General features: G+C 64.7%; 51 protein-coding genes (2 of these 51 only partly in view). 28 read left to right on the plus strand and 23 right to left on the minus strand.

The genetic code is table 11. The features are described from left to right. The 3 genes from JN302_RS19270 to JN302_RS19280 form a co-directional block, all read right to left on the minus strand. Positions 1-172, minus strand: the 5' portion of a protein-coding gene (locus tag JN302_RS19270; RefSeq protein ID WP_244846525.1) for an MT-A70 family methyltransferase. Its footprint begins 515 nt before the window's first position; the window shows 172 of its 687 coding nt (coding positions 1-172); the start codon lies at positions 170-172; its stop codon lies off the left edge, out of view. Between the two features lie 426 nt (positions 173-598). After that, positions 599-4837, minus strand: coding sequence for a sacsin N-terminal ATP-binding-like domain-containing protein (locus JN302_RS19275; RefSeq protein ID WP_202334100.1), 4239 nt, complete (start codon positions 4835-4837; stop codon positions 599-601). Positions 4838-5041: 204 nt separating this feature from the next. Next, positions 5042-5941 (minus strand): HNH endonuclease, encoded by a 900-nt coding sequence (locus tag JN302_RS19280; RefSeq protein WP_202334101.1) that lies wholly within the window; start codon positions 5939-5941, stop codon positions 5042-5044. A 276-nt stretch (positions 5942-6217) separates the two neighbouring features. Between JN302_RS19280 and JN302_RS19285 the strand changes: the two genes are divergently transcribed. Both JN302_RS19285 and JN302_RS19290 read left to right on the plus strand, forming a co-directional pair. Then, positions 6218-7030 (plus strand): MBL fold metallo-hydrolase, encoded by an 813-nt coding sequence (locus JN302_RS19285; protein ID WP_342215979.1) that lies wholly within the window; start codon positions 6218-6220, stop codon positions 7028-7030. A 446-nt stretch (positions 7031-7476) separates the two neighbouring features. Continuing rightward, the gene (locus tag JN302_RS19290) at positions 7477-9345 is read left to right on the plus strand and encodes an AI-2E family transporter (protein ID WP_202334352.1); all 1869 of its coding nucleotides are present in this window, start codon (positions 7477-7479) and stop codon (positions 9343-9345) included. Between the two features lie 234 nt (positions 9346-9579). On the opposite strand, the gene JN302_RS19295 is transcribed toward JN302_RS19290, so the two are convergent. The 6 genes from JN302_RS19295 to JN302_RS19320 all read right to left on the minus strand — a co-directional run bounded on the left by JN302_RS19295 (position 9580) and on the right by JN302_RS19320 (position 17239). Further along, positions 9580-10509, minus strand: coding sequence for an ABC transporter permease (locus tag JN302_RS19295; protein ID WP_202334102.1), 930 nt, complete (start codon positions 10507-10509; stop codon positions 9580-9582). Between the two features lie 299 nt (positions 10510-10808). After that, positions 10809-12239 carry an IS1182 family transposase gene (locus JN302_RS19300; protein WP_202330014.1) on the minus strand — a complete coding sequence of 477 codons (1431 nt, stop codon included), beginning with the start codon at positions 12237-12239 and terminating at the stop codon, positions 10809-10811. A gap of 224 nt (positions 12240-12463) precedes the next feature. Then, on the minus strand, positions 12464-13960 hold the full coding sequence (locus tag JN302_RS19305; RefSeq protein WP_202334103.1) for a sugar ABC transporter ATP-binding protein: 1497 nt from the start codon (positions 13958-13960) through the stop codon (positions 12464-12466). Between the two features lie 185 nt (positions 13961-14145). Next, positions 14146-15057 carry a sugar ABC transporter substrate-binding protein gene (locus JN302_RS19310; protein WP_202334104.1) on the minus strand — a complete coding sequence of 304 codons (912 nt, stop codon included), beginning with the start codon at positions 15055-15057 and terminating at the stop codon, positions 14146-14148. A gap of 17 nt (positions 15058-15074) precedes the next feature. Further along, a complete protein-coding gene (locus tag JN302_RS19315; RefSeq protein WP_202334105.1) occupies positions 15075-16505 on the minus strand; it encodes a xylulokinase in 1431 nt (476 codons plus the stop codon). 362 nt (positions 16506-16867) lie between these two features. After that, positions 16868-17239, minus strand: a complete 372-nt coding sequence (locus JN302_RS19320; RefSeq protein WP_202334106.1) for an endonuclease domain-containing protein — start codon at positions 17237-17239, stop codon at positions 16868-16870. A gap of 541 nt (positions 17240-17780) precedes the next feature. Between JN302_RS19320 and JN302_RS19325 the strand changes: the two genes are divergently transcribed. From JN302_RS19325 to JN302_RS19380, 12 genes are all read left to right on the plus strand, one after another. Further along, positions 17781-18707, plus strand: a complete 927-nt coding sequence (locus tag JN302_RS19325) for a D-alanine--D-alanine ligase (protein WP_202334107.1) — start codon at positions 17781-17783, stop codon at positions 18705-18707. Next, positions 18695-19633 (plus strand): cell division protein FtsQ/DivIB, encoded by a 939-nt coding sequence (locus JN302_RS19330; RefSeq protein WP_202334108.1) that lies wholly within the window; start codon positions 18695-18697, stop codon positions 19631-19633. Before JN302_RS19325 ends, JN302_RS19330 begins: the two co-directional genes overlap by 13 nt. Then, positions 19630-20937, plus strand: a complete 1308-nt coding sequence (gene ftsA, locus JN302_RS19335; protein ID WP_202314268.1) for a cell division protein FtsA — start codon at positions 19630-19632, stop codon at positions 20935-20937. The genes JN302_RS19330 and ftsA overlap by 4 nt, the downstream gene beginning before the upstream one ends. A 51-nt stretch (positions 20938-20988) precedes the next feature. After that, positions 20989-22659, plus strand: a complete 1671-nt coding sequence (gene ftsZ, locus JN302_RS19340) for a cell division protein FtsZ (protein ID WP_202334109.1) — start codon at positions 20989-20991, stop codon at positions 22657-22659. Between the two features lie 280 nt (positions 22660-22939). Continuing rightward, positions 22940-23869 carry a UDP-3-O-acyl-N-acetylglucosamine deacetylase gene (lpxC, locus tag JN302_RS19345; RefSeq protein WP_202334110.1) on the plus strand — a complete coding sequence of 310 codons (930 nt, stop codon included), beginning with the start codon at positions 22940-22942 and terminating at the stop codon, positions 23867-23869. A gap of 200 nt (positions 23870-24069) precedes the next feature. Then, the gene (locus tag JN302_RS19350) at positions 24070-24927 is read left to right on the plus strand and encodes an outer membrane protein assembly factor BamD (protein ID WP_202314271.1); all 858 of its coding nucleotides are present in this window, start codon (positions 24070-24072) and stop codon (positions 24925-24927) included. 18 nt (positions 24928-24945) lie between these two features. After that, positions 24946-26622: a DNA repair protein RecN gene (gene recN / locus JN302_RS19355; protein ID WP_202334111.1), complete on the plus strand. Its 1677-nt coding sequence runs from the start codon at positions 24946-24948 to the stop codon at positions 26620-26622. Between the two features lie 85 nt (positions 26623-26707). Further along, positions 26708-28864, plus strand: coding sequence for an NAD-dependent DNA ligase LigA (gene ligA, locus JN302_RS19360; RefSeq protein ID WP_202334112.1), 2157 nt, complete (start codon positions 26708-26710; stop codon positions 28862-28864). Positions 28865-28952: 88 nt separating this feature from the next. After that, complete coding sequence (locus tag JN302_RS19365) at positions 28953-29696, plus strand: AzlC family ABC transporter permease (protein WP_202334113.1); 744 nt, start codon at positions 28953-28955, stop codon at positions 29694-29696. A gap of 110 nt (positions 29697-29806) precedes the next feature. Then, positions 29807-30556: an AzlC family ABC transporter permease gene (locus tag JN302_RS19370; protein WP_202334114.1), complete on the plus strand. Its 750-nt coding sequence runs from the start codon at positions 29807-29809 to the stop codon at positions 30554-30556. Further along, a complete protein-coding gene (locus tag JN302_RS19375) occupies positions 30553-30852 on the plus strand; it encodes an AzlD family protein (protein ID WP_202334115.1) in 300 nt (99 codons plus the stop codon). Before JN302_RS19370 ends, JN302_RS19375 begins: the two co-directional genes overlap by 4 nt. Before the next feature lie 362 nt (positions 30853-31214). Then, positions 31215-34175, plus strand: coding sequence for a hypothetical protein (locus tag JN302_RS19380; RefSeq protein ID WP_202314278.1), 2961 nt, complete (start codon positions 31215-31217; stop codon positions 34173-34175). On the opposite strand, the gene JN302_RS19385 is transcribed toward JN302_RS19380, so the two are convergent. Beyond that, positions 34156-34386, minus strand: a complete 231-nt coding sequence (locus tag JN302_RS19385) for a hypothetical protein (protein ID WP_202314280.1) — start codon at positions 34384-34386, stop codon at positions 34156-34158. The two genes, JN302_RS19380 and JN302_RS19385, sit on opposite strands and share 20 nt — an antisense overlap. Further along, positions 34383-36215: an aminopeptidase P family protein gene (locus JN302_RS19390; protein ID WP_202334116.1), complete on the minus strand. Its 1833-nt coding sequence runs from the start codon at positions 36213-36215 to the stop codon at positions 34383-34385. Before JN302_RS19390 ends, JN302_RS19385 begins: the two co-directional genes overlap by 4 nt. Positions 36216-36479: 264 nt before the next feature. On the opposite strand from JN302_RS19390, the gene JN302_RS19395 reads away from it, so the two are divergent. Continuing rightward, positions 36480-36656, plus strand: coding sequence for a hypothetical protein (locus tag JN302_RS19395; RefSeq protein ID WP_202314282.1), 177 nt, complete (start codon positions 36480-36482; stop codon positions 36654-36656). Between the two features lie 45 nt (positions 36657-36701). Here JN302_RS19395 and JN302_RS19400 read toward each other — a convergent pair whose 3' ends face one another. The 4 genes from JN302_RS19400 to JN302_RS19415 are packed head-to-tail and all read right to left on the minus strand — an operon-like array spanning position 36702 to position 39490. Next, positions 36702-37562: a 50S ribosomal protein L11 methyltransferase gene (locus JN302_RS19400; protein ID WP_202334117.1), complete on the minus strand. Its 861-nt coding sequence runs from the start codon at positions 37560-37562 to the stop codon at positions 36702-36704. Between the two features lie 17 nt (positions 37563-37579). Then, complete coding sequence (locus tag JN302_RS19405; protein ID WP_202314284.1) at positions 37580-38698, minus strand: FAD-dependent oxidoreductase; 1119 nt, start codon at positions 38696-38698, stop codon at positions 37580-37582. A 15-nt stretch (positions 38699-38713) separates the two neighbouring features. Beyond that, positions 38714-39295, minus strand: a complete 582-nt coding sequence (locus JN302_RS19410; RefSeq protein WP_202314285.1) for an SCO family protein — start codon at positions 39293-39295, stop codon at positions 38714-38716. Positions 39296-39328: 33 nt separating this feature from the next. Then, positions 39329-39490, minus strand: a complete 162-nt coding sequence (locus JN302_RS19415; RefSeq protein ID WP_202314286.1) for a hypothetical protein — start codon at positions 39488-39490, stop codon at positions 39329-39331. Between the two features lie 129 nt (positions 39491-39619). Between JN302_RS19415 and JN302_RS19420 the strand changes: the two genes are divergently transcribed. The 4 genes from JN302_RS19420 (at position 39620) to JN302_RS19435 (ending at position 42735) form a co-directional block, all read left to right on the plus strand. Further along, complete coding sequence (locus tag JN302_RS19420) at positions 39620-40105, plus strand: CreA family protein (protein WP_202334118.1); 486 nt, start codon at positions 39620-39622, stop codon at positions 40103-40105. A 403-nt stretch (positions 40106-40508) separates the two neighbouring features. Continuing rightward, positions 40509-41144, plus strand: a complete 636-nt coding sequence (locus JN302_RS19425; RefSeq protein WP_202314289.1) for a DapH/DapD/GlmU-related protein — start codon at positions 40509-40511, stop codon at positions 41142-41144. A 124-nt stretch (positions 41145-41268) separates the two neighbouring features. Beyond that, entirely contained in the window at positions 41269-41670 is a 402-nt protein-coding gene (locus JN302_RS19430) for a low affinity iron permease family protein (RefSeq protein ID WP_202314291.1), read from the plus strand. A 429-nt stretch (positions 41671-42099) separates the two neighbouring features. Next, the gene (locus tag JN302_RS19435) at positions 42100-42735 is read left to right on the plus strand and encodes an HdeD family acid-resistance protein (protein ID WP_202314293.1); all 636 of its coding nucleotides are present in this window, start codon (positions 42100-42102) and stop codon (positions 42733-42735) included. A 197-nt stretch (positions 42736-42932) separates the two neighbouring features. Here the strand turns inward: JN302_RS19435 and JN302_RS19440 are convergent, their stop codons facing one another. From JN302_RS19440 to JN302_RS19455, 5 genes are all read right to left on the minus strand, one after another. Then, positions 42933-43796 carry an SDR family NAD(P)-dependent oxidoreductase gene (locus JN302_RS19440; protein WP_202314295.1) on the minus strand — a complete coding sequence of 288 codons (864 nt, stop codon included), beginning with the start codon at positions 43794-43796 and terminating at the stop codon, positions 42933-42935. Between the two features lie 310 nt (positions 43797-44106). Further along, the gene (locus JN302_RS19445; protein WP_244846531.1) at positions 44107-44727 is read right to left on the minus strand and encodes a hypothetical protein; all 621 of its coding nucleotides are present in this window, start codon (positions 44725-44727) and stop codon (positions 44107-44109) included. A gap of 130 nt (positions 44728-44857) precedes the next feature. Beyond that, on the minus strand, positions 44858-44989 hold the full coding sequence (locus JN302_RS39195; RefSeq protein WP_244743419.1) for an ABC transporter: 132 nt from the start codon (positions 44987-44989) through the stop codon (positions 44858-44860). Positions 44990-45176: 187 nt separating this feature from the next. Further along, a complete protein-coding gene (locus JN302_RS19450) occupies positions 45177-45764 on the minus strand; it encodes a L,D-transpeptidase (protein ID WP_202334120.1) in 588 nt (195 codons plus the stop codon). A gap of 391 nt (positions 45765-46155) precedes the next feature. Further along, positions 46156-48873 carry an ATP-dependent helicase gene (locus JN302_RS19455; protein WP_202334121.1) on the minus strand — a complete coding sequence of 906 codons (2718 nt, stop codon included), beginning with the start codon at positions 48871-48873 and terminating at the stop codon, positions 46156-46158. A gap of 219 nt (positions 48874-49092) precedes the next feature. Between JN302_RS19455 and JN302_RS19460 the strand changes: the two genes are divergently transcribed. The 3 genes from JN302_RS19460 (at position 49093) to JN302_RS19470 (ending at position 51508) form a co-directional block, all read left to right on the plus strand. Continuing rightward, complete coding sequence (locus tag JN302_RS19460) at positions 49093-50241, plus strand: Acg family FMN-binding oxidoreductase (RefSeq protein ID WP_244846534.1); 1149 nt, start codon at positions 49093-49095, stop codon at positions 50239-50241. Further along, complete coding sequence (locus tag JN302_RS19465) at positions 50238-50705, plus strand: MarR family winged helix-turn-helix transcriptional regulator (RefSeq protein ID WP_202334123.1); 468 nt, start codon at positions 50238-50240, stop codon at positions 50703-50705. The genes JN302_RS19460 and JN302_RS19465 overlap by 4 nt, the downstream gene beginning before the upstream one ends. Before the next feature lie 251 nt (positions 50706-50956). Further along, complete coding sequence (locus tag JN302_RS19470; protein ID WP_202334124.1) at positions 50957-51508, plus strand: glyoxalase superfamily protein; 552 nt, start codon at positions 50957-50959, stop codon at positions 51506-51508. Positions 51509-51565: 57 nt separating this feature from the next. On the opposite strand, the gene JN302_RS19475 is transcribed toward JN302_RS19470, so the two are convergent. After that, positions 51566-52615 (minus strand): phosphotransferase, encoded by a 1050-nt coding sequence (locus JN302_RS19475; RefSeq protein ID WP_202314304.1) that lies wholly within the window; start codon positions 52613-52615, stop codon positions 51566-51568. Positions 52616-52835: 220 nt separating this feature from the next. Here JN302_RS19475 and JN302_RS19480 point away from each other — a divergent pair, with 220 nt between their 5' ends. Further along, complete coding sequence (locus tag JN302_RS19480; protein ID WP_202314305.1) at positions 52836-53195, plus strand: hypothetical protein; 360 nt, start codon at positions 52836-52838, stop codon at positions 53193-53195. Here JN302_RS19480 and JN302_RS19485 read toward each other — a convergent pair. Then, positions 53155-53640: a hypothetical protein gene (locus JN302_RS19485; RefSeq protein WP_202314306.1), complete on the minus strand. Its 486-nt coding sequence runs from the start codon at positions 53638-53640 to the stop codon at positions 53155-53157. The genes JN302_RS19480 and JN302_RS19485 overlap by 41 nt on opposite strands. Before the next feature lie 66 nt (positions 53641-53706). Between JN302_RS19485 and JN302_RS19490 the strand changes: the two genes are divergently transcribed. Next, complete coding sequence (locus JN302_RS19490) at positions 53707-54168, plus strand: MarR family winged helix-turn-helix transcriptional regulator (RefSeq protein ID WP_202314307.1); 462 nt, start codon at positions 53707-53709, stop codon at positions 54166-54168. Positions 54169-54195: 27 nt separating this feature from the next. Here the strand turns inward: JN302_RS19490 and JN302_RS19495 are convergent, their stop codons facing one another. Next, on the minus strand, positions 54196-54774 hold the full coding sequence (locus JN302_RS19495) for a helix-turn-helix domain-containing protein (protein ID WP_202334125.1): 579 nt from the start codon (positions 54772-54774) through the stop codon (positions 54196-54198). Positions 54775-55022: 248 nt separating this feature from the next. On the opposite strand from JN302_RS19495, the gene JN302_RS19500 reads away from it, so the two are divergent. The 4 genes in view from JN302_RS19500 to JN302_RS19515 are tightly spaced (at most 16 nt apart) and all read left to right on the plus strand, a layout consistent with a single transcriptional unit that may run on beyond the window. Next, positions 55023-55493, plus strand: coding sequence for an MOSC domain-containing protein (locus JN302_RS19500; protein ID WP_202334126.1), 471 nt, complete (start codon positions 55023-55025; stop codon positions 55491-55493). A 5-nt stretch (positions 55494-55498) separates the two neighbouring features. After that, on the plus strand, positions 55499-56452 hold the full coding sequence (locus JN302_RS19505) for a PDR/VanB family oxidoreductase (protein ID WP_202334127.1): 954 nt from the start codon (positions 55499-55501) through the stop codon (positions 56450-56452). A gap of 16 nt (positions 56453-56468) precedes the next feature. Beyond that, positions 56469-57191 carry an alpha/beta fold hydrolase gene (locus JN302_RS19510; RefSeq protein WP_202334128.1) on the plus strand — a complete coding sequence of 241 codons (723 nt, stop codon included), beginning with the start codon at positions 56469-56471 and terminating at the stop codon, positions 57189-57191. 1 nt (position 57192) lies between these two features. Then, a protein-coding gene (locus JN302_RS19515; protein ID WP_202334129.1) for an FAD-dependent oxidoreductase crosses the window boundary here: on the plus strand, positions 57193-57671 show its beginning. 964 nt of this gene lie beyond the right edge of the window; the window shows 479 of its 1443 coding nt (coding positions 1-479); the start codon lies at positions 57193-57195; its stop codon lies beyond the right edge, outside the window.

Raw genomic sequence — 57671 nt, forward strand, 5'->3', positions numbered from 1 at the left:
GGCGGCGGTGCTCTGGCGCGACCTTGCCCGTGCGGTTCATGAATTGCCATGGCGGATCAGCCATGATCGTCGCGAAGCGCTTCTTGCCTATGAATCTCTGGAAGTCGGCGACCGGGTCAAGCGGTTGTTCTGGTCGCGCGAGCATGAGGCGCCTTTCCATTTTGTTCTGCATGTTCACAATGCCCCGATTCTGACAATTTGGACAGACGCTATCGAGCAATAGCCGTGATCGATGTTGCCCATCGGCGGTTCAGCGGCCCTGGCCCATGGAGGCCTCTCCGTCAGCTTTCCGTCATCATTCGAGGACGCATTTCTGCCTGTCCAGCTCCGGTGCTTGTCCCAAAAACACTCGAGTGCCCACCCAAAAAAAACCGCTTTGGCTGTCCATTGATATTCCCCCGTCTAAGCAATAGAACAAAACAGGAACTATGCTGTCAAGTGTTCTAACAGGCGTATGGGTGAAGGGAGCCGTTGCCCGCCTCAGACGACCGGAAGTCTACCAAAGTCGCCACGCGGACACTGGCGGTCTCGATGGGCTCGACGACACGGCGAAGCACTTTCTCCAGCCAACGACGAATTTTGCGCCGTCCTTGACGGATTAGGCTGCCTGGTCCGCCTTCGGATCTTCGGGCGTCAGCTGGAAGCGCTCACGTCCCTCCACTGCATCGATGCGGAACTCGTAGCGCGCCAGAAGGGCGTGCCGGTGCCCAAAGGGATCGCACACCATCGTGAGCTCAGCGGAATCGCGGGTGCCGGGATAGAATGCGATCCGGTAGATGAAGAAGCGCGCACGGCGAAGTTCGGCAGCCCGCCACTCATTGCCGGTGAGCTCGATCGTACCCGACTTGCTTTCGATGAACCGCTGAACAAGGTTTGTCAGCCCAGGATCCACTTTGAAGGCATCCCGATCCGTCTCGGTAGCGAAGCTCAGCCAGTCGCAACCAAAGGCGCCCCGGCCCTGTAGATGGGCGACGGGAAGTGGAAACCGGCCCTCGGCGATCTCGAATAGCCGCGTCCATTCCTCAGCGTCCGCGGTGCGGTAGGGGTCGGGATGCGCCGAGGTCGATAACGGCCCAGTCGCCCTGGCCACCCGTATTTGGACTGGCCGGCCGCCCGCGGGCGGCGCGGAAGGAGTCGACGCGCTTGTTGGGCCAGTGCCGAGCGGCGTCGCGGTGACCGCGGTCGGGTTGCCCGGCTTTGACGAAGGCGCCGCGGGGCCGAGGGCGCCTTGGCCGCCGGCCGGCGCAGCGGGATCGGCAGGTGCCGGCGCTGGTGCGGGTCCCAATGTGGGGCCACGTGCCAGTGTCGCAGCATCAACTTTGACCGGCTCATAGGCCTCGTCGGGCGGACCGATGTCGGCGAGCAGCGCGACTATTTCCTCATCTGACAGATTGGGGAGCATGCGGCGCAGCAATATTCGCCGCAGCTCGTCGTTATGCGCTGAAAGGAGTCGCACAAAATCGGCGCCGCTCTGCAGGTCGAACAACTCTGCGATGCCGTCGGCGATCGCTTCGTGTGCCAGCGCCGAGATCTGCGCGGGCTGATGATAACTCTCGATGGCAACGATCAGAGTGTCTTTCTCAAGTACATGCGTCCAGGGCTCGATCCGGCCTACGACCCTGCAGTCGCGGATAGTGACCGCGATCTCCGCTGCAGAGGCGACCTTCAGTTTCATCCGGTCGAAGCGGCGGAGCCGCGTGGTAACGTTAGTATCGGCGAGGCGCAACGCCCGGATGAAGGGCCGCGCACTCACGAGATCCGCCCTCAGCATCGCTGCGGGCGCGCCGGTCTCCTCGGTCAGGCTGGAAATTTCCAGCTGATACTTCTCCTGGCTCAACGCCGCAACGCCGAAGCGTTCCGCAACATTGCCGGTGTTGCGCCGGGGCGGCAGATCGATCAGCGCTAGAAACTCGCGCGCCGCCAGCGGGAAACCGGTTTGGTCAGCGTAGAGCGCTTCGGCCGGTCGCACCCAGTCGCGAACATGGCCGCGGTGAATCTGGACCTTACCATTGGTCAGAAAATCGTGCCGCTCCGTCGGTGCCGCGTCTACGTCGAACCGGTCCAGTGCAAGGACCTGCTGATAGAGGGTTCGCACCGTGGCTTCGGTGGGCGCGCGCTCCGGCAGCCCCCTGAGCAGCGCAAAGATTTGCGCTTCGGACAGGTCGGAAAGCCCGAGCGGGACCCTGGCATGGTCGAGTCCCCGGCGCCAAGCATATTGGCTCAGGCCGAAGCGTTCTTCGCTGCCGACTACCGCCGGGCGCGGCACGTGAAACAACTCGGTTAGGCTGCCCGGCTGCACCATAGCGTCACACGGCGCCTCGTGGCGGTCACCTTTGCACGCCAGCCAAGGCTCCGCTGCGATGCGCTTGCGGACGAGATCGGGTAGCGCGCCGCGATAGCGGCGGAAATTCGCCTTGCCGTCCTTGCGCCCCCTCACGGTCACCGGAAAGCAGTGGGGCGCGGACAAGTCGAAGCGCGGATCGAACGCGAGCCAGGCCAGGATCGCGTCGCTCTCGGCAGTCGCGAGGATCTGTTGGAGGCCGACGATCATCGAGCAGTCGGCCTGAAAATTGTAGCCCCATATGATCTCGTGCTTCTCGAAGGTCTGGCGCGAACTGCCATCGTCGACCATTATTGAAGCGGGCAGCGCGCCAAGGATGACCGGGCGCAGGTCGTGCGGTACAGGCCCGGCGATGGCGCGCGGCCAGCGGTTGACCCCGATCCATTCGAAGAACGCTGCGAGGTTGGTGGCGCCGCCGTCGATGCCATTGTCTTCTGCGGACCCGATCAGTTGCTCCGGCGCTGAGCCGTACAGCGCGGCATTGATGCGTCCTACCTGCCCGAATGGCTCCGATAAATGAACTTCCCCCGTGTCGCGCCAGACGCCGTCCTGGCACATCACCTTGAATATTCCGGGCGGGCGTCGGTTCTCAGGAGAATACAGGGCGTGAATGGTGTGGAGGAGCGCGCGCTGTACAACGTCGGGATCACGGCGCCCACGGCCAAGCGCCTTGGCGGCCTGGTTGCGAAGCGCTGCAATCACGCTTTCGTTGCTGTATTCGGTGATCCCGAAGCCGCTAAGCTTGCGTAGCTTGTCTCGGGGATTCTGGCCATCCATCCTACGCAGCACGAGCTTCCAGAGGTCGGGCAGTATAAACCGCGCCCTGGCCCAGTCCGGTAGCTGGGGGAGCCGTTCGCCGCTTGCTGGCGGCGGGAACGGCATGTGATTGTCCTGAATTGGCTTCCCGTTCTGGTCGAGCAGCAGCCCGCGATGCTGATGCTTGGGGTCCAGATTGAGCGCGATGCCGACGATCGCCTTCGCACGCTCGTCAAGCGAGAGCTCGGCCTTGCGCAGGTTGCGTACAATAGCTTCGGAGGGGAGTTCGCTGACCTCGAGCCGCAGCAGGACCTCGTGGTCATCGGCGTTGCGGCATCTCGGAAGTTGGCCGAAGAGCCGGGTCGGGAGATAACTCGAATATCCGAGCGGGCCGAGCTTGGCATCGTTAGGTTTGATGCGGCCGCCGTGCATGGTCGGGATGATGGCAAGCGGGCGGACGGCGCGATAGACCGTCGCTTCGAAGTCTTTGAGTGCTTTGGGGAAAGGTTCCTGACGCGCCAGGAAGTCGAGCGCGTTACCGATCCGTCTGCCCTTGGAGAGCTTCGCGAGCGCCTCCGCATAGAATGCGGCGAGCGCCTTGAGCACGCCCTCATTGAGTTCGGAATTTTCCTTGAAGGCCTTGCGGTTAGAATCGAGCTCAAGCGTGGCATGGAAGAGCGCCGCAAAGGGCACCGGGATGCTCGTGGGAAAATAGCTGTGGAGAAAGCCCGGGCTATTTTCGGGGCCGTTGCGAAAGGCGATCGCCAATTCGTAGCGACGCGCCTTGCGGCGTCCGTGAAGTAGCAGTTCGCCGCGCTTCCGCACGCAGATCCAGCTTTGTTCGCTCGCCTCACCGCCGGTTTCGGCCCTTAGCGTATAGCTGTCCGCGCCTGCGGGCGTGCGCCGCCAGCATGTGGTGGGCCGGTCAGCGATGCAGAGCTCGATCTCCTCAAGGGCGTCAACGAACAGGAGGAAGGTCGGCTCGAACTCGGCGGCCTGCTCGATTGCGCGCTCCAGGCTGCGTTCATCGTCGAAAGGCGCCGCGACCACGGTATCGTATCCCAGCAACCGCAGCGCTCGCGCGCGCTCAAGCAGCAGCGTGTTCGTGACACCGCCGAGCGTTCCCATCGCATCCCCGAAGGCGGGGTACGCGAGGATTGGCACTGCGGGTTCTTCCTCGGAAGCATAGATCTCGGCGAGTTCGGCGCTCTCGTCGGCGAGCGAGGCGATGATCGACTCCGCGTGTTGAAATGAGAAGCCGATCTCCAGCGCGCCGCTGGAGATGATCGGTTCATGCGACCAGTTCAATAGCGCGCGAAAGCCCAGCCCCTTGGCACCGATCAGCTTGACCTTCCTGTTAGGCTTGTCGCTGGCATGCGGGGTCATCAGGGACTCGACTCCGCTCGGGCGGAAAGGCTGACCGCTGTTGGCTACAATCAGGCCCTCGCGGCTGATCTCGATTCGGATGCGGCCCTTGCCGCCAACCTCAGCGGCGGCATCCGCCGCATTCTGCACGAGTTCGAGCAGTTCGCGTCCGGCATAGTCGTCGGCAGTCTGCCGCTCGTTGCGCACCTGCGCGAGAAGCAGCTTGGGCTTGGTGCGGAAGACTTGCTGCGTCTTCTCGATTTCCCGCGTTAGGAAACGATGCCAGCCGCGCGAATCCAAATGATCCGAAGACGCCTCTGCGTCTCGATCTGCATGCCCGGTCAGAAATTGTTGGGGATCGTTTGCCCTCGCCATAGCCTATACGATCTGGCATCTTGTCTGGACACGCAAGGGCTGTTCCTGCCTTATTCGGTTGCGGTTAACACAGGCGGGAGACGAACGTCCGTCTTGGTTCAAAGGCGCCTCCTGACGTGCCAATTCGCGATTCAAATGGAAGTGCGGCGACGTTCAGAGCGCTCGCCGAGCGGAGTTCAGGAGCGCGACCGCGAAGTTCGCAACTTACTGCTTGAAGCAGTTTTCCCGATGCCACTGTAAGAAGTGCGGATGCGGCCGGTCCGTCTGGCGCTGAGGCGGGATCGCCCGTCCTGTCCGATTGATGATGTTCCAAATGCCATCCAGGTCGTTAGCCTGCCGGGATACCAAAATCTCGAGATCATCAGATAGGCTGATGAGGCCTCTGTCGAACATCCAATGGGCCGTGCCTGACAAGGCTAAGCCGTTGCTGATGATGTCCGGCCCGCCTGCTTGCACCGGGCGAATATGAGCAGCCGCGACCTCGGCGCGTCCACCGCCGTTTATCAGCTTCAATCCCGTGATTGCGCAACGCTCATCGTAAGCTTGCAGGATCAACTGTCGAAAGACACGATCACGAACGATACGCGACGTGAGGTAAGACACCCTGTCGCGCGTTTGTTCGATCTCGAATGGCGCTTGCGTTTCGATGAATCCGGGGCCTTGTGAGGGCAAATCGAGCCTCGGCAGAACGGAATTTGGTTGCTCCAGCCCGAGCGCAAGGATCCGGTCGAAGTCAGTCGGCGAGATGGGCCGAACCGCAGCCTGTGCGCGCCCTGATATTCCGCCATCGTCATTCAATACGCCTCGTTCGATAACTCCGTCGGCGCCGCTGAAAGGAACTGGATTTACGAAGTCGAGATAGCTGCCCGGCTCTATCAGCGCGACATACATGCCCGGGAGAGCAGGGTCTGGGATAATTTCCTGGACCTTCGCGATGGCGAAATAGCCGCGTGTTCCGGAAACCTTCCGAGGTTCGTAATAGACGATCCAGTCGCCGACACATCCCTGAGCGCGACGCAGGTACATGCTCGGTAACTGATATCGTTCAGCAGGGCTGTCATCGTAGATCGAATCTGTGCGGTGGATGAAAACCCCGAATCCCATTCGTATTTGATACACCGTGACGAAAGGGTCTGCGACCGAACAGTTTTTGGTTGACGCTGTACCAGTGTGAAATGGTAAGCGGCCCGAACATCAAGCGTCGATCGTTTCTCCGGGGATGGAACGGGTCTATCCTATCGCGCCCGATCACTTCTTCATAACCCACCCTTTGATCATATTGACGTCCGAGCGGTTTCATAGGATTTTCTGACGTCTCATCCCATGCTTCGAAATCCGTGCCTTCCGATCTGATCGAGGCGGAACGCCGATAGGTTATCGGTGCTTGATTTTGCAGTGACGATCGCTTCCGATCTCCCCAACATCAATCTTTGGCCTCTCATGAAACTCCAGCTCTTCCGCAATGCGACCCTGAAGCTCCATTACGCCGGCCGCACTATCCTGATCGATCCCTATCTCGCGCCGAAACACAGCCTGCCGTCCTTCACCGGCCGCTCGCCCAACCCGATGGTCGAGCTGCCGGTCGGCATCGACGAGATCCTCGATGGCGTCGAGCTGGTCGTCGTCTCGCATCTGCACCAGGATCATTTCGACGCGGTCGCCAAAGAGCGCGTGCCGAAACACCTGCCGCTCTTCTGCCAGCCGGGCGACGAGGGCAGGATCCGCGAGGCGGGGTTCACCGATGTCACGCCGCTCACCGACCGCGCCGAATGGAACGGCATCACGCTGACGCGCCGCGAGGGCAGCCACGGCCTGGGGTCTGTGGTCGAGCTCATGGGGCCGGTCATCGGCTTCAGCCTCGAGGCCGAGGGCGAGCCCTCCGTCTATTGGGCCGGCGACACCGTGCTTTATCCGCCCGTCGAAAAGACCACAAGCGAAACGAAACCCGATATCGTCGTCACCCATTCCTGCGGCGCCCGCTGGAACGGCGATCTCATCGTCATGGATGCCGATGAGACGATCGCGGTCTGCGAGAGTTTCGGCGGAACCGTCGTCGCCGCCCATATGGAGGCGCTCGACCATGCCACTGTCACGAGGGACGATCTGCGCCGCGCCGCCGAGGCGAGGGGCGTTCCCGCCTCGAAGCTGCTGATCCCGGCCGATGGCGAGACGCTGGAGCTGCGGCGGCCATAGGCGGCGCCGTCGCCGCGCCCCCGGTCGCAAAGGGTCATTGCGCCCATAGGTTGTATTTCCGGGTTACGGCGGGAACAGGCTTCGTCCTGCAAAAATCCAGTTCTTTACAGGACGACGGGTTCTCGTGCCCCGCGGCGATCTCCCGGCGGTTGATCGCGTCATGGTTGTAGTTTCCGCTTCGCAGGAGTGGCTTGCATGTTCCGCTCTGTGAGCCCGGGCGGAGGCAGTTCCCGCCAACGCAGGCGGCAGGCGGCGCGCGGCGGCGAAGGGCGGCACGGAACTTGTCCCCACGGCGCGAGTTGAAGGCGCGGATGGAGAGGTTTTTCCCCTTGTGCCCGACAAAGCCGAACGATCAAATCCCGCCAATGCCGGAGACAAGCTAGGTGGCCGATCGTCGCGACACTGACCCGCCTTTCGCCGATGTTCTCGCCGCGCCGCCCACGCGCATGTCGCTGCCCACCATCGCGGCCACGGCCGCCGTCATCGCCGCGCTCTATTTCGGCCGGGAGGTCTTCCTGCCGCTCGCTGTCGCGCTGCTGCTCACCTTCGCGCTGGCGCCCGTCGTCGCCTGGCTGCGGCGGTTCGGCATACCCCGCATCGCCGCCGTCATCGCCAGCGTCTTTTCGGCCTTCGCGGCGGTGGCGCTGTTCAGCTTCGTGCTGGCCGTGCAGGTCACCGAGCTCGCGCACAACATCACGCTCTACCAGTCCAACATCCTCACCAAGGTCCGCACGCTCAAGGATACCGGCGCTTCGGGCGGCATCGTCGACAGGCTCACCGGCGTCATCGAGCGTGTCGGCCGGGAGATCGAGGCCGAGGAGCAGCCCGCCGCGGCCGGCGAGGCCGAGCGCGAGCCGCTGCCGGTCGAGATCGTCTCGCGCCAGAAGCCGCTCGACGTTCTGCTCAGCATGCTCACCCCACTGTTCGGGCCGCTCGCCACCACCGGCCTCATCATCGTCGTCGTCATCTTCATGCTGCTCGAACGGGAGGACCTGCGCGACCGCTTCATCCGGCTGGTCGGCTATGGCGACCTCCACCGAACCACCCAGGCGCTGGAGGATGCGGGCGGCCGGGTCGGGCAATATCTCCTGGCGCAGCTCCTCGTGAACACCGCCTATGCCATCCCCGTCGCCATCGGGCTCTGGCTGCTCGGCATACCCAACGCGCCGCTCTGGGGGCTGCTGGCGCTCGTGCTGCGTTTCGTGCCCTTCATCGGCCCCGTCATCGCCATGCTGCTGCCGCTCTTCCTGGCGGTGGCCGTGGCGCCGGGCTGGTCGCTGGTGCTGTGGACGGCGGCACTCTTCGTCGTCATGGAGCTCATCATCAACAATGTCGTGGAGCCCTATGTCTACGGCTCGCGCACCGGCCTGTCGCCGCTCGCCATCATCGTCGCCGCCATCTTCTGGACCTGGCTGTGGGGGCCGCTCGGGCTGGTGCTGTCGACGCCGCTCACCGTCTGCCTCGTGGTGCTCGGCAGGCATGTGCCGCAATTCGAGTTCCTCGACGTGCTGTTCGGCAACGAGCCGGTGCTGGAGCCCCATGCGCGCCTCTACCAGCGCCTGCTCGCCGGCGACCCCGACGAGGCCACCGACCATGCCGAGGATTTTCTGGAGGAAGGCTATCTCGTCGATTTCTACCGCAGCGTGGCGGTGCCCGCGCTGCTGCTCGGCGAGCACGACCGGGCGAGGGGGGTGATGACCGAGGCCGAGCGGCGGCGCATGGCGGCGAGCGCGCTGACCATGGTCGCCAATCTCGAAGACATCGTCCGCGAAGAGGCCGACGAGGAGGAGGAAGCCGACGACGAGGACAACGGGTCCGCCGGGGAGGCGGAGCTGCCCGACGGCACCGGCATGACGGTCTGCTGCGCCGGCGGGCGCGGCGAGCTCGACGACGCGGCAGCCGCCATGCTGGCGCAGGTGCTCGAGGTGCAGGGCGCTAACGTTTCGTGGCTGAGCTTCACCGACATCGAGCCGGGCAACATCCGCAGCCTCGACCTGAAGAAGGTCGACACCATGGTGATCGGCTTCCTCAACATGGATTCCATGAACCACGCCCGCTTCCTCGTCCGCCGCCTGAAGCGCGCCCGCCGCGGCCTGCGCGTCGGCATCGTCTACTGGTCCGATGCCGGTACTTCCGACAACAAGGCGCTGGTCGAAATGGCCGGCGTCATCAACGCCGACTTCGTCGCCCAAGGCATGCTCGACGCCGTCACCGGCGCCCTCTCCGACACCCCCGCCATCCCCCTGAAGCTCCCCACCCGCCCCCGCCGCCGGGCACCGGCGCGGAAGAAGGCGAAGGTGGCGGCGCAGGGGTGAGGGTGGGGCAGAAGTTACCCCTCATCCGACCTCGCTTCGCGAGGCCACCTTCTCCCACAAGGGGAGAAGGGAACGCCCTGCGGGAACGCTTCCGCCAGTCGTCAACGTTGGCGATTTACAGAAGCGACAATGCCAAGCTCCGACCTTCTCCCCTTGTGGGAGAAGGTGGCCTCGCGAAGCGAGGTCGGATGAGGGGTGTGCAGCGCGCCGAGCTAACCGACTACCGCGAGAATATCACTCCCCACCCCGCCCCACATTCCGCACCAGCACCGCCGCGATAATGATCATCCCCGTGAAGATATCCTGCAGATAATTCGGCACCCCGAGGATCGTCAGCCCGTTCGCCGCCACCGCGATGATCGCAGCACCCAGCACCGTCCCCAGCGCGTTTGCCTCCCCATCACGAAACGCCGTCATGCCCAGGAACGCCGCCGCATAGGCCTGCAAGAGAAAACCGGTGCCACCGGTCGGATGCGCGCTGCCCAGCCGCGCCGTCAGCAGCAGCCCGGCGATCCCGGCGAACAGCGTGCAGAGCGCGAAGGCCCATGCCGTGTTGGGGATGATGGGCACGCCGGTCAGCCGCGCCGCCTCGCGGTTGCCGCCGATCGCATGGATGCGCCGGCCGAGCTCGGTATGGTCGAGCACGAAGACGGTAAGCGCCGCCATCGCCAGCGCCCACAGCGTCAGCACCGGAATGCCGGCGAGCGAGCCGCGGCCGAGATCGCGGAAAGGCACGGGGATGCCGGAGAACAAGGTCGCGCCGTTGCTCAGCCAGAAGGTGGCGCCGCCGACGATGGTGCCGACGGCCAGCGTCACGATGAAGCTCGGCATGCGGAAGCGCGCCACCATGAAGCCGCTCACCCCGCCGATGAGGAAGGAGGAGGCAAGCGTGACGAGAACCGTCGCCGGCAGGCCCCAGCCGGCGCCGAACAAGGTCACCGCCAATATGCCCGCCCAGGAGACCACCGCGCCCACCGACAGATCGAACTCCGCCAGCGCCATCACATAGGTCGCCCCCAGCGCCACGATCGCCAGCAGCGACATCTGCTGCGTGATGTTGACGAGGTTGGAATATTGCGCAAACCCCGCCGGCGACAGCGCCGAAAACAGCGCCACGATCGCAATCAGCCCGAAAAGCGTTCCGAAACGTGTCGTCAGGGCCAAGCTGGTTTTCCTCCGGGGTGGGTGGTTGGATGTGTATGCATTGTGGAAGAACCCTTCATCCGACCGTGCTGCTGAGAGTACCCCTCATCCGACCTCGCCCTGGCGGGCGAGGCCACCTTCTCCCACAAGGGGAGAAGGCAGGAGCCTGGCTTCGGCGGCCCTGCAAATCACCAACGTTGACGTTTGGCAGAAACGCTGCGGCAGCCTTCCCTTCTCCCCTTGTGGCAGGCCGTGTGAGAACTGGACGGAGGCATAGCGTGGTGAGTGGTTTGGAAGTTGAGGCACGAGTTCATGCCCCCCTATGCTTGCGAGGACAGCAGGGTCTGGAGCAGCGCCGGCACACCCAGAATGTTCACCACCCGCTTCAGATTGTAGCCCAGGACGCTGAGCGCCAACTCGGACCTGGCCTTTTTCAGCCCGCGGACCAGGAACCGGGGATGGCCCATCATCCATTTGATGGTGCCGTAAGGGTGTTCGACCAGCATGCGCCGCTGCGCCATCCACTCGGGGTCGCTGATGGCGCGCCGGTGCATCGCCTCGCGCGCATCTTCATGGAAGTGGCGGATGATGGTGCGCTTGGCGGCCTGCGTGCACTTCGGCTTCAAGGCACAGTCCGCACAGGCCTTGGTCCCGTACTTCTTCTTCTGTTCCGTCCACGAGGTCTCCCGGTGGGTGAGCGTTTCGCCGGCCGGGCAGCGCCAGCTGTCGCTCTCGGCGTCGTAGCTGAACTGGTCGCGGGTGAAGTACTCTTTGCCTTCCGGGTTAACGGTTTCGGCCCGCGGCACGATGGCGGTGATGCCGTCGTCCTCGCAGCGCTGGCCGTGCTCGCCGTTCGAATAGCCGGCATCGGCCACCACCGTTACCTTGTCACCGTCCACGGCTTCGCGGCCGGCCACCGCCATCGGGTGGAGCTGGCACTGGTCGTTGCCGTCATTGGTCAGGTCGAAGGCAACCACCAGCTTGTGTTTTGCGTCGACCACGGTCTGCGCGTTGTAGGCCACCTGATGGCCGTGCCGAGCCGTGCGCATCAGCTTGGCCTCGGGCTCGGTGCGAACCCACTGGCTCAACCCGCGTCCGGCCAAAGCCTCGGCCTGCTGCTGGATCTGCTCGCGGCGCGCCCGCAAGGCCGCCACCGCCGCCGCAACGTCCACGCCATCCGTCTGCGCCGCGCGCTCGTCCCGGTCGGCTTCGTCCATCTGCGCAAGATAGGCGGCAATCTTGCGATCCACGGCCGCCGTCGCCTTCTCCAGTTCCTTGGCCGTCACCACCTGCTTGCGGCTCGCCACCGCATCGATCTTGGTCCCGTCGATCGCAAGCAACGTGCCGCCGACCAGCGCCTGCTCCCGGCAGAAGCGCACGAAGGCCCGGCACACCCCAACGATCGCTTCCGGATGATCCTTGCGGAAATCCGCAATCGTCTTGAAGGCCGGCGCCGCGCGATGGGTGAGCCACATCACTTCAATGTTGCGCCGCGCTTCCGCCGCAAGCCGGCGGCTCGACCGCACCTGGTTCTGGTAGCCGTACACATAAAGCTTCAACAAATCGCCCGGATCGTAGGGTGGCCGGCCCGTGGCCTCGGGAACAACCTTGGAGAAACCGAGCTGCGCCAGATCGAGGCTGTCGACGAAGGCATCGATGACCCGCACCGGATGATCGGCACCGACCGCCTCGTCCAAGGTTTCCGGGAACAAGCTCGTTTGCTCCCGCGACTGGCCTGTCATATGCGCCATTTCGGCCTCGTCTCAAACTACCAAAAATCCGGCAAATCACTGCTTTGGATCAACAATTTGAATCCGATCCAGGTTGATTTGGGAAGCCCAAGATGCTCCTCGACACATCAAAAAAACCAATGCCCGAGTTTTCACACGGCCTGGTGGGAGAAGGTGGCCTCGCGAAGCGAGGTCGGATGAGGGGTACTCCAGGCGCCAACGCCCAATGCCTGCAGCCACCCCCATCACCCGCCCGCCTCGCTGAACGTCGCCGCCAGCACGTCCTGCCGGCCGAGCGTTTCGGCGGGCGCATCCAGCACCACCGCCCCATGCGCCAGCACCACGATGCGGCCGGCCAGCATGAACAGCTCCTCGATATCGGACGTGGCGAAGATAACCGGCGTGCCCCTTGCCGCGAGCCCCCGGCAGAGCGCATGGATCTCGGCCTTGGAACGCACGTCGACCCCGCGCGTCGGCTCGTCGAGCAGCAGCAACCGCGTCGCATCCGAAAGCCAGCGGCCGATCAGCACCTTCTGCTGGTTGCCGCCGGAAAGCGTCGCGATGCGGTCCGACAGCCGGCCGAATTTTACCCCTGTCGCCGCAAGCATCGCCTCGGCGCCGCGACGCATCGAGCCCGGGGAAAGCACAGGCAAAACGGGCACGGCGCGATGATCGCCGAGATTGGGCAGCACCGCATTGTCCAGCACCGAATGGGCCATGATCAGCCCGGTGCTGCGCCGGTCCTCCGGCGCGAAGGCGACGCCGGCCGCGATGCGTTCGGCGATGCCGGAAGGCGGCAGCCGCTTGCCGGCGAGCGTGATGGTGCCGACCGCCTCCGGGCTGGCGCCCCAGATCGATGTCAGCAGGCTCGAGCGGCCGGCGCCGATGATGCCGTAGAGCCCGACGATCTCGCCGGCCGAGACGCCGAGGTCGATCCGTCTGCGGCCCGGCCCGGCGGCGAAGCCTTCGAGCCGCAGCACAGCCGGCCCGCTCGCGGCAGGCGGCGTCGCCGGGCGCTCATGCGAAAGGGCGGATCCCGCCATCATCGCCACGATGCCGTCGCGGTCGGTGTCGGCGAGCCGGCCCTGGCCGACGGTCCTGCCGTTCCTGAGCACCGTGAAATCCTCGGCCAGCTCGAACACCTCGTCCATGCGGTGCGACACGAACACGACGGCGCAGCCGGCCGCGGCGAGGCTGCGCACCACGCCGCGCAGCGTCGTCGCCTCCGCCTCGCTCAGCGAAGCCGTCGGCTCGTCGAGCACCAGCAGCCTGGCGTCGTCCATCAGCGCGCGCAGGATCTCGACCAGCTGGCGCTGGCTGAGCGAAAGCCGCCGCACCGGCACGTCGAGCGGCAGGTCGAGGCCGAGTCGGTCGCGCACTTCGCACATGCGTCCCCGCATCGCCCTGCGGTCGATCAGCCCGAACCGCTTGGGGTAGCGCCGTCCGACAAAGGCATTCTCGTAAGCCGTGAAGCCGGGCACGAGATTCAGCTCCTGATGCACGAAGCGCAGGCCCGCCGCCTCCGCATCCCGCGGGCTCGCCGGCTCGAAGTTCTTGTCCAGGAGCCGCATCTCGCCGCGATCCGGCCTCTGCGCGCCCGACAGGCATTTGAGCAGCGTCGACTTGCCGGCCCCGTTCTCGCCGAGCAGCGCATGCACCCGCCCCGCCGCGACCGACAGCGCAACGCCGTCCAGCGCGGCCACGCCGCCGAAACTCTTGGAGAGGTCACGGATGTCGAGCATGGCACAACGCCCTCTCCCCCCTTGAGGGGGAGATGGCCGCAAAGCGGCCAGAGGGGGTTGCTGCGGCAGTGCTCGACGTTGGTTTGGAGGTCGAGCACTGCCGCACGAACCCCCTCTGGGGGCTTTGCCCCCATCTCCCCCTCAAGGGGGGAGAGGACGTCGCGCTCACCTTCAACACCTCCAACCTACTGCCCGCAAGTCACCCCAAGACTCTTCCGATCGATCACCGTAGCATCGACAAAAATCTCCTGCTTGCTCACCGGCTTGCCGTCGATCACGTTGCCGATCTCCGTCACCGCCGCCCGCGCAATGCCCGGAAAGTCCTGGCGCACCGTGGCAACGAGGTTGGTGCACTGCTTGATCAGGTCGACCGCCTGCGGGTTCCCGTCGATGCCTGCGATCACCATCTTGGCGTCGGGGGCATCGCTCTGCTGGGCGAGCAGGGCGCCGATCGCGGGCTCGTCCCAGGCCGCCCACACGCCGTTGATCTGGTCGCCATGCTGGCGGATGAAGGTCTCCATGGCGAGCCGCGCATTGTCGATCGGGCCGGGCACCTGCACATAATGTTCGGCGATCACCTTGATGTCGGGGCTGGCGGCCAGCGCCTTGTCGAGCGCGAGCTCCCGCTGGCGCACGCCGGGATGCGCCGAGTGGAAGAATTTCACGATGTTGCCCTTGTTGCCGAGCTGCTTGAACAGATAATCGGAAAGGATTGTGCCCAGCGCGAAATTGTCGGTGGTGATGTTGGCGGTCACCCCGGGAGCCAGCGCGCCGTCCAGCGCGAAGACCGGGATCTTCTTCTCCGCCGCCGCGGCCACCTGGTCGGCGATCTGGTTGGGGTCGACGCTCACCAGCACGATCGCCTTGACGCCGGCATTGGTGACGTCCTCGACACGGCTGGCGAGCTGCTGGAAGTCGCCGCGCGTGTCGACCACATTCACCGACCAGCCCTTGGCCTCGGCATCGGTCTTGAAGGTCTCGACCATCTCGTTGGTGGCGACCGAGCTGATATAGGGGGTCAGCACCGCCACGTCCTCGGCATGGGCTACTGTAGTCAAGAGAGTAGCGACGAGGCCGGCCAGAATTGTCTTTGTCATTTCTTCTCCTCCAGATGTCATGAGAGCGCCTGCGAGAGGCCGCGGGCGAATTCCGCGGCGTCGAGATAGGCCCGGTAGCGCCGCTCGGCGCGCTCGGCGTGGTGGGGCGTGATCGTCTCGGCCTCCAGATGCTGTTCCACCGGCGCGAAGCCGAGCTCCGGCGCCACCATACGATAGACGCCGAGCGCCGGCACTTCGCGGCTCGCCGGCGGCCAGCTCACGGCGCGGCCGAGGCTGTCGGCCAGCATCTGGCGCAGGAGCGGACTCTTCGCGCCGCCGCCGATCACGGTCAGCGGCGAGGGCGGCAGGCCCGCCATCTCCAGATTGTGGCGCACGGCAAAGGCGATGCCCTCCAGCACCGAGCGGCACAATGCGCCGGGCCGGTGGTTGCGGTCGAGGCCGAGAAAGGCCCCGCGCACCGCCTGGTCGTCGAAGGGCGCACGCTCGCCGGCGAGATAGGGCAGGAACAGCGGCGCGGAGTGTTCCGTCTCGGCCCGCTCGAGCAGCGTCTCCACCGGCAGCGCCGTCACGCCTGAAAGCCATTCGAGCGCGGAGCCGGCATTGAGGAAGGGCGAGATCAGAATGGCGCGGTCGGCGTGGATGGGGTCGGCCAGCGTGTAGATGTCGCGCGGCGGGTTCGCTTCTCGGAGCGCCATTGTCGCCGCCACCCAGCCGGTGGTGCCGAGATAGACATAGGCCGAAGCTGGCCGGTCGGCGAAGGCGCCCCAGGTCGCGGCGGCCCCGTCGCCCGCGCCGTTATAGACGGGGATGCCGGCGCGCAGTCCGAGCTCCGCTGCGGTGGTGTCGCCAAGCTGCCCGGCCACCGCATTGGCCGGCAGGATCTCGGGCAGGCGCCCGGCCGCGACGCCGGAGGCCTTCACGAGATCCGCATCCCAGCCGCCGTCGCGGATATTGAAGAGACCCGTCGTGGTCGCCGTGGTCGGGTCGACGACGAAACGCCCCGTCATGCGCTGGATCACCGCATCCTTGGCGCCGAACAGGAAACGTTCGCTGCCGGCCGCTCCGGGCAGGTAGCGGTCGAGCCGCATGAGCTTGAGGATCGTATGGGAGGGGTCGAGCTTGTTGCCGGTGCGGGCCGCATAGTCGGCCGGCAATTTGGCGCCTAGGGCCGCCACCTCGTCGGCATCGAGCCGGCGGTCGGAATAGAGCACCACGGGACCGGCCGGCGTTCCGTCCACCGCCAGCGCGATGAGATTCTGCATCGAGCCGGTGAGCGCCACCGCGCCGATGGTTTCGCGCGCCGGCAGGGCATCCAGCGCCGACCGCGCCGCCTGCCACCAGTCGCCGACATCCTGCTCCACCGAGCGGCCGGCCCCACGCGTCGCGATCGCCGCCGAACCCGCCGCCACCACGGCGCCGGACCGGTCGAACACCACCGCCTTCAGGGCCGAGGAGCCGACGTCGAGTATGAGAAGATGGTCGTCCAACGGAAAATCCTTCCTCACCACAGCGCCGAATCCCGCAGCCGCGCGCCCTTGTCAATCGCCGCCGCGCCACCCGGCCATTTTGCTTCGCGAAACGGACTGGTTGTTCGCAAAGCGGATATCTCCGACAGCCTGGTGCACTTCAAAGTTACCCCTCATCCGACCTCGCCCTCGCGGGCGAGGCCACCTTCTCCCACAAGGGGAGAAGGCTGGAGCCTGGCTTGGCCGGCTCGTCAAATCGTCAACGTCTGCGATTGGCCGAGACGCTGCTGCAGGGCGTTCCCTTCTCCCCTTGTGGGAGAAGGTGGCCTCGCGAAGCGAGGTCGGATGAGGGGTCGGCCGCGCGCCGACGCCCGCCGAACATCTCACCGCCAAGGCTGAAGACTCCGGTCCCGCACATAAGCAATGATCGTGTCGCACACGGCGTCGAGGTCGCGCAGCACGTCATCGTTCCAGAATCGAAGCACGCGAAAGCCTCTGGACTTCAACTCCGCGTCCCGCACCCGGTCATAGTCCGGCTCCCCATGCTGGCTGCCGTCGATCTCGATGATGAGTTTCGCATCGAGGCAGACGAAGTCGGCGATGTAGGTCCCGACAGGCACCTGCCTGCGGAACTTGATCCGATCGAGCCGCCGGTCGCGCAATTCAGCCCAGAGCTTCTCCTCCGCATCGGTCGGCGCGCGCCGCATCGTTCTCGCAAAGCGGCGGTTTCTCGATGACACGGGCTGATGCGGCATGGAGCGGGAGTGGCGACGCCTGGATGACTGTCAAAGTTGTATTCGTCGGATCGAACGCCGTCTACGCTCCAACTCGGCGGCAGAGAACGGTGTGCTTCCGCCAACCGTCGATCCATGCGATTTCCTGGGCGGCCAATGCGAGGCACCAGCCTTCTCCCCTTGTGGGGTCCGAAGGACGGGTGGAGACCCGTGGCTCCACCCCGGGTGGTGGCCTCGCCCGCGAAGCGAGGTCGGATGAGGGGTAGGCTTCGGGCCGGCGTTCGCCAAGAACGTCCCGATTCACCCCTCCGCAAGCCCCGTCAACCCATCTCTCCCACACCTTCCGGTCACTCTTTGTCCAAATAAACCCAAAAAGTGAATCACGCGGAATCATAAGGGCTTGCCAGCGAATCCAGTCTCTGATTCCTTGGACTTCAGCGTTTCCTGATTTGAGTCGTTTCGACGCGGCGGCCGCGTCCAGTCCGGCGAGGGGTGGTCACCGGAGGACTCGGACTCAATCCATGGAAACCGTGGTGAAGCGTGCCGCAGGGGATGACGGGGCATGAACAAGAAACACGTGGCCGTGCTGATGGGGGGATTTTCCTCCGAGCGGCCTGTGTCGCTTTCCTCGGGCAAGGCCTGCGCCGATGCGCTCGAAGCCGAGGGCTATAGGGTCACGCGTGTCGATGTCGATCGTGATGTCGGTCGGATCCTGTCTGAGCTCAAGCCCGACGTCGCCTTCAATGCGCTGCATGGTCCGTTCGGCGAGGACGGCACGATCCAGGGCGTCCTCGAATATCTCGCCATTCCCTACACCCATTCCGGCGTGCTCGCCTCGGCGCTTGCCATGGACAAGGAGCAGGCCAAGAAGGTTGCGAAGGCCGCCGGCATTCCGGTTGCCGAATCTGTTGTCGTCGATCGCTTCTCGATATCGGGCAAGCATCCGATGAAGCCGCCTTACGTGGTGAAGCCGGTCAATGAAGGGTCGAGCTTCGGCGTCGTCATCGTCAAGGAGGATCAGTCGCATCCGCCGCAGATTGTCTCTTCGCCGGAATGGCGCTACGGGGCGACCGTGATGGTGGAGCGGTTCGTGGCGGGTCGCGAGCTGACCTGCGCGGTGATGGGCGACGTCGCGCTCGGCGTCACCGAGATCATTCCGGTGGGGCATTCCTTCTACGATTACGATTCGAAATATGTCGCGGGCGGATCAAAACACGAATGCCCCGCAAAAGTTTCACCGAATATTTACCAAAAAATACAGACACTGGCGCTCAAGGCACACCAAGCGATCGGTTGCCGGGGCGTCTCCCGGTCGGACTTCCGCTACGACGACCGTCATTCGGAGAATGGCGAGTTCGTCTGGCTGGAGGTCAACACGCAGCCGGGAATGACGCCCACGTCGCTGGTGCCTGAAATCGCCGAGCAGGCGGGACATTCGTTTGGCGAGCTTTTGAGTTGGATGGTGGAGGACGCTTCTTGTCTGCGTTGAGGTCAGGACGGAATCGGGCGGGCGGCACGCGCTCCGGCCTGTTCGGTTTCTCCTATTCGGCGGAAGGTTACGTGCTGCCGCGGCTGTTGCGCCGGCCGGCCCGCCTTTTCGCGCGCCTGACCGAGGGCGACATCACGCCGCCGCGCTACTCCGCCACAATCATGACCGCCGCCTTCTTCGCCGCGACGGGGCTCTACGGCGCCTATATGGGCGGCCACATGCCCGAGCTGGTGCAGTCGGTCACGGCCCGCACCGGCTTCGCCGTCGACCAGATGCGCGTGACCGGCCATCGCGAGACCTCCGAGATCGACATCCTCGAGCGGCTGGAGCTCGACGGCTGGACTTCGTTGATCGGCTTCGACGCCGAGGCGGCGCGGGCGCGGGTCGCCTCGCTGCCCTGGGTCGAGGTCGCCTCGGTGCGCAAGGTCTATCCGAATGCGCTCGAAGTTCAGATCGAGGAGCGCAAGCCTTTCGCCATCTGGCAGCATGGCCGCGAGCTTGCGGTCGTCGAGGCGTCGGGCCGGGTGATCGCGCCTTTCAACGGCGGCCGCCACATGGCGCTGCCGCTGGTGATCGGGCAGGGCGCGGCCGAGGCCGGCCAGGAATTCGTCAAGAAGGTGAAGGCCTATCCCGAACTCGCGGCGCGCGTGAAGGGCTATATCCGCGTCGCCGAGCGGCGCTGGGATCTCAGGCTCGAGAACGGCGTCACCGTGAAGCTGCCCGAGCATGGCGAGGACGAGGCGATCAACGAGCTTCTGGCCATGGATCGCGACAACGCGCTGTTGTCGCGCGACATCGCCGCGGTCGACCTGCGCTTGTCCGATCGCGTCGTCGTCCAGCTCACGCCCGAAGCCGCCGAGCGTCGGGCCGAAGCGGTCGCCGCCATGACGAAGGGGCGCAAGGCCAGGTCGGAGAAGAGGATATGAGCTGGCTCGGCGGTACGGCCAACAATGCCTCGCGCCGCTCCGGCGTGGTCACCGTGCTCGATGTCGGGTCGAGCAAGGTGTGCTGCGTCGTCGCCAGGCTCAAGCCGCAGGACGGCAGCCAGGTGCTCAAGGGGCGCACGCATCGCGCCCAGGTCATCGGCATCGGCCACCAGAAGTCGCAGGGCGTGAAATCCGGCGTGATCATCGAACTCGACCGCGCCGAGCAGGCGATCCGGCTGGCGGTCGACGCGGCGGAGCGCATGGCCGGGCTCACGGTCGATTCGCTCATCGTCAATCTCACCGCCGGCCGCATGAAGAGCGAGACCTTCTCGGCCACCATCAATCTCGGCGGCCATGAGGCCGATGCCGGCGACATTGCCCGCGTGCTCGGCGCCGGCGCCAGGCAGGCGCTGAAATCCGAGCGCGACGTCGTCCATTCGCTCGCGACCGGCTTCTCGCTCGACGGCGAGCGCGGCGTGCGCGATCCGAGCGGCATGATCGGCGACACGCTCGGCGTCGACATGCATGTGCTCACCGCCGACGCCGCGCCGCTGCGCAACCTCGAGCTCTGCGTCAACCGCTCGCATCTGTCGGTCGAGCGGCTGGTCGCCACGCCCTATGCGTCCGGCCTTGCCTCGCTGATCGACGACGAACTCGAAATGGGCGCTGCCTGCATCGACATGGGCGGCGGCACCACCACGATGTCAGTCTTCTCCGACGGCAAGTTCGTGCATGCCGATTCCGTCCCGCTCGGCGGCAGCCATGTGACCATGGATCTCGCGCGCGGGCTGTCGACCCGGCTCGAAGATGCCGAGCGGCTGAAGGTCATGCACGGTTCGGCGCTGCCCGGCAGCGCCGACGACCGCGACGTCGTCACCGTGCAGCCGATCGGCGAGGATGCCGATGTGCCGCTGCAGATACCGCGTTCGGTCATGACGCGCATCATCCGCGCCCGCACCGAAGAGACGCTCGAGATCGTTCGCGACAGGCTGGCTGCATCCGGCTTCGGCAGCGCGGTCGGCCGCCGTGTCGTGCTGACGGGCGGCGCCGCGCAACTCGCCGGCCTGCCGGAGGCGGCGCGCCGCATCCTCGGCCGCAACGTTCGTATCGGCCGGCCGCTCGGCGTGGCCGGACTGCCCGAGGCGGCTAAGGGGCCGGCATTCTCGGCGGTCGTGGGGCTGCTCATCTATCCGCAGGTCGCTGCGTTCGAGACCAACCAGGCCAAGGGTGGTTTCAGGATGCGCATGACGGGCACCGGGGGACGGTTCCAGCGCGTGAGTCAGTGGTTCAAGGACAGTTTCTAGACTAGGCGGCCGCAGCGGCGCAGCGGCAGGGAAAGGCAAAGGACGAGGACAATGACGATCAATCTGCAGAAGCCGGATATCACCGAGCTCAAGCCGCGCATCACCGTATTCGGTGTCGGCGGGGGCGGGGGCAATGCCGTGAACAACATGATCACGGCGGGGCTGCGTGGCGTCGAGTTCGTGGTGGCCAATACCGATGCGCAGGCCCTCACCATGTCGAAGGCCGAGCGCCTGATCCAGCTCGGGGCGCATGTCACCGAAGGTCTCGGCGCGGGTTCCCAGCCCGAGGTCGGCCGCGCGGCCGCCGAGGAATGCATCGACGAGATCATGGACCATCTGTCCAACACCCATATGTGCTTCGTCACCGCCGGCATGGGCGGCGGCACCGGCACGGGCGCTGCTCCGGTCGTGGCCCGCGCGGCGCGCGAGAAGGGCATCCTCACCGTCGGCGTGGTCACCAAGCCGTTCCACTTCGAGGGCCAGCGCCGCATGAAGACGGCCGATGCCGGCATCGAGGAACTGATGAAGGCGGTCGATACGCTGATCGTCATCCCGAACCAGAACCTCTTCCGCATCGCCAACGACAAGACCACCTTCGCCGACGCCTTCGCGATGGCCGACCAGGTGCTCTATTCGGGCGTCGCCTGCATCACCGACCTGATGGTCAAGGAAGGCCTCATCAACCTCGATTTCGCCGACGTCCGTTCGGTGATGCGCGAGATGGGCAAGGCGATGATGGGCACCGGCGAAGCCTCGGGCGAGGGCCGCGCCATGGCCGCCGCCGAAGCGGCGATCGCCAATCCGCTGCTCGACGAGACCTCGATGAAGGGCGCCAAGGGCCTGCTGATCTCGATCACCGGCGGCCGCGACCTGACCCTGTTCGAGGTGGACGAGGCCGCGACCCGCATCCGCGAGGAAGTCGACCAGGACGCCAACATCATCCTCGGCGCCACCTTCGACGAGGAACTCGACGGCGTGATCCGCGTCTCGGTCGTCGCCACCGGCATCGACAAGGCGCTGGCCGACATCGTGCCGCAGCCGATTCAGATCCGTCAGCAGCCGAAGCCGACGCAGCAGCAGCGTGCCGCCGATCCGCGCCCGGCGCAGCAGCCGATCGTCCAGGAGGCCCGCATGGAGCCGCGCGCCGCCGATCCGGTGGCCGAGGCGATCCGCATGGCCGAAACCAGTGCTGCCGAGATGGCGCAGCCGCGCGTCGCGCCGCAGCCGGCCGACGACTTCCGTCCGCAGAGCAAGCTGTTCCAGGCGCCCGCCGCCCCGGTCCAGCATGTGCAGCCGCAGCCCGCTCCGGCTCAGCCGGCTCCGGTCATGCAGCAGCGCGAAGCTCCCGCGCCGGCGCCCGCGCCCCGCATGCCGCGCGTCGAGGACTTCCCGCCGATGGTGAAGGCCGAGGTCGCGGCCGCCCAGGCACCGCGGCCGGCCGAGCCGGAGGACCGCGGTCCGATGGGGCTGCTGAAGCGTCTCACCAACGGCCTCACCCGCCGCGAGGAGGAGCCTGCCCGCCTGCAGCCCGCCCAGCCGCGCGAGCCGAAGCTGCGCCAGCCGGCTCCGGAGGCCCGCCGTCTCGCCCCGCAGGACGCGCAGATCTATGCGCCGCGCCGCGGCCAGCTCGACGAGCACGGGCGACTCACCCCGCAGCCGCGCGCGGCCCAGGAGGACGATCAGCTCGAGATCCCGGCCTTCCTGCGCCGGCAAGCGAACTGAACGGTCACAGAACGGCCATGACAGTTAACGGGCGGGCGCGTCGGCGCCCGCCCGTGTTCTGTTGAAAACACAGAAAAAACATCGGCTTGGCCCCTGTCGGCCAGTGGCTGCCGCCGTAACATGGAGTAAGAAACCGTGATTTGGCGGGGTTCCGGCCGGCGACTATCTTCCGCACGAAAGCAAAAATGCCGGTGGCGGGTTGGGGAAGAGGTCCTGCCGGCAGACATCAAAGCCTGACAGCCGACGTCGCCCGACGATCCGGGTTTCTGCCGGACGGGCAATGGGGGCCGACTTGTACGACCATCAGACCACGATCAAATCGCGTGTGTCCCTCTCGGGCATAGGCGTCCATAGCGGCAAGCCCGTGTCGGTCCATTTCAGCCCGGCCGACGCCGATACCGGTATCGTCTTCCACTGCCAGGGTCCGAACGGTGCCGTCGACATTCGCGCGCTGATCGCGGAAGTCGCAGCGACCGATCTCGCCACCGTGCTCGGCGATCTCGCAGGCGCCCATGTGGCGACCGTCGAACACCTTATGGCCACGCTGCTCGGCCTCGGCATCGACAATGTCGCGATCGACATAGACGGGCGCGAGGTGCCGATCCTCGACGGCAGCGCGGCCCTCTTCGTTGACGCCTTGGAACAGGCCGGGATCGAGCGGCTTTCGGCCAAGCGCCGTTATATCCGCATCCTCAAGCCGGTCCGTCTCGACAATGGCGGCTCCTGGGCAGAGTTCCGGCCCTATGAGGGCACGCGATTCGAGGTGGAAATCGATTTCGAGACCCCGGCGATCGGGCGCCAGTCGCTGGCGATCGACCTCGATGCCGAGACCTTCCGCCGCGAGATCGCTCGTGCGCGCACCTTCGGCTTCATGAAGGATGTCGAACGGCTGTGGGCCGCAGGCTACGCGCTCGGCTCGTCCCTCGAGAATTCCGTGGTCATCGGCGACGATCACCGCGTCATCAACATGGAAGGCTTGCGCTATCCCGACGAGTTCGTGCGCCACAAGACGCTTGACGCCGTAGGCGATCTGGCACTCGCCGGCTCCCGCTTCATCGGCTGCTTCCGGTCCTATCGCGGCGGCCACAAGCTGAACGCGACGGCGCTGCGCCGGCTGCTGGCCGACCATTCGGCCTACCAGATCGTGGAAGGTTCGGGGCGCGAGCGCTCCCGGCTCGGCGCATCGGCGCATCTGCCGTCGTCGCACTGATTCGCGATGTGACGGGCCCCGTGGTCCGTGTCGTTCGGGCAACAATGGCGCGACTTTGCGAGGCTCGTGACGAATGTGGCGGCCATCGCCACAAAATAGCGCCATTGCGGGCTGATAGCGTTGCCGTGCCGTGGTGGGTATGATTAATGGCTGCCACACGCTAGCGATTTTCGATGACGCCGGAGGGGCGGAAACCGATTATGTTTTTTGCCAATGCCGCCAAGTCGCGTCGGTGGGCGCTGCGTGCGCTGCCGGTGCTCGTGCTGCCGCTTTTCTCCGCGGGCTGCATGAGCGAACCGGACATCGATCTGGCCACTTATGTCGAGCGGACCGAGCCGGCTGACGCGCTCTACAACCAGGGCCTCGCCAATCTCGAAGCCGGGCGTCTGAAGGAAGCCACGAAGAAGTTCGACGCGGTCGACCGTCAGCACCCCTATTCGGAATTCGCCCGCAAATCGATGGTGATGGGCGCTTTCGCCGAGTACCGGCAGGGCAATTATGACGAGGCGATCAACGCCGGCAAGCGTTACGTCCAGCTCTATCCGTCGACCCCGGACGCTGCCTATGCGCAGTACATCGTCGGGCTTTCCTACTTCCGTCAGATTCGCGACGTCACCCAGGACCAGAAAGAGTCGCGCCGCGCCATCGAGGCGATGGAAGAGGTCGTCAACCGCTGGCCCGAATCCGAATATGTCGACGACGCCAAGGCCAAGATCCGCTTCGCCCGCGACCAGCTCGCCGGCAAGGAGATGCAGATCGGGCGCTACTATCTGGAGCGCCGCGAATATCTCGCCTCGATCAAACGCTTCCGCTACGTGGTCGAGCAGTATCCCAACACACGCCATGTCGAGGAGGCGCTGGCGCGCCTGACCGAAGCCTACTACGCCATGGGCCTGACTTCGGAGGCGCAGACCGCCGCCGCCGTGCTCGGCCACAACTTCCCGGACAGCCAGTGGTACGCCGATTCCTACAAGCTCCTGCAGAGCGGCGGCCTGGAGCCGCGTGAGAATGCGGGCTCGTGGATATCCAAGGCCGGGTCGCTGATCCTCGGCACGTGACCTGATTCGACTTCGTCGATGCTGGCGCATCTGTCGATCCGCGATATCGTCCTGATCGAACGGCTGGATATCGATTTTTCCGCCGGCCTTTCGGTGCTGACCGGCGAGACGGGCGCCGGCAAGTCCATCCTTCTCGATTCTCTGTCGCTGGCGCTCGGCGCGCGCGGCGACGCCTCGCTGGTGCGCCACGGGGCGACCCAGGGCCAGGTGACGGCGGTGTTCGACGTGCCGCGCAACCATCCAGCGCGCAGTCTCCTGTCCCAGAACGCGATCGACGACGACGGCGAGATCATCCTGCGCCGGGTGCAGACGTCGGACGGCCGCACCCGCGTCTTCGTCAATGACCAGGCCTCGAGCGTCTCGCTGATGCGCGATGTCGGCCGGGCCCTGGTCGAGATCCACGGCCAGCACGACGACCGCGCTCTGGTCGACGCCGGCGCGCACCGTGAGCTGCTCGATGCCTTCGGCGGCCATGCCGGCGATGCCGCGATCACGGCGGAAGCTTGGCGGAGCTGGCGTTCGGCCGAGCAGGAGCTGAAGAAGCACCGCGCCAGGGTCGAGGCGGCGGCGCGCGAGGCCGACTATCTGCGTGCCTCGCTCGCCGAACTGTCGAAGCTCGATCCGCAGCCGGGCGAAGAGACCGAACTTGCCGAGAGCCGCGCCGCCATGATGCGGGCGGAAAAGATCGCTGCCGACATCAACGACGCCAACGAGGTGCTGTCCGGATCGTCGGCGCCGTCGCCGCTGCTCGCCAGCCTCATGCGACGCCTGCAGCGCAAGGCCGGTGAGGCACCGGGGCTGCTCGACGATGCGCTCAAGGCGCTCGACGACGCACTGATCGCCCTCGACGCGGCGCAGTCGAGCGTGGCCGCCGCGCTGCGCGCCACCGAATACGACCCGCACAAGCTCGAGCGGACCGAAGAGCGGCTGTTCGCGCTGCGCGCGGCTGCGCGCAAGCACTCCGTACCGGTCGACAATCTGGCGCGGTTGCGCGACACCATGGCCGCCGACCTTGCCGATCTCGATGCGGGCGAAGAGCGGCTGCATGTCATGGAGAAGCAGGCCGCCACTGCGCGCGACGTCTATGACGAACTCGCCGCGCGTCTCTCCGAGAAGCGCAAGGCCGCGGCGGCGGTGCTGGCGCGCGCCGTGATGGCGGAGCTTCCCGCCCTGAAGCTCGAACGCGCGGAGTTCATCGTCGAATTCACCAGCGATGCCGAGAACCGCGCGGAGGAGGGGATCGACCAGATCGAGTTCTGGGTGCGGACAAATCCCGGCACGCGGCCCGGTCCGATGATGAAGGTCGCTTCCGGCGGCGAGCTCTCGCGATTCCTTCTGGCGCTGAAGGTGGCTCTCGCCGATCGCGGCTCCGCCCCGACCCTGGTCTTCGACGAGATCGACACGGGCGTCGGCGGCGCCGTGGCGGATGCCATCGGCCAGCGGCTCGCGCGGCTGTCGCAACGCGTCCAGGTGCTGTCGGTGACGCATGCGCCGCAGGTCGCGGCCCGTGCCCATACGCACTATCTGATCTCGAAGTCCGGGGGCACGGACAGGGTCGCGACCGGGGTGGCCGAAATGGACCGCGGCGCCCGCCAGGAGGAGATCGCGCGCATGCTGGCCGGCGCCACCATCACCGACGAAGCGCGTGCCGCCGCCGACCGCCTGCTGCGCGAGAACACGGCTGCCGCCGAGTGAGTGGCAGGAGCTATCTCGCCGCCTCTTGAATCCTGTCGCGACCGGCGATCATAGTTCCGACGACCGCCATTTCCGGATTCGCCCTATGAGCCTCGCGCCGAAGCCCGTCGATCAACTCACGCCCGAAGAGGCGGCCGAAGAACTCGCCCGACTCGCCGCCGAGATCGCCGAACATGATCGGCACTACCACCGCGAAGACGCCCCGGTGATCTCCGACGCCGACTATGATGCGCTGCGGATTCGCAATGCGGAAATCGAAGCGCGCTTTCCCGTACTGGTGCGTGACGATTCGCCGTCGCAGAAGGTGGGAGCCGCACCGGCGGCGACCTTCAGCCAGGTCGTGCATGCGCGGCCGATGCTGTCGCTGGACAACGTCTTCTCCGATGACGATGTGCGCGATTTCGTCGCCAGCGTGCGGCGCTTTCTCGCCTATCCTCCCGACCACGAGCTGGTCTTCACCGCCGAGCCCAAGATCGACGGCCTGTCGATGTCGCTGCGCTACGAGCGCGGCCGGCTGGTGACGGCGGCGACGCGCGGCGACGGCACGACAGGTGAAAACGTCACCGCCAACATCCGCACCATCAAGGAGATTCCCGAGCGCCTGCCGTCCGACGCCCCCGATGTCGTCGAGGTGCGGGGCGAGGTCTATATGCGTCGCGACGACTTCATGGAACTCAACCAGCGCATGGCCGAGACCGGCCGCGTCTTCGCCAATCCGCGCAACTCGGCCGCCGGAAGCCTGCGCCAGCTCGATCCCGAGATCACCAGGTCGAGACCGTTGCGCTTTTTCGCCTATGCCTGGGGCGAGACGAGCGAGCCCCTGGGCAAAACCCAGTATGACGTGGTCAGGCGCTTCGGCGACTGGGGGTTCCGCATCAACGACAGGATGGCCCGTTGCGGGTCGGTCGAAGAGCTCCTTGCCCGCTATCACGCCATCGAGGCCGAGCGCGCCGAGATCCCCTACGACATCGACGGCGTCGTCTACAAGGTCGACCGGCTCGACCTGCAGGAGCGGCTGGGCTTCCGCTCACGCAGCCCGCGCTGGGCGACGGCGCACAAATTCGCTGCCGAGAAGGCCATGACGGTGCTCACCGGCATAGACATCCAGGTCGGCCGCACCGGAGCCCTGACGCCGGTGGCACGGCTGGAACCGGTGACCGTCGGCGGTGTGGTCGTCACCAACGCGACGCTGCACAATGAGGACTATATAAGGGGCATCGGCAATAACGGCCTGCCGATCCGCGAGGGACGCGATATCCGCGTCGGCGACACCGTGATCGTCCAGCGGGCCGGCGACGTCATTCCGCAGATTCTCGACATCGTCCCGGAAAAGCGGCCAGCCGAATCCCGGCCCTATGTCTTTCCCGACCGTTGTCCGGCCTGCGACAGCCATGCGGTGCGTGAAGACGGCGAGGCGGTGCGGCGCTGCACGGGCGGCCTGATCTGCCCGGCCCAGGCCGTCGAGCGGCTCAGACATTTCGTGTCGCGCAACGCCTTCGACATCGAGGGGCTCGGCGAAAAGCAGATCGAGTTCTTCTTCAGTTCCGAGGATCCGGCGCTATCGGTTCGCGCCCCCGCCGACATCTTCACCCTGAAGGCGCGGCAGGAAAATTCGCTGACCAAGCTCGAAAATGTCGACGGTTTCGGCACCGTCTCGGTGCGCAAGCTGTTCGCGGCAATCGACGAGCGCCGTAACATCGAGTTCTCGCGTTTCCTCTACGCGCTCGGCATCCGTCACATCGGCGAGACCAACGCCAAGCGGCTTGCGCGTCATTTCGTGAGTTTCGCCGCACTGGTCGAAGCCGGCAAGTCGGCCGAGATCCCGGTGGAGAAAGGCGACAAGGGCAACGTCGCCTGGCAGGAGATCAACGGGGTCAACGGTATCGGGGCGACCGTGGCCGAGGCCGTCGTCGAGTTCTTCGGCGAGCAGCATAATCTTGACGCAGTTGACGCGCTGCTGGCCGAGGTGACGGTGCTCGACGAGGAGCGCGTCGGTGATGTGTCTTCACCTGTCAGCGGCAAGACGGTTGTCTTCACCGGCGCGCTGGAGCGCATGTCGCGCGACGAGGCCAAGGCCATGGCGGAGCGGCTGGGCGCCAAGGTCGCCGGATCGGTGTCGAAAAAGACCGACCTCGTCGTGGCCGGCCCGGGCGCCGGTTCCAAGCTCAAGCAGGCGACGGAACTAGGCATCGAAGTGATCGACGAAAACCAGTGGTTCGAGAGAGTGGGACCAAGCCTCTGAACAGGGCCGATCATTTTTGCTGATAGCATCCTCAAGGGAATTCGTGTGACAGGGCAGGTGGGTCCACCTAGTCTTTCCCGGATACATCATGCTGAAATCGACACTCCGAATGGAAGCCCTCAGGAGCGAGTTCCTGGCCGGCGCCCGCGCAGGCGTTCCCATCATTATCGCCGTGGCCCCTTTCGGGCTGCTGTTCGGCGCGCTGGCCGTCGACAATGGCTTCTCTGCGGCCGAAGCCATGCTGATGAGCGCGCTCGTCTACGGCGGCGCCAGCCAGATGGTGGGCATCGACCTGTTCGGCCAGAAGGTCGCGCCCTGGCTGGTCGTGCTCTCCATATTTGCCGTCAACTTCAGGCATGTGCTCTATTCCGCCGCTTTCGGCCGGCAGATCCGCGATTGGCCTCTGGTAGAGAAAGCGATCGCCTTCTTCCTCCTCACGGATCCGCAATTCGCCGAGGCCGAACGCCGCCTTGGAAACGACAAGCGACTGAGCTTTGCATGGTATCTCGGCATTGGCGTCCCATGGTGGCTGTTCTGGGTCGCCGAAACCGGAGCAGGAGCCTATTTCGGCGGTCTTATCGCCGACAGCCATGCGCTCGGCCTCGACTTCCTGCTTCCCATCTATTTCCTCGGGCTCGTCATGGGGTTTCGCAAGCGGACGCTATGGCTGCCCGTGGTGCTGGCGAGCGCGGTCGCCTCTGTCGTCGCCTACCGGATCGTCGGCTCGCCATGGCATGTTTCGATCGGCGCGCTGGCCGGTATCCTGCTCGCTGCGGCCATGCCCCTCGCAAAATCTGTAATCGAGGGAACGGAAGCGAGGTCCGACGCATGACGGACAATCGTCAACGCGGGAGCCGAGAGGGCGCGATCCCTGGCTCAAGCGAAATCATGTGACAGCAAGAACCACGCGGCCTAATCAGTCGGCCTCTTCAGGGAAAACCGATGACTGTCGAAGCAATCCGGACACGGTCCGGCACGAGTGAATTCTGGGACGGCGCCAAGCTCGGAATGCCTGTTGTCATCGCTTCGGCGCCTTTTGCCGTCCTTTATGGCGCGCTTGCCGTCGACAACGGCCTGACGGTCGTCGAGGCGACCATGATGAGCGCGACGATCTTCGGCGGCGCCAGCCAGATGGTCGGCATCGAGCTGTTCGGCCAGAATATCCCCGCATGGCTGGTCGTGTTCTCGATCTTCGCCGTCAATTTCAGGCATGTGCTCTATTCGGCGGGGATTGGGCGGCGGATCGCGCATTGGAGTTCCTTTCAGAAGGCGATCGGCTTCTTTTTCCTGACGGATCCGCAATATGCAGAAGCCGAGCGCAAGGGCGAGAAAGGCGAGGTCGCCGGCTTCACCTGGTACATGGGCATGGCTCTGCCGCTCTACTTCTTCTGGGTGGTGGAATCGGCCCTCGGCGCGGTCTTTGGGCGGCTGCTTCCCGATGCCCATGCGTTCGGTATCGACTTCCTGCTGCCGATCTACTTCCTGGGCATCGTCATGGGGTTCCGCAAACGACCGCTCTGGTTGCCGATCGTGGTCGTGAGCGGCATCGCCTCGGTCCTCGCCCACAAGCTGGTCGGGTCGCCCTGGCACGTCTCGATCGGCGCGGCGGCGGGCATCATGCTTGCCGCGATCATGGCGCCTCTCGACAAGCCCATGCCGAAACCGGACGGCGACATGGAGTCCAGCCTATGAGCACCACCGTATGGATCATTCTGGCGGGCACGGTGCTCACTTATCTCACGCGGGCCGGCGGGCATCTGGTGCTGTCGCGTTTCGAACGCGTCCATCCACGCGTCGAGGCGGCGTTGAACGCGGTCCCCGCGGCCGTGCTGACGACGCTGGTGGCACCCGCCGCCGTGGAGGGTGGCCCTGCGGAGATCATCGCGCTCGTCGTCGCCGGCGCCGTCTCGCTGGTCTGGGCCGGCATGATGCCGATGTTCCTGACCGGCGCCGCGGTTCTGATCGCGCTCAGGCATTTCCTGCCCTGAGCCTGGGTTGCCGGCTGTCGAGAGCCGGTTCCCAGGGGGCTGCTATCGGAAATTCAGAAAGAAATCCGATAGAATCCGGACCGTCCAAAAGGTAAAATTTTCATCTAAATTCAAGTTCAGCACCGCGGGCCTGCCTTTAAAGGCCGGATGCTGGCAAGGATTCGAATTTTGTGATATTGTTGTTGAACGGGTAGTTCTGGGGTTTGAGCCATGCGTGCGTCCTTGCTGCTTGCGTTGATACTCGTTTCCTTGGCGTCCCATGTTGGTGGTACTGCGCCGGCATATTCAGCCGGCCCTTGTGATCCAAAGGTCCAGAAATGCTGAGCGACTGAGGCCTTTGCACTCCGCCGCGGGAGGATGCAATGGAAGGAGCCTTCAAGAACGTCTGGCCCAACGGGGTTCCAACGACGCTGTGGAACTTCGACCTGCTCAGGCCCGAGCAACGGCCTCTCCTGCCGTTCATGGGCATCCGGCTCGAATGGGGTTTCATACTGGCCTTCGTTTTCGGGGTCTGTGTCATCGCGTTCTTCGCCAGGCAGCGCTTCCGGCAGCGGACCTTTGACCCATCGTCTTTCGACTACCGGGTGCTTCGCGAACTGGCGCCGCCGCAATTGCGTGGCCCCGGTCCGATGCGACGGGCCTATGCCTACTACGCGGGCACGCTGATCGCGGCCTATTTCGCCATGACGTTCTTCGGCGGGCTGATTCTCAGGGCCGTGGGATCGATACCCATGGCGGGGCTCCAGGTCGAAGTGGACAACGCAGCGCTTCGCAGCGAACAATGGCCTCTGACGCTCGCGCTGGCACTTGCGGGATTTGCGCCGCTTATCAGGCCACTGGAGATCGTCGAGACCTGGCTGAGGCAGAAGGCGCATCAATGGGTCGGCATCCCGGTGAAGATCAGGGACAATACGCGCAGCCTGCTCGCCAAGCTGGAGAGCATGGTCTCGGCACGCGTCTCGGCCGAGGCGGCGCGACTGCCCGCCTGGGCGGAGCGACACATCGAAGCGACCGACCTGGTCAGGCGCGTCATGGTGATCCATGAAGAACTCGAGCTTCTTCTGAAGCTGATCCGGGATGAGAAAGCCTGGCCGGCCGGAAGCGTCCGGGAGGACCTGAAACGCCTCGAAGTGGAGGTGATAGCGGAGGCTGAGGTCGCCTTGCAGGACTTCAGTGAAATACTGGAGACCGATTACGACAAGGCCGGACACGCCCGTGAGCGGGAAAAAACGGAGCGGGAGGACGTTTCGCTTGGCAAGCACCAGCGTCGTTTGGAGACGAAGCTGACGGCGACGATCCAGCAAATGGAACGGCTCAGGGACGAGTTCGCCGCGATCTTCACGATCTACGCTGAAAGAGACAAAGCCTATCAGAACATCCGGGACCGTGATTTCAGCGCGGTGATGCAGCGGACTTTTCCGGATGAAAAGGCACCTCCTGGGCCCGATGTCGGCGTCCTGATGCTGCTGTTTCCGGTATTCCTCATCTATGCCGCGGTCACGGCGGCCGGACTGCACTCGCTGCTGACGGCGGTAGATCGGACGGTTCTGACGGTTCTCGTCACGGCGGGGCTGGAGACGCTGCGGATCGCGGCAATCTTCTGGCTGCCTTTGCTCGCGGTGTTCTTCTGGAGACACTATCTTCAGTCCAAGGATGACTGGCAGCCTATCCGGCTGGCGCGCATGTCGGGTCAATTGATGCGACGAGTGCTGGCGGTCGTGGTGCTCGCGGCTTTCGTCGCCCTGGTGGGGCTGAGCCTGCTCACTCTTCTATGGATGGCGGTGATCGCGGAGAACCCCGCCCATTTCCGCGAATTGCTGTTCGGCGGCAAGCAGCCGGCCATAGCCTATTTTCTCTCACAGGCGGGCGCGGCGGCGTTCTTTACACTGGTCGTCGTCTGCGCGGCCGACAGTGTGGCGGCTAATGCGAGGAACCGGGAGGTGCCGACCCTGCTCTTCGGTGTGATCAGCGCAGTGCTGGTCCTGGCCTGGATGGCCGCGCACCTGGCGTATTGGTCGCCTGTCGCCTGCTCCGAAGACACTGTGTTTCTGCTCGACCTGGTGACCAGCCCCGCGGGCTGTTTCCGGCACTACAATGCCACCGACCTGATTGTCTACGTTGTCATCGCGTTGCTCGCCGCCGGCGTCTTTGTGCGGCCGGCACGGTCCGGCGGCAAGGACGAGACGGTGCCGACGCCAAGCGTCGTGCCCGGTCTGACGGCCAGCGGCCTGGCCGTGATCGCCCTGATGATGGTTTTCGGTTCTTCGGCCTTTGCGCAGCCGGTGGATGCGCAGGCCCCGGAAGGCAGGAAGGTGATCGTGGCCGGCTTTCGCACCGACGCCGAGCCGTTCTCCTATCGTCTTGGTGTCAACGGGGACGGGCAGTTCAAGGGCTATATGGCCCAGCTTTGCTACAAGATATTCGAGGGCAGCGACTACACCGTCGTGTCTGTCCCTGTCGACGCACGGGACCGGTTCGACCGGCTTCGCATATCGAAGGACGACCGACCCTACGATCCGAATCTCGCGGACGACGATCAGAAGGTCGACATCTTCTGCGATCCCGTGACCTTGCGGTTCTCCGACCCCGACACGCGCGCGAATGGGATCTTTTCACCGATCGTCTTTGCCTCAGGGGTCACCTATCTCCTCAGGCGGACCCGCCAGACAGGGAGCGACGCCTATCTTGCCTATGTCGCCGATACGACGGCTTCCGTGGTGGCGCGGTGGGCTTGCCAGATCGACCTGTTCGGCGTCAGGCGCGACGGAGGAAAGGATCAGGACTGCAACGCCCCGGCGAAGAAGACGCTCGACTGCCCGGGGCCTGACGGCACGCCACCGGAAGGGGTGGAACCCGGCTCTGGGCCGAAGTATCGGTTCTGCGTCATGGAAAGTCACTCCGAGCTGATGAAGACGTTCTGCAGGAAGTCACAGTCGCCGCTCGGCTACCAGTTCGCCTATTTCGGCGACCGCGAGATAGTCCTCAGCAAGCTGGCCGCCTGGACACAACAGCACGGTTGCCCGACGTCGGAAATCGAAAAGGAGCACCCCTACGTAACGTATGAACCTTATGCCCTGCTGATCAGCAAGGCCGATCCCGACCTCGTGCAGTTCGTGCAGCGCCGGGTCTTCGAATTCTTCTCTCATCGGAGTGAGGCGCTTAGCCTCTTCACGACCTATTTCCCCGATATGCGGATGTCGCCGGCTGTGGCCAACCTGTTTCTCCTCAATGCCGTTGCCGAAGAGAAGTATTTCCGTTTTTCCCCGCCGGAGGCAGAGGATGCCACCTCGCCGGCCACCGGCATCACGGCCAATGTCGAGTAATGCAACTGGTCTGGATGCCGAGGCGTCCAGGCGGCGCATGCCGACGCATCGATGCGACCTCAATTGCCGGCGCGGCGCATCGGGGGCGCTTGGGCCATGCAGCCACGGTCCAACGGTCGATCTTGTCGATCGTCGGGTATGAGTTGCTCGCGATGATGATCGCATTCACCGCAAACAGGAAGCGATTGCGGAACGCATAGATGCGCCTCATTGATCGATCGGGGCGGTGGCGGCTTCCAGCCATTTCAGCACATCGCCGCCGACCATTGGACCGATCTCGGCCAGAACGCGGGCATGATAGGCATCGAGCCACGCGCGTTCCTCGGAACTGAGCAGGGCCGCCACGATCAGCCGGCGATCGAAAGGCGCCAGTGTCAGGGTCTCGAAGCCGTACATGGCGATGTCGCCGCCTTCGATGGGTTCCGCCGGCGTGACCAGGATGAGATTCTCCATGCGGATGCCGTAGGCGCCTGCCTTGTAATAGCCAGGCTCGTTCGACAGGATCATGCCTTCGAGCAGCTTTTCGGTGCCCGCCTTGGCGATGCGCTGCGGTCCCTCATGCACCGATAGATAGGAGCCGACGCCGTGGCCCGTGCCATGAGCATAGTCGACCCCTGCTTTCCAGTGTGCGATCCTGGCGACGACATCGATGTCGCAGCCACGCGTGCCCTTGGGATAGCGCAGCATCGAAATGCCGATCATGCCTTTCAGCACGATGGTGGCGCGCTCGCGCATCTCGTCGGTCGGCCGGCCGATCGCCACGGTGCGCGTGATGTCGGTGGTGCCATCCTGATACTGGGCGCCCGAATCCAGAAGGAACAGTTCGCCGTCGCCGAGCTTGCGGTTGGTCGCGTGCGAGACACGGTAGTGGATGATCGCGCCATTGGGGCCGGCGCCCGAGATGGTGTCGAAGGAGACGTCGCGCAACGGGCGCTGCGTCTCTTCGCCGGTCTGCCGGCGGGCTTCCTCCAGCCTGGTCACGGCGGTGATCTCGTCGACCGATCCGGTCGGCTGCGCATCGAGCCAGGCCAGGAACTTCACCACCGCCGCGCCGTCGCGACGGTGCGCCGCGCGGGTGCCGGCGATCTCCGCCTCGTTCTTCGTGGCGCGCGGCAGGCGAGCCGGGTCGGCCAGTTGCAGAACCTTGCCGCCATTTTCCTCCAGGAGAGTACGCAGGCGCTCCGCCGCAAGCTTCGGGTCGAGCGCGATCCTGGCGTCCTTCGCGGCAAGCGCGGCTATCTCGGCTTCCAGGGTCCCGGGGGCACGCAGATCGGCAAGCTGGGTCAGATAGGCTTCCGGTTCGATCGACAGCTTGCGCTTGTCCATGAAGAGGAGATGCGGCCCTTCCGCCGCAATCACCGCGAAACCGAGCGCCAGGGGTGTGTGCGGCACGTCGCTGCCGCGGATGTTGAAGGCCCAGGCGAGCGAGGACGGGTCGGTGAGCACGCAGTGGGTCGCGCCCTCCCTGGCGAGCACGCCGGCGAGACGCGCCAGCTTGTCTTTTGCCAGCTCGCCGGCGAATTCGATCGGCTGGATCTCGACCGGCCGAAGCGGTGCCGCCGGCTGGTCGGCCCAGAGTTCATCGATAGGGTTCTTTTCGACCGCCACCATCTCCGCGCCGCTCTTTTCGGCGGCGGCGCGCCAGTCGTGCGCCTCGGAAATCGTGTGCAGCCAGGGATCGAAGCCGATCCTCGCCCCCTTGCCGAGATTGGCCCTGACCCAGGCATCCGGCGGCGTTTCAACCAGATTCACCGGCGTGAACACTGCCGTATCGACCTGGTCGCGGACCTGCAGCGTATAGCGCCCGTCGACGAAGATCAGGGCGCGATCCATCAGCACCAGCACCACACCGGCGGAGCCGGCAAAACCGGTCAGCCAGCGCAACCGTTCCGAGCGCGGTGGAACATATTCTCCCTGGTACTCGTCGGCGCGTGGCACCACAAAACCGGTAAGGCCCCTCTCGTTCAGCCATTTCCGCAACAGGGCAATATGTTCCGCACCCTTGGACGGATCACTCTCGGACTCGAAACTTTGGAACATCTTTTTGCCACGCATTCCCAAGGCCAATCTATCGGCGACTTTCCCGGCCAACGGTAGCCGGCGTGAAGCGGACTGGCAACGCCGCGCTATGGGGTCCAGCCATTACGGTCACGGGAGGACAGTGTTGATTTTGCGTTGCAGCATATCGTCTTCGCACATGCAAAAACGAATGGGTGCCATGCGACTTCCGACCTTCTCCGACGGGGGAAGGACGCCTAGCTTCTGGTTGTGGAGGAGTGGGTCACTCGCCAGGGAAACAGAACCATGACCACCTCGAAAAGCTTCTTCCGCAGTGCCTTTTCCGCCTTCATCGCCGCCCGCGAGAAACAGGCCGACCGCTATGTCGCAGGCGCCCTTCTGATGCTGGACGACGAGACGCTGAAGGCCCACGGCTACAGCCGCGCCGAACTGCGCAAGCGCCCGCATTCGCTGGTGTACTAAGATCGGCCGGAGCGTCGGGTCCGATTCCGACAGCTGATCCGGCTGTCAGCGTTTGAGATGCAGCGTCACCCAGCCCTCGCGGGGCAGGGTGCGCGCATGCCGGAACTTCTGTCCGCAATAGGCGGCGAGCACGGCGTCGCGCTGCCGCTCCAATATGCCGGAGAGAATCAGTGAGCCGCCCGGCGCCACATGGGCTGCCATTTCGGGTGCCAGCCGCATCAGCGGCCGTGCCAGTATGTTGGCGACGATCAGATCGAAAGGCGCTCGGCGGGCAAAGATCGGGTGGTGGAAGCCGGTCGCGGTCGCGGTTTCAACAAGGGCGGAGACGCCGTTCAGCCTGATGTTTTCGGCGGCAACCCTTGTCGCCACCGGGTCGATGTCAGTCGCCAGGATGGGAATGTGCGAGAGCTTTGCCAGCGCGATCGCGAGCACGGCGCTGCCCGTGCCGAGATCGAGCGCGTTTCGCGGTCTCTCGCGCCGCACGACTGTGGTGATCATGTCGAGGCAGCCAGACGTCGTGCCGTGATGGCCGGTGCCGAAAGCGAGTCCCGCCTCGATCTCGATCGCCAGGTCGCCGATCCGGCGTCGGGAACGGTCATGCGCGCCGTGGACGAAGAAGCGCCCAGCCCGGACCGGCTTCAGTCCCTCGAGCGAACGCGCGACCCAGTCGATGTCGGCCAGCGTCTCGCGCGCAAATGCGACATCCCCCACGGCCGTGCGCATGCGCGCCTCGACCTCGTCGGCATCGCCGTCGGTGTAGAGCGAGACTTCGTGCACATCCTCGGCCTCGTCGATCTCGACCAGGGCGAGGGGATAGCCGTCCTCCTCGAAGGCTGCTTCCAGGGCTGCATAGATGCGATCCGCTTCGGCGCGGCTGGAGGCGATGTGAAGGCGGGTTTGCGGCATGAATATCGGTTTCCGGATCAGGCGAGCCAGGGCGGGGATGGCGTATCGAGGCCAAGCGCGCCACGCACGCCTTGGCGGCGCAGCCACGGCAGGCCCCCCAGCATCGGCATCAACACGTTCCTGGCGGCGAGCGCAACAGGATTGCGCATCAATGCCATTCCCGTGTTGCGACGGGTCTCCGCAAGGACACGCCGAACGGCCGGCAGCCTGAGGTCGGAATATTCGGCCTCACGCCCCTCCGAAACCAGCCAGGCCAGCCAGCAGGCGTCTTCGAAGCCGAGATTCATGCCGCGCCCGCCGATCGGCGAATGGATATGGGCGGCATCGCCGCACAGGAAGACACCGGCGCGCGCCATCGGGTCGACATGGCGGAAGGACACGCGGAACTCCGCCTCCCACGGAATCTCCTCGATCCGTGCCGGGTGATGGATGCGATCGCGGAAGTCGGCTAGCGTCGAGACGAACCGCAGCGTTCTGCTATCGACGGGCAACCTGCCCATGACGCCCGGACCATAGAAATGCGCCTCTATGAAGGAAGTGTCGATTTCGTTCGCGTAGCGATAGTCGACGAGGTGGAAGGTTTCGGCGAGGGCATTGCCCGGAAACTCCAGGCCCGCTGCCTTGCGGACCAGCGAATGGGCGCCGTCCGCGCCCACGAGCATGTCGAAACCCACCTCCACGCCCGCCCCGTCGGACAATTTCAGCAGCGCCTTCCGGTTATCGCCCTGGCCCGACAGGCCCTGAAAAGCCGTGCTCCATTCGGGCTTCATGCCGAATTGGGAGAACTGCTCGAGGAGGATACGCTGGGTGCGACCTTGAGGCAGGACGTGCATGCCCTGAAACCTGCCATTGACCTGCGTAGTGTCGACCGTCAGCAGCGCGCGTTCATTCGCGAACATGCGCATCTCTCTGACCTGCACGGCTTCCGCCAGAATGCGCGCGGTGACGCCCGCCGGCTCGAGCAGGTCCAGGCTTCGGACATTGATCGCCAAAGCGCGGCTTTCGGCGATGGGCGGCGGGCCGGGCGCCATGTCGACGATACGGGGGCGATAGCCGCGACGCGTGAATTCGATCGCCGCCGCCAGTCCGACCGGACCGGCTCCGACGATCAGGATCCTGCGCTCCCTGTTCGCCACCGACGTCTTCCGGGCTCAGCCTTCCTTGGCCAGCCGCCTGAGCTTGGCGATGGCGGCGTCGGCACTTTCGCCATAGGCAATGGTGCCGAAGAAATCTCCTGTGCGGCCCAGCAGCAGCACGGACGCCGTGTGATCCATCGTATAGTCTCCGCCCTCCGTCTCCACCTTGCGGGAGTAGATGCCGAAGGACTTGGTCATGGCTGCGATCTCGTCGGGTGATCCCGTGATGCCGACGATCCGGTCGGAGACGTTGCCGACATAAGCATTCATGATTTCGGGCGTGTCGCGCTCCGGGTCGACCGAAACGAAGTAAGCGCGGATGTCCTTGCCGTCGTCGCCGAGCTTCTTCAGCCAGCCGTCGAGTTCGAACAGCGTAGTCGGGCACACTTCAGGGCAATGGGTAAAGCCGAAGAAGACGGCGGAAGGCTGGCCGCCACGGAGGGCCGCCTCGGTGATCGGCTGCCCGCTCTGATCGACCAGCGTAAAGGGGGCGCCGAAGGCCTCGCCGGAGTGCTGGACCCGGTACCACTGGAAGGTCATGAGGCCGACAACGGCCGCCATCACAACGAGAATTCCGACGAGGATAAAGCGCATCATGAAAAGGGTTCCAGGCTGTGGGCGGTCAGGTCGTCAGAAGCACCAGGCCAGCCCGGCCTCTGCCATGGCCATGAACATCGCCGCGCCCTTGTCGAGCCAGGAGGCGAATGCGACCCCAGAAACGGCCGCGAGCACGGCGAGACCGAGACCGATCTTCGTCAGCGACAGCGTGGTTATGCGGGCCTGTGCCTTCATGCCAACAAGATAGCGCGGCAGGCCTGCCTGCAAAAGATGCCAACTTGACGCTGGAATATGCCACCCTGCTTGCAAGGGATAGAAGCTCGCCCCAAGTGAGAGGGCAGAATCATCCCGAAGGAGATATGGATGCGCCGTATTGCCCTTGGCTTTCTCGTCGGCTGCGCGGCCGCCGCCTGGCCTGCCGCGGCCCAGCAGGTCGGCGAGGTGGGCGTCGACTGGCTCGGCAACGACATAATCGTCGAGGCGATCAAGGACCCCGGCGTCGATGGCGTCACATGCCATGTCTCCTATTTCGATCGCGGCGTGATCGACCGGCTGCAGAAGGGCAACTGGTTCGAGGATCCGTCCGACACCGCGATCTCATGCCGGCAGACCGGACCGATCACCATCTACGACATCGCGCTCGGCGAAGAGGGCGAGGAAGTGTTCAAGCAGGGCATCAGCCTGATCTGGAAAAAGCAGGTGGTGAACCGCATATACGACAAGACCAACGACACGCTGATTTACCTGGCGCATTCCCGCCAGGTGCAGGACGGCTCGGCCAAGATGTCGATGTCGACCGTGCCGCTCTACGGCCAGCAGGTCGTCTGGGCGAAGGGCAAGCCCAAGTAAGGCGGCGTCTAAAATTAACCGAATTGCTTCGACCAAAAATCTGGCGAAGGCGGTGCGGTGCTGCCGCCCCTGGCTTGCCCCTCACTGTCCTGCCGGACATCTCTCCCCGCGAGCGGGGAGAGAGAGGCCGGGCGCTCGGATTTCGCCAATCGGAAACCTCGGCGATTGGCAAAAACGTAGACACGATCGGCTCTCTCCCCGCTTGCGGGGGTGAGCACCCGGTTCGCGGAGCGAATTCATCGTGCCAGTGGCACGATGAAAGGCCAGCGAACGCCGGGACGCTGCGAAGCAGCGGGGACCCGGCCGGTCGTCCGGCAGGACAGTGAGGGGCGCAAAGCGAAGCGATTATTTTCCGATGTCTCCTAAGCTTGCGGCGGCGTCGCGGCCGGCGTAAAGCGCCGCCATGACCGCCGATCTCCGCTTCACCGATCCGGAACCGCGCATCCACCCGACCGCCGAGCTGAAATCCTGCCGGCTCGGCCGCTATTCGGCGATCGGCGAGCGCGTTGTGCTGCGCGAGGTGTCGGTCGGCGACTACAGCTATTTCGAGCGGCATGCCGAGGCTATCTACACGACGATCGGCAAGTTCTGCTCCATTGCCGCGAACAGCCGCATCAACGCGCTGGAGCATCCGCTGGAACGGCTGACCACTCACAAGCTGAGCTACCGCCCCAATGAATATTTCCGCTTTCTCGGCGTCGATCAGGGATTTCGGGACAGGCGGCGGGCGAAGAAGGTCTTGATCGGCCATGACGTCTGGATCGGCCATGGCGCGGTGATCCTGCCCGGCGTTACAATCGCCAACGGGGCCGTCATCGGCGCGAATGCGGTCGTCACGCGCGACGTCGGTGCCTATGAGATCGTGGCTGGCATGCCGGCGCAACGCTTGCGGCTTCGTTTCGACCCCGAGGTCGCCGCCCGGATCGATCGGCTCGCCTGGTGGGACTGGCCGTCCGAACGGCTTTTCGAAGCCATTCCCGACATGCAGAACCTGGCGATCGAGGATTTCCTCGACCGTTGGGAGGGCCGCGACGGCTGACGTTCGGATACCGACGGTTTCGCGGGAGGAGCGTCCCTGCGGAACCCGCGAGACCGCAACTGCGTTTCCGGCACGGTTTCAACCATGTCCTCGGCGGCAATCCTCGAGGGTGGCGAGGTCGGCCATGTCTGCGGAAGCGATCTTCACCAAGGCAGCGAACCGGGTCGCACATGCCGCGGGCATGCCGACGACCTTCGTCCTGTGCTGCGGCATCGTCGCCATATGGGCCGTCACCGGGCCGCTGTTCGACTTCTCGGATACCTGGCAGTTGATCATCAACACCGGGACGACGATCGTGACCTTCCTGATGGTGTTCCTCATCCAGAACACCCAGAATCGCGACGGCGCGGCCATCCAGGCCAAGCTGGACGAACTGATCAGGGTGGGCAGGGGCCACGATCAGTTCATCGGCATCGAGCATTTGACCGAGAGCGAAGTCGAGGCGTTTCGCAAGAAATGCGAAGATGCGGCTCGCCGGCATGACGAACGGAAGAAGAAACAGGCCAGGCAGTCGGAAAAGGCGTAATACCAAAGCGCTTCGCACATCCACCGAGCGTGGACGCTGACGCATGCAATGAGTTCGATGCTGCTGCCGCATCCGCCCGCCCTCGGTCGCCGGCGCGGCCCATCGTGGCCGCTTGGTTTCCGCGCCAACGGGCGTGGAACATCCGGTGGCATGCGCAGACCCTTCAAGCAGGTTTTGGCAGCCAGTCGGCGCAGGAAGTCGCATGTCTCCCGACAAGGCGAACGAGGGGCATTCCACCGTTCAAGGTGTGGCGACGAATTCGATCAACCGCGTCGCTCCGAGTGACAGCGCACATGCGGCGAGTGCGCTGTCACACATTTCGGCTATTGCAAAGAAGGCATCACAGTAATCATTATCCCTGATCGAAGTCTTGAAGTCGGGGGACTGCAGAGTCTTCATACCAGCGACAATTGAGAGAGGAGGTTCGTCATGGCGACAAATCCAATGGCTGGGGCCACAGGCAACAGGTTGGCTGACATGGGCGTAAGATGGGGCTGGTTGCTGGCCCTTGGCATTCTCATGGTAGTGCTGGGTGTCATCGGGCTTGGCATGACCTACCAGCTGACCCTTGTGGCAATGTTCTGGCTGGGTGCTTTCGCGATCATTGGCGGGATTGCGCAGGTGCTGGACGGGTTCCATCACAGGGAATGGAAGAGTGTCGCGTGGCACGTGATCATCGGAATCATCTACGTGGCGGCTGGCATCCTGCTGATCGTCACGCCGGTCGCTTCCGCATTCTGGCTGACACTTTTCCTTGCCGTTTCACTGGTCGTAACAGGCATCATTCGTATCGTGATGGCGTTTCAGGTTCGTGGGCACGGAAGCGCGTGGATTGCGGTCTTGTTGTCGGGGTTGGTCTCCATCGTTCTCGGCTTCGTGATCTATGGAACGGTTGTCCCGCCGGGCGCGGAAGCACTCGCCACGCCAGAAGGCCAACTGGAGTGGGTCCGGTCATGGGGCTGGGTCATTGGTCTCTTCGTCGCGATCGAACTGATCATGGAAGGTGCTGCGTTGATTGCGATCGCGCTGGGGGTCAAAGGCGCACAGGAAGCACCAAGGAGCTAGAGCCATATCCGACCGGATGTGAAACCCACCCCGTTTCCTCGAGGCGAGGCGATTCGGCAGGAGAGGCGCGCAGCTCGACGGGGTTCGATCGGCCAGGCGGTTTGTCAATGAAGGCGGTGCCTAGCTTACCCGGGCATCGGCCCACTGTGATCGTGCTTTGGAGGCGCCGATAGTCAGCCGACCTTCTGCTCCGTCGGCTATTTCTTCTTCAGATAGTCAGCGAAAGCCTGGCTGTAATCCGGATGCCAGCGTGACAGCGCGGGACGGTTCTCGATGATGTCGCCGATCGCCCAGGCCATGCGCCGCTCATCGGTTGAGCGGTCGGTTTCGTTGTCGGGGCACAATATGTAGAAGTCGTTGCGGGCGAGGCTCGTCAGCATGAAACTCACAACCTGATCGGGCGTCCACGCCCCGGCCGGCTTTTGTCTAGCGCCCGTGGTCATGCCGGTGAAGGTGAAGCCGGGGATCAGAAGGTGTGCGGCGACCTTCGAGCCTGGCTCGTTGCGCAGTGCATGGGCGAGGCCTTCCGTGTAGGTCCGCACCGCCGATTTCGAGACGTTGTAGGCGAGATTGCCCGGCGGCGTGGTTATTCCCTGCTTCGAGCCGGTGTTGACGATGAGGCCGGGCTTGCCGCTTGACAGCATGCCGGGCGCGAAGGCCTGCACGCCGTGGACGACGCCCCAGAAATTGATCTCGACCAGTGCCTTCCAGTCCTCGAGGTTCTCCCAGGGCTTGCCGGGATTGCTGCCGACACCGGCATTGTTCATCACGAAGGAGACGTCGCCGAACTGGGTATTCGCCTGGTCGGCGAGGCGATCGAGATCCTCGGGCCTGGAGACGTCGCAAGGTATTGCGATGACGTCCTCGGGGCCGCCCAAAGCTATTGCCACCAATTCCGCCAAAGCGCTGTGAAGAACCGGGCTTTCCCGGTCTGCTATGACGACACGCAAGCCCATGCTCGCGAATTTGCGGGCCACGGCAAAGCCGATGCCGCTCGCCGCGCCGGTGATCACGGCGACATTGCCATAGGCGAGGGCAGGGATGGCAGATTCCGGGGTCATTTCAAAGCCTCCAGCTTGCCCCTGATATAGCGATTGTGGCGGCTGGTGGCGACCGGTGCTTTAAGAGGATGGGACGGTCTACAGGTTGTACCAGCGGGCATGGGTGCTGAGGCATCCACCTTACCTCAATCGCCGGCGTGGCCCCTCCGGGCCGCTCGACTTGGCGCCAACAGGCTGCGCCCGGTCGCGCGCTCAATCGGTCGATTTTATCGAATGCAGAACGTCGCGCGAAGAAAAATTCGCGCGACGTTCCAGGTTCCTGATTAGCGCATGCCGTTTCCCGCAACCGCTGCACATTCGGAAGGCATGCTTAGCCTGGCGGGCCGGTGGTGCCAATCGCATTCGGCCCGCCATTCATCTTGCGAAGCTTCGTCATGAAGTCTTGTGGCATGAGATAGATGCTGGGTGTCTTATACCCCATGGAGCGTGCGATACTCGCAACGAAAGCGTTGCAGTTGTAGACTCCCGCGTGCCAGAAGTGCGACCGCCCCTGGATCTTTCGGATCTTTGCGACCGCAGTATTGTATTCGCGTTCGGTCAACATGACACGCCAGTATGCCGACCTGTATTCGTCTTCCAGATCGCCGTCGCTCCAGCCGGTTTCGGCCGGAACGGGGATGATGTGACCCAGCATATAGGGGATCACGCTATCCGAGGCGGGATGGAGCCCGGCGACTTCCGGATTGATCATCTTGCCGGAAGGGCTCATTCGGCCGAACACCACGTAGGAATGGCCGTAGCTGAGGGCATATCGAGAGCGGAACTCGATGAAGTAGCGTTTGCCCTTGCCTTTGGACGAAGCAGCCACGAGTTGATGCTGCGGCCCGCTTTCTGGCCGCAGCAATGTTTTCGCGCCGCGGTCGGACAGACCTGGCGTTGCCGAGGCTGACCCCCCGCCCATCTGGCACGCGCCGATTGCCAGCGAGAACAAAGCCGCCAAAAACAGACGACAACTTACCACCGTTACCCCATCTCTGAACTCCGATTTCTGAACTGCGAGGAACACAAATCGTGGTCAGGCATCAGCCACGGCCCTCCGTCGTGCCGGCCGAAGATCGATCCTACTTGATCACGGGCTCTGCCGGCGCTGCGACGGGCGGCGGCGCCTTCCCTTTGCCCTTGCCGATTCCGGCGCAACCTCCAAGGCTGGCGACGGCTACCGAGGTAAATACAGCGACCAGAATTCTAATCATCGCGCAATCCTTTCCCCTGATGGTGAAACAGATTATCGAAGCTGCGATTCTACAATAGCGCGAAACTCTCCGAAGGCAAATTATATATAAAACGTGGTTAATTTCAGAAATATTTCGGCAATACTACATATCGGCGGCGATGCGCCTGATGCGCACCGGCCGCCGCCGCGGCGAATACAATGCCCCCCTAAATTATCACCACTCTCGTGCCCACCGGCGTGCGGCCGTAGAGGTGAACGATGTCGTCATTCGTCAAGCGGACGCAGCCGCTCGACACTGCGTGGCCTATTGTCCAAGGTTCGTTCGTCCCGTGCAGCCGGAACATGGTGTCGCGGCCGCCGCGATAGAGATAGAGGGCGCGAGCGCCGAGCGGATTGTTGAGACCGCCGGGTACGCCGCCCGCATATTTCACCAGGCGCGGCTTTCGCCTCATCATATTGGCGGTTGGCGTCCAGGAGGGCCACTCCGCCTTGCGCCCGATGGATGCGGTGCCCTTGAGAGTACGGCCTTGCTCGCCGACGCCTACTCCGTAGCGTGTCGCCGATCCGCGCCCCTCAACGTGGTAGAGGTAGTATTCCGACGTGTCGATCACGATCGTTCCGGCCGGCTCGCTCCCCGAATAGGGCACGCGCCGCCTGCGGTAGCGAGGATCCGGTCCGCGTTTCGGTGCGTATGCGGACAGCAATGGCGCCTGCTGCAATACCGTGCAGCCACCCATCATCAGGGCCAGGCCGGTGAGAATCAGCCCGCGGCGCGTGATCTTGCCATTGCTCATGCCTGCCTGCCCAGAAGTCAGCCAGCATAAAGGTTCTTCTTCTTAACATTCGAAAGCCCGCGGGCCAAGTCCCTGAGAATCAAGCCGCTTCGTGTGTTCGCACGTCACTCGCCTGGACTGACCCGGTGATTGCCGAGTCCTGCGGCAATGTCGCGAAATCAGCTGCCAATAGCCACCGATGGAACCGATTCATCGGATCGACTCCGGCACCTGGGTGCCTCCTCGGTATCGCCATTCCTGACGTCGTGTGTGAGCGGACATGCGCCGCCGACCATGGAGGGTCGTGTCCCACCGAGCATGTAGGTCGGCCGTAGCGCAGCAGGGTTCCGGCTCAACGAGCACCCGCCGTTCCGAGGATCGGCGGGCGCGGTACGTCGCCGTCGGAAACTGGTCAAACCCCCTTCACAAACCCGTCGAGCACTTTCTTCTGGCCGGCCTTGTCGAAGTCGATGGTGAGCTTGTTGCCGTCGATCGAAGCGACGTTGCCATTGCCGAACTTCTGGTGGAAGACGCGGTCGCCGACCTTGAACGGGGAGGGGGTGTCGGCGACCGATTTCGCCACCAGTTCGCCCTCGATCGTGCGGCCCTTCACCGAGCCGCGGCCGGCGCCGTAGCCGGAATCGACCTCGCCGTAGCCGATGCGCTCGACCTGATGGCCGGAGCGCGTGCCCCAGTTGCGGTCGGTCGCCTCGGTGCGGTTCTGCTGGGCGCGCTGCCAGCCTGGGGTCGCATAGCTGTTCGAGAAGGCGCCGCCGCCGACATTGTCGAAGCGCGATGCGCCATAGGGATTCTGCCGGCCGCCGCCATGGCGCCCGCCGTCTCCATAACCGATACCGTAGCCCCCATAGGAGCTTCCGGTCTCGGCCACTTCGACATGGGCTTCCGGCAATTCGTCGAGGAAGCGCGATGGGATGGTCGATTGCCAGAGCCCGTGGATGCGGCGGTTGGAGACAAACCAGATATGCAGGTTCTTCTTGGCGCGGGTGACGCCGACATAGGCCAGCCGACGTTCTTCCTCCAGCCCCGAGCGGCCGCCCTCGTCGAGCGCCCGCTGATGCGGGAAGAGCCCTTCCTCCCAGCCGGGAAGGAAGACCGTCTCGAATTCGAGACCCTTGGCCGAATGGAGCGTCATGATGGAGACGGCGTCGAGTTCCTCGTTCTGCTCGGCGTCCATGACCAGTGCCACATGCTCCAGGAAGGAGCGCAGCGATTCATATTCCTCCATGGAGCGGATGAGCTCCTTGAGGTTCTCCAGCCGGCCTGGGGCCTCCGCTGAGCGGTCGTTCTTCCACATGTCGGTGTAGCCGGACTCCTCCAGGATCGTCTCGGCGAGCTCGGTATGCGGGGTGGTGTCGAGCCGGTCGCGCCAGCGGGCGAAGTTCGCGGCGACCTCGCGCAGCGCCGCGCGCGGCTTCGGCTTCAGCTCGTCGCTTTCGGCAAGCTTCCCCGCGGCCTCCAGCATCGGCACGCCGAGCATGCGGGCGGTGTCGTGGATCTGGCGGATGGTCGCTTCGCCCAGGCCACGTTTCGGCACGTTGACGATACGCTCGAAGGCGAGATCATCAGCCGGCTGTGCGACCACCCGGAAGAAGGCCATCGCATCGCGGATCTCCAGCCGCTCGTAGAAGCGCGGGCCGCCGATCACGCGGTAGTTGAGGCCGAGCGTCACGAAACGGTCCTCGAACTCGCGCATCTGGAAGGAGGCGCGCACCAGGATCGCCATGTCGTTCAACGGGTGCTCGTCGCGCTGGAGACGTTCGATCTCCTCACCCACGGCGCGGGCCTCTTCTTCCGAATCCCAGGCGGCGTGGACCACCACCCTGGCGTCGTCGGGGTCGGCGCGCTCGGTGAAGAGCGTCTTGCCGAGACGGCCTTCATTGTGGGCGATGAGATGGGAAGCGGCCCCGAGGATATGGGCGGTCGAGCGGTAATTGCGCTCCAGCCGGATGACGGTGGCGCCCGGGAAATCCTTCTCGAAACGCAGTATGTTGTCGACCTCGGCGCCGCGCCAGCCATAGATGGACTGATCGTCGTCGCCGACGCAGCAGATGTTGATCTTGTTTTCGCTCACGGGCCGTTCCGCGCCTGACGGCGCTGGCCCTCCGCGGGGGCCTCGCATGAGCTCGGGCGGCCCGTTGGCCGCTGCTCGGCCTGCGGCGGAGTGGGTTTCGCTCACGAGCCGTTCCGCGCCTGACGGCGCTGGCCCGGCCGCTTGTTCAGGGCTTGCACGGCTGCGCTGGGTTCCGGGGCGCTGCGCCAGGAGCCGGAGCCACATATATTGCGCCGTGTTGGTGTCCTGATACTCGTCGACCAGGATGTAGCGGAACTTTCGGTGGTACTCCTTCAGCACGTCGGGGTGCTGGCGGAAGACGCGGATCGGGTGGCACAGGAGGTCGCCGAAGTCGCAGGCGTTCAGCGTCTGCAGGCGGTCCTGATAGGCCTTGAAGAGCTCGCGCCCCTTGCCGTTGGCGAAGGCCCTGGCGTCGCCTTCGGGAATGTCGGCCGGTCCGTAGCCCTTGTTCTTCCAGCCGTCGACCATCTGGGCGAAGGTGCGCGCCGGCCAGCGCTTGTCATCGAGGCCCTCGGCCTGGATCAACTGCTTCATCAGCCGGATCTGGTCGTCGGTGTCGAGGATGGTGAAGTCCGAGCGCAGGCCGGCAAGCTCGGCATGGCGGCGCAAGAGCTTCACGCCGATCGAGTGGAAGGTGCCCAGCCAGGGCATGCCTTCGATGGCCGTGCCGACCAGCAGGCCTATCCGCTCCTTCATCTCGCGGGCGGCCTTGTTGGTGAAGGTGACGGCCAGGATCTGCGAGGGAAAGGCCTTGCCGGTGGCGAGGATGTGGGCGATGCGGGTGGTGAGCACCCGCGTCTTGCCCGTGCCGGCGCCGGCCAAAACGAGAACCGGCCCTTCGGTCGTCTCGACGGCCAGCCGCTGCTCCGGATTGAGGCCTTTCAGATAGTCCGGCATGCCGCCTTGACGGGCGGCCATTGCGCGGGCGGCGATGCCGCTTCCCTGCGGGCGTGGTGGCGCGGGCGCGTGCGAAGGTTCGCCGCGCGGCGGAGGTGCCTCCTCGTCGAAGAAGGGCAGATCGTCCGGAAAGCCTGACATGCCCCCGAATGTAGTGATTCGGCCGGGAAAGGCCAGCAGCCTGAAGCCTGTCCCTGACAGGACGGCCAGCTTTCGGGGCCAATGGCGCGGGCCACGAACAGCGTCCGCGCCGTAGCGAACGCCCACGAACCGCCCCGCGGCACATGCTCGCGACGCCGCCCTTGAATATGATTTAACGTTGAACTATATGGTTGAACGTTAAACTATATGGAGGATGACATGGCGACGCGGCGAAACATCCTGAAACTGGTTGGCGGCGGCATTGTGCTCGCGGCGGCCGGGGGAGGTCTCTGGGCGGCGACGCGAGACCCGAAGAAAGCAAGGATTCCCTGGGAAGTGGCCGGGCGCGGTGAAAGCGATCCGCGCCGTAATGCGTTGTCCTACGCTCTCTTGGCGCCCAATCCGCACAACCGGCAGCCGTGGCTGGCGGATCTCGGCTCGCCGGGCCAGGTCACGCTCTATTGCGAACTGGACCGAAGGCTGCCGTTTACCGATCCGTTCGACCGGCAGATCACCATAGGCCTTGGAGCCTTCATCGAACTCCTGGCCATGGCGGCGGCGCAAACCGGCCACCGCACCGACATCACGCTTTTCCCCGAAGGCGAGCCGCAGCCGCGGCTCGATGCGCGGCCGGTCGCCCAAATCACCTTCGTTCAGGATGCCGCGGTGGAAAGCGATCCGCTTTTCCGGCACGTCATGGCCAGGCGGTCCAACAAGGAAGAGTACGACATGTCACGGCCGGTCCCGACCGAAGCGCTCGCGGCGATTGCCGGGGCGGCTCGCGGCGGGCGCATCGCCCATGCCCACGAACCGGCGAAGGTGCAAAGGCTGCGGGACCTGGCCTGGGCCGCGATGCAGGTCGAACTTGCCACGCCGCATACGCTGAAGGAAAGCGTCGACATCATGCGGATCGGGCGGGCCGAGATCGAAGCCAATCCGGACGGGATCGACTTGTCGGGGCCGCTGCTCGAGGGGCTCGCCATCGCCGGCGTACTGTCGCGCGAAGCGATGCTCGATCCGTCGTCGAGCGTCTGGCAGCAGCAGGAGGCGGTGTTGAAGCCGAATTTCGACAGCGCCATGGCCTTCCTCTGGCAGGCCACACCCGGCAACGGCAGGGCCGACCAGATTGCAGCCGGCCGCGATTATGTCAGGCTCAATCTCGCCGCGACGGGGCTGGGCATCGCGATGCAGCCGTTCAGCCAGGCGCTCCAGGAATATTCCGAGATGCGGCCCAATTTCTTGCGATTGCGCGACGAACTGGGGATTGCCGAAGCCGAGACGCTGCAAATGTTCGTTCGCCTCGGTTATGGTCCCGATGTCAAGGCCGCGCCGCGCTGGCCGCTCGATACACGGATCAGGAGCGCATGAACGAAAAGGGCGGAGCACTCGAAGAGGCTTTCCGTTTCCTGACCGAGATCGGCATCATCGCGCAGCTTGCCGGCACAGCCTTCGAAAAGGCCATGCCTGAAGGCATGACCATGCCGCAATTCGTGGTGCTCAATCATCTTGCGCGGCTCGGCGGCGAGTGGACGCCGCTGCGCCTGGCCAATGCGATGCAGCTAACCAAGGGTGCGATGACCAATACGCTCGGCCATCTCATCCGCAAGAACTTCGTCGCGGTCCGCCCTGACGACAGGGATGGCCGCTCGAAGCTCGTATCCCTCACCGCCGAGGGACTTGCCGCGCGGGACAGGGCCATCGCCGCCCTGGCGCCGGAACTCGCGGCGCTTGTCGAAGGCGTGTCGGCGGAGCTGCTGACCGAAGCGATCCCCCCGCTGGAGACGGTGCGCAGGTTTCTCGACCGGAGGCGGGATCGTCCTTCCGACCGCTGAGGGCCGTCGCAGCCCGACGGGGTGCCGTGGCCCTGACCCGAAGGACCGACGCGGGGGCTGCCGAAGTCCCTTCCGGTTTCCAGGCAGGCACTGTAGTCTCGCCTTCGGCCCGATGCAGCCGGCAGCCCGCGTCCCGCAAGGGGCATGGCGAATGCATCGACGTCCTGTCGTCCGGCTTCTTTCGAACGGCGAAGGCTTCAGCAATGCGGGCACTGACAGGCATGCTTCGCCGCAACGAAGGAACCATTGTCATGCGCACATTCCGTGATGCAAAAGCCATGGCGAAAGCCATGCGCGACGCACTTGCCGCAAGGGGGCACGATATCCAGCATAGCGAGGCTCTGGAGATCGTCGCCCGCCAGTTCGGCCTGGACAGCTGGAACATACTGTCGGCGAAGATCGGAGCGGATGCGCTCCGCGCGCCTGCGGAACCGGTGCGGTTCGAGCCGCCGGCGCCGATCTTCCGCATCTTCGACGAGGAAAAGGCGCGCGGCTTCTACGAAGGTTTTCTCGATTGCCGGGTCGACTGGGAACACCGCTTCGCTCCCGACACGCCGCTCTATATGCAGGTGTCGCGCGGTGCGCTCCGGCTGCATCTTTCCGAGCATGCCGGCGACGCCAGCCCCGGCGGCAACATGGTCGTCTACACCAAAGGCGTGGAGGCATTGCAGAAGGGGCTCGTCGCCAAGAACTACCGCTACAACCGGCCGGGCCTCGAACGGCAGGAATGGGGCCTCGAATGCCAGGTCATCGACCCTTTCGGGAACAGGATCAGGTTCCTGGAGGTCGCCGACGGGGCATAGTCCATCGTCGCACTTCCCGAACATCGCGCCGGATCTCGTGCCGATGCGGCGGCGCAGTCAGTTTTTCGGCTCGGCCTTCGCGATGCGGCGATCGGAAAAGTTGAGCCGGCGGGCGGCAATTGCATGGGCGATCCCGCTTAGCTCGTCATTCCCGGCAACCAGCGAGTCGAGCTCGGTCATCTGGTTCATGGCGATCAGCTGCAGGATGTCCAGCCGGATCGCCCCGTCGGTCGCGCGCGGCAGGCGGGCGACCGGCTGGAGATGGTCGGGGCGCGCGGAGGTATCGAGGCCGATACCGTCCAGCGCCGAAAGCGGCATGCCCTCCTTCGCCTCGGCGAAGGCATAGATGCCGACGCCTTTCTTGGGCAGCGGGAAGGTGGCGAGCGCAACGTCGCCGACGCCCGGATGCGCAAGCAGGGCCTCCACGATCTCCGGCCCTTCATGCTCGATGCGGTCATGGGTGCCTTCGCCGTCCGACCAGCGGAAGAGGCCGCGCGTGACCAGGTTGTAGACCTTCTTGCCCGTCGCCATCCAGATGCGCGAGGGCAGGGAGCGCCGCGCGAGAAGCCGGGCGCCCGTGGGCGAAAGAAGATGCGGTGCAAAGGCCCGCTTCTGCTTCAGCAGATGCCGGAAGTCCTCATAGGCCATGATGCGATAGAGCGGGCCGCGCCGGCGATGCCGCGAAGCGAGCTGGAAATCGATCACGGCCGCAAGCCCCTCCGGCGTCATCAGCCAGTTCTGCGGCTTGGCGAGGTCGTTGTGGGTAATGCCCTGGCGCCGCAGCGCGCGCAGCAGCCGGTGCGCGTCACGATACCAGGCAGCGTCCTTCGGACGGCCGAGATGCAAAGGCGTGCCTTCGCTCCAGTGGCGGAACAGGCCGTCCTTGTCGACGGAGATGATCTGCGGCGTGCCGATGACGCCCTTTACGGCACGCAGCGCGGCGATCTCGCGGCGCGCCAGCACCCAGCCGAGAGGCCGCGACCAGAAGGGGGCCGCCGTCACCACGCGCCGGATGATCTTCTCCTGCGCAGCGCCGGCAAAGTGCCCCTTGCGAGTCTCCGAAAAGAGATCCCGCTTCAGGACGGTTTCGGTCACGAATTCCGGCATATGGTTCCTTCTGGTATCGTCAGGCGACGCGTCCGGAAAATCCGACAGCGACCGCCATGCATGCTATCGCATCGGCTCGAAATCGGCATCGATTCCGCGAGCACGATGCGCATCGTCCATGCAGCTCAAGGCGCGCGCGGCGCTCTATTGGCACGGCCGGACGGCGTTGTCACCCTTTCCAGGCGGCGGCAGGATATGCGGTTGTGAAGGTGAGACGACAATGGCGAAGGCATTGGACGGGATCTTTGCGCTCCTGCTGCTGATAGGGGCTGTGCTCCATGGCTACGGAACGATAACCGGCTATCAGCCCGGCACCGAGATTTTCGTCTGGTCGCTGTCGGGAAGCCTGGCTGCTGCGCTGATCGCCGTGCTCAATCTGTTGCGCCGCGAGCGGCGCGGCGACCGCGTGCTGGCGTTGATCTGCCTCGTGGCCAGCCTCGCCTGGGCGGGGCTGGTGCTGGGCTTCGGCGCCGCGATCGGCAACATGCTCGATGCGCGGGTTCTGTGGCACGTGATCGCAGCGCTGGCGCTGGCTTTCTTCAGCCTGAAATCGATGACCGAACGGCGGCTTTCGATCTAGGCGCAGAGGCGTGGCGGCGGCGGGAGATCGCCAAGCCGTCACGGATGTTCAACCCGATCAGAACGAGATTGGTCGCGCCGGCGACGAGCTCCAGCCCCTGAACGAGATAGAAGGCCGTATCGAAGGCGCCGGCTTCCGCTTTGGTTGCAAGGAAGATGGCCGACGGCAGCAGGATCAGGAGGCCATTGCCTGCTATGAACGGCATGCGCCGTTTCTTGGCGACGACCGCGGGAAGGCGCATGCCGCGACCGAGCGAAAAACCGCTGGCGCCGGTCGCGACAAGGGCCGGGATGAGGACGACCATGCCCGACAGGATGGCGGACTTGACCCAGGCGATTGCCGCGGTCGAGCCTGAGAGTTCGGTCGCGGCCGTTCCCAGCCAGAAAGTTGCGATCAGGAAGAAGGCGAGCATGCCCGCCAAGGCATGGAGATGGTGCAGTTTCATGGCAAGCTCCATTCAATAGCATGCTATATACTATTGCATAGTATGCTATTTAAATCAAGGTGACGCATGGTTTTCGAAAAGAGCGGATCGGCGGGGTATCTCGCCAACCACATGGCGCGGCTGTTCGCACTCGGGCTGCAGGATCGGATCAGGCCTCTCGGCCTGGCGCCCGCGCAGTTCATGCTGCTGATCGAACTCTGGCGCGAGGACGGGCTGAGCCAGCGCGACCTCGTCGAGCGGCTGGATGTCGAGCAGGCAACGATCGCCAACACGTTGGCGCGCATGGAGCGCGACGGGCTGATCACCCGCGCGCCGCATCAGGGGGATGCCCGCATGAAGCTCATTCGCCTGACGCCGAAGGCGCGCCGGATCGAGGCCGAGGCGATAGCGGCGGCGCGCGCACAGAACGCGGCGGCGCTCGGTGACCTGACACAGGCCGAGCGTGAGCAGTTTCTCGACATGATGCGCCGGGTGATCACGCGCATGCAGGCACGGGGCGAACGGGCGGAGCGACGGCCCTCGGGGTGATCAGAAAAAGGCTGCCGCGGCAGCCTTTCAACCGCCGATCACGACGACGAACACGCGGCTTAAGGCTTCCCGACCCTTGATGACATGGGTGAGACGGCCAGGGAATTGGAGATAGTCCCCCTCGCCGAGAATTACAGTGCGATCCGCGACGCGGATCTCCACCTCGCCGCTGAGCACCAAAAAGATCTCCTCTCCCGAATGATTGGCTTCACTCGGACGTTCCGCCTCGGCGGCGACCTCGACCAGGAATGCGCTCACTGCGCGATTTTCCGAGGGACGGCTCAGCATGGCGTAGAGATAGCCGCCGTTTTCGGCCGGAGCCGTGTGCATTTTCCGGTCCTGACGCCGCACCACGTGGAGTGCCTCCTCGTCCAGGGTCTCGCCCAGAAGCGACGACACTGACGTGTCGAGGGCGGCCGCCAGCCTGATCAGGGCCGCGACCGAGAGCGATTTCTGACCCCGCTCGAATCGCGAGAGGTGCCCCTTGCTCAACCCGGTCTGCGCCGCCAACTGATCTAGCGTGATGTTCCGGCTGATGCGCAAGGCGCGCGCCTGGAAACCGTAGCCGACGGTCTCCTCGGTTCGGGTAGCTTCCTGCTTGTTCAATTCGAATAGCTCTGTTGTCGCTGTTGTCCCTTGGGGCACAGGCAGAGATAGCAGTTTCAGCCGCGACCGTCGACGCGGCATCGAAAGCAAAGGTTCAAACGAGATTTGCCGGCAGAGGACTTGCGTGTTCGATCGTGTCTTGCTACGAAGTTGCCCATTGGACAACTAAGTTGTCTTGACGGTGACCGGCGGCAACGGGCCGGACTGAAGTCGGCCTTGGATGTCGGCACGAGAGGAGGGCAATCGCGATGACGGTCTGGTCGGGGCATGTGGATGCCCTTCATCTTGCGCCGCGCTCCTTCCTTCCGATGAAGGCGGCGGGGGAGCTGTTGCTGATCGCGGGCAAGGGCGTGGAAGGCGATCGTTACGCGACAGGAGAAGGCTTCTATTCCGACCGTCCGGAAGAGGGGCGGCAGGTGACGCTTTTCGAGGTCGAAACGCTGGAAGCACTCCTGCGCGACCATCAGGTGACGCTCGGCGCCGCCGATCATCGCCGCAATGTGACCACACGCAATGTGCCCCTCAACCACCTGGTCGGCCACAGGTTCAGGATCGGCGGCACGGTCCTGGAAGGAACCAGGCTGAGCACACCGTGCCGTCATATCGAGCAGATTACGGGGCAGGAGATCTTCACGCTCCTGCTCAATCGTTCGGGCCTGCACGCGCGCATCCTGCGAGGCGGTCGCATACGCCTGGGCGACGCCATCATGCCGGAGTGAACGCGGTGCCCAAGCTGATCCACAGAGTGACGACCAAGGTCGTCGGTATGGAAGCGGTCTGCGACGATGTCGTCGCCATCGAGCTGTCCGATCCTGACGGCTGGAGACTGCCGCCCTTCGCGGCGGGTTCCCATATCGATGTCCATCTGCCGAACGGGACGGTGCGCCAGTATTCGCTGATCGGCGACCCCGCCGAGGCCGATCGCTACCGGATCGCCGTGCGGCGCGAGGATGGCGGTCGCGGGGGCTCCTTGTGCCTTCATCGCGACGTCGCGGTGGGAACCATTCTGCCGGTCTCGCTGCCGCGCAATCATTTCGGGCTCGCCGCAACCCGAAGGCATGTGATGATTGCCGGAGGTATCGGCATTACGCCTTTCCTGTCGATGATCCCCGAGATCGAACGGGCTGGAGGCGACTTCGAGTTGCATTTCTCCTCGCGGTCTAGGGCAAACGCGCCTTTCCTGAAGCGGCTCCAGCCCATCGCGGAAAGCGGAAGGCTGATGCACTATTTCAGCCGGGAAAGGGAGCCGGGCCGGATCGATCTGGCCGGCGTCCTGAACGCGGCCGCGCCGGAAGCTCACGTCTATTGCTGCGGTCCTTCATCCCTGATCCATGCGGTTCAGGAGATCGCCGGGACCTTGCTGCCGGAGGACAGGCTTCACGTCGAGCATTTCGGCCCCACCGCCGCGACGGCAAGCGCAGCCTATTCGCTCGAACTCGCCAGAAGCGGTCGAAAGATAGAGGTTCCCGAAGGGCTGACCATGCTGGATGCGCTGCGGCGAGCCGGCATCGACATGCCTGCGTCCTGCGAGGCCGGCGTATGCCTCGACTGCAGGATACGATTCCTGGATGGCGTGCCGGTTCATCGCGACCTGGTCATGAAGCCTGCCGAACGACTGCAATTCCTGACGCCCTGTGTTTCCGGATGTTCAGGCGCGACGCTGGTGCTGGATCTTTGAGGAGGGGAAGGAAGCAATGACAGCGAACTCCGACACGACAATCGTGCTCGTCCACGGTTCCTGGGGAGGCGGATGGGTCTGGGACGAGGTCGTCGCAAGCCTGACCGGCGCAGGCAGGCGCATCCTGGCGCCCACGCTTACGGGCCTCGGCGATCGCGCGCATCTGATCCATGAGGGCATCGATCATGAACTCCATGCAGAGGACATCGTCCAGACGATCGAATTCGCCGATGCCTCCAACATCGTTCTCGTCGGGCACAGCTATGGCGGGCTCGTCGCCAGCGCGGTCGCCTGTCGTATCCCGGAAAGGATCCGATCTCTCGTCATTGTCGACGGTTTTCTTGCCGAGACGGGACGCTCGATCTTCGACCTGCATCCCGAAATCCGCGCCATCATCGAACCGCTGCTCAACCCGATGGCGCCCTGGCAGATAATGCCTTTGCCGGCTTCCGCTCTCGGCCTGCCGGACGGACCGCAGGCGAGGCGTCACGACGCCAGGAGCCGCCCCATGCCTGTCCGGACCCATTCCGCGCCGTTCCGTGAAGATGTGGCGCGGATGACGGCAATCGAGCGGCACTACATCAGATGCACCGACTTTCCGATCTTCGCGGCGACGGCCGAGAAGGCAGAGCGGGAGGGCTGGCGCCGTGGCGATATCGAGACCGGCCACATGGTCATGTTCACGCAGCCCGGCGAACTCGCCCGCAGAATCCAGAACATCGCGACAATGGAAGGGTGACATGAAGAACGAACATGATGTCGTCATCGTGGGTGCGGGGCCTGTCGGACTCTGGCTTGCGTGCGAACTGAGGCTTGCGGGCGTCGACGTGGCTCTGCTCGATCGACGTGACGAGCCTGCACGCCAGTCGCGAGCCCTGACCATTCACGGACGGACCCTGGAAGTGTTCGCCTTGCGAGGGCTGGAGGCGCGATTCCTCGCTTCCGGCAGGCCCATTCCGACGGGACACTACGGCGTGCTCGACACCAGGCTCGATTTCTCGCCGTTCCGGAGTCGTTATCCTTTCACCCTGTTCATTCCCCAAGCCACGACCGAGGCCATGCTCGAGGAGCGGGCACGCGAGCTTGGCGTCGATATCATGCGCGGCTGGACTGCCGAGAGCATCGACGATACCGGCGCAGACGTGATCGTCTCCGCCGAGGGAAAGGAAGGCAGAATCAGGCTTGCGGCATCCTACGTCGTCGGCGCGGATGGCGCGCG

The organism is Mesorhizobium sp. L-8-3 (assembly GCF_016756615.1).
In the GTDB taxonomy this organism is placed as follows: Bacteria; Pseudomonadota; Alphaproteobacteria; order Rhizobiales; family Rhizobiaceae.

Excerpts from the sequence above, each read along its gene's own strand:
- JN302_RS19275 (WP_202334100.1), bottom strand. The coding sequence starts at position 4,837 with ATGGCGAGGGCAAACGATCCCCAACAATTTCTGACCGGGCATGCAGAT.
- JN302_RS19280 (WP_202334101.1), bottom strand. The coding sequence starts at position 5,941 with ATGGGATTCGGGGTTTTCATCCACCGCACAGATTCGATCTACGATGAC.
- JN302_RS19290 (WP_202334352.1), top strand. The coding sequence starts at position 7,477 with ATGTCGCTGCCCACCATCGCGGCCACGGCCGCCGTCATCGCCGCGCTC.
- JN302_RS19300 (WP_202330014.1), bottom strand. The coding sequence starts at position 12,239 with ATGGCGCATATGACAGGCCAGTCGCGGGAGCAAACGAGCTTGTTCCCG.
- JN302_RS19305 (WP_202334103.1), bottom strand. The coding sequence starts at position 13,960 with ATGCTCGACATCCGTGACCTCTCCAAGAGTTTCGGCGGCGTGGCCGCG.
- JN302_RS19310 (WP_202334104.1), bottom strand. The coding sequence starts at position 15,057 with ATGACAAAGACAATTCTGGCCGGCCTCGTCGCTACTCTCTTGACTACA.
- JN302_RS19320 (WP_202334106.1), bottom strand. The coding sequence starts at position 17,239 with ATGCCGCATCAGCCCGTGTCATCGAGAAACCGCCGCTTTGCGAGAACG.
- JN302_RS19325 (WP_202334107.1), top strand. The coding sequence starts at position 17,781 with ATGAACAAGAAACACGTGGCCGTGCTGATGGGGGGATTTTCCTCCGAG.
- ftsA (WP_202314268.1), top strand. The coding sequence starts at position 19,630 with ATGAGCTGGCTCGGCGGTACGGCCAACAATGCCTCGCGCCGCTCCGGC.
- ftsZ (WP_202334109.1), top strand. The coding sequence starts at position 20,989 with ATGACGATCAATCTGCAGAAGCCGGATATCACCGAGCTCAAGCCGCGC.
- lpxC (WP_202334110.1), top strand. The coding sequence starts at position 22,940 with ATGGGGGCCGACTTGTACGACCATCAGACCACGATCAAATCGCGTGTG.
- JN302_RS19350 (WP_202314271.1), top strand. The coding sequence starts at position 24,070 with ATGTTTTTTGCCAATGCCGCCAAGTCGCGTCGGTGGGCGCTGCGTGCG.
- recN (WP_202334111.1), top strand. The coding sequence starts at position 24,946 with ATGCTGGCGCATCTGTCGATCCGCGATATCGTCCTGATCGAACGGCTG.
- ligA (WP_202334112.1), top strand. The coding sequence starts at position 26,708 with ATGAGCCTCGCGCCGAAGCCCGTCGATCAACTCACGCCCGAAGAGGCG.
- JN302_RS19365 (WP_202334113.1), top strand. The coding sequence starts at position 28,953 with ATGCTGAAATCGACACTCCGAATGGAAGCCCTCAGGAGCGAGTTCCTG.
- JN302_RS19370 (WP_202334114.1), top strand. The coding sequence starts at position 29,807 with ATGACTGTCGAAGCAATCCGGACACGGTCCGGCACGAGTGAATTCTGG.
- JN302_RS19375 (WP_202334115.1), top strand. The coding sequence starts at position 30,553 with ATGAGCACCACCGTATGGATCATTCTGGCGGGCACGGTGCTCACTTAT.
- JN302_RS19380 (WP_202314278.1), top strand. The coding sequence starts at position 31,215 with ATGGAAGGAGCCTTCAAGAACGTCTGGCCCAACGGGGTTCCAACGACG.
- JN302_RS19385 (WP_202314280.1), bottom strand. The coding sequence starts at position 34,386 with ATGAGGCGCATCTATGCGTTCCGCAATCGCTTCCTGTTTGCGGTGAAT.
- JN302_RS19390 (WP_202334116.1), bottom strand. The coding sequence starts at position 36,215 with ATGTTCCAAAGTTTCGAGTCCGAGAGTGATCCGTCCAAGGGTGCGGAA.
- JN302_RS19395 (WP_202314282.1), top strand. The coding sequence starts at position 36,480 with ATGACCACCTCGAAAAGCTTCTTCCGCAGTGCCTTTTCCGCCTTCATC.
- JN302_RS19400 (WP_202334117.1), bottom strand. The coding sequence starts at position 37,562 with ATGCCGCAAACCCGCCTTCACATCGCCTCCAGCCGCGCCGAAGCGGAT.
- JN302_RS19410 (WP_202314285.1), bottom strand. The coding sequence starts at position 39,295 with ATGATGCGCTTTATCCTCGTCGGAATTCTCGTTGTGATGGCGGCCGTT.
- JN302_RS19415 (WP_202314286.1), bottom strand. The coding sequence starts at position 39,490 with ATGAAGGCACAGGCCCGCATAACCACGCTGTCGCTGACGAAGATCGGT.
- JN302_RS19420 (WP_202334118.1), top strand. The coding sequence starts at position 39,620 with ATGCGCCGTATTGCCCTTGGCTTTCTCGTCGGCTGCGCGGCCGCCGCC.
- JN302_RS19425 (WP_202314289.1), top strand. The coding sequence starts at position 40,509 with ATGACCGCCGATCTCCGCTTCACCGATCCGGAACCGCGCATCCACCCG.
- JN302_RS19430 (WP_202314291.1), top strand. The coding sequence starts at position 41,269 with ATGTCTGCGGAAGCGATCTTCACCAAGGCAGCGAACCGGGTCGCACAT.
- JN302_RS19435 (WP_202314293.1), top strand. The coding sequence starts at position 42,100 with ATGGCGACAAATCCAATGGCTGGGGCCACAGGCAACAGGTTGGCTGAC.
- JN302_RS19440 (WP_202314295.1), bottom strand. The coding sequence starts at position 43,796 with ATGACCCCGGAATCTGCCATCCCTGCCCTCGCCTATGGCAATGTCGCC.
- JN302_RS39195 (WP_244743419.1), bottom strand. The coding sequence starts at position 44,989 with ATGATTAGAATTCTGGTCGCTGTATTTACCTCGGTAGCCGTCGCCAGC.
- JN302_RS19450 (WP_202334120.1), bottom strand. The coding sequence starts at position 45,764 with ATGAGCAATGGCAAGATCACGCGCCGCGGGCTGATTCTCACCGGCCTG.
- JN302_RS19455 (WP_202334121.1), bottom strand. The coding sequence starts at position 48,873 with ATGTCAGGCTTTCCGGACGATCTGCCCTTCTTCGACGAGGAGGCACCT.
- JN302_RS19460 (WP_244846534.1), top strand. The coding sequence starts at position 49,093 with ATGGCGACGCGGCGAAACATCCTGAAACTGGTTGGCGGCGGCATTGTG.
- JN302_RS19465 (WP_202334123.1), top strand. The coding sequence starts at position 50,238 with ATGAACGAAAAGGGCGGAGCACTCGAAGAGGCTTTCCGTTTCCTGACC.
- JN302_RS19470 (WP_202334124.1), top strand. The coding sequence starts at position 50,957 with ATGCGCACATTCCGTGATGCAAAAGCCATGGCGAAAGCCATGCGCGAC.
- JN302_RS19475 (WP_202314304.1), bottom strand. The coding sequence starts at position 52,615 with ATGCCGGAATTCGTGACCGAAACCGTCCTGAAGCGGGATCTCTTTTCG.
- JN302_RS19480 (WP_202314305.1), top strand. The coding sequence starts at position 52,836 with ATGGCGAAGGCATTGGACGGGATCTTTGCGCTCCTGCTGCTGATAGGG.
- JN302_RS19485 (WP_202314306.1), bottom strand. The coding sequence starts at position 53,640 with ATGAAACTGCACCATCTCCATGCCTTGGCGGGCATGCTCGCCTTCTTC.
- JN302_RS19490 (WP_202314307.1), top strand. The coding sequence starts at position 53,707 with ATGGTTTTCGAAAAGAGCGGATCGGCGGGGTATCTCGCCAACCACATG.
- JN302_RS19500 (WP_202334126.1), top strand. The coding sequence starts at position 55,023 with ATGACGGTCTGGTCGGGGCATGTGGATGCCCTTCATCTTGCGCCGCGC.
- JN302_RS19510 (WP_202334128.1), top strand. The coding sequence starts at position 56,469 with ATGACAGCGAACTCCGACACGACAATCGTGCTCGTCCACGGTTCCTGG.